Annotated in this window: 49 protein-coding genes; 20 read left to right on the top strand and 29 right to left on the bottom strand. The window is 34.8% G+C overall.

The window, feature by feature from the left end; translation table 11 throughout:
• The 5 genes from PLI06_08520 to PLI06_08540 all read right to left on the bottom strand — a co-directional run.
• The coding region (locus tag PLI06_08520; protein ID HOI77635.1) for a radical SAM protein at positions 1-841 on the bottom strand (841 nt) is incomplete at its 3' end.
• A 177-nt stretch (positions 842-1,018) separates the two neighbouring features.
• Entirely contained in the window at positions 1,019-1,147 is a 129-nt protein-coding gene (locus tag PLI06_08525; GenBank protein ID HOI77636.1) for a hypothetical protein, read from the bottom strand.
• On the bottom strand, positions 1,134-2,255 hold the full coding sequence (locus PLI06_08530) for a hypothetical protein (protein ID HOI77637.1): 1,122 nt from the start codon (positions 2,253-2,255) through the stop codon (positions 1,134-1,136). The genes PLI06_08525 and PLI06_08530 overlap by 14 nt, the downstream gene beginning before the upstream one ends.
• 60 nt (positions 2,256-2,315) lie before the next feature.
• Positions 2,316-3,305, bottom strand: coding sequence for a prenyltransferase/squalene oxidase repeat-containing protein (locus PLI06_08535; protein ID HOI77638.1), 990 nt, complete (start codon positions 3,303-3,305; stop codon positions 2,316-2,318).
• 8 nt (positions 3,306-3,313) lie between these two features.
• Positions 3,314-3,517 carry a hypothetical protein gene (locus PLI06_08540; GenBank protein ID HOI77639.1) on the bottom strand — a complete coding sequence of 68 codons (204 nt, stop codon included), beginning with the start codon at positions 3,515-3,517 and terminating at the stop codon, positions 3,314-3,316.
• Between the two features lie 110 nt (positions 3,518-3,627).
• Between PLI06_08540 and PLI06_08545 the strand changes: the two genes are divergently transcribed.
• Both PLI06_08545 and PLI06_08550 read left to right on the top strand, forming a co-directional pair.
• A complete protein-coding gene (locus PLI06_08545; GenBank protein HOI77640.1) occupies positions 3,628-4,536 on the top strand; it encodes an ABC transporter ATP-binding protein in 909 nt (302 codons plus the stop codon).
• A gap of 1 nt (position 4,537) precedes the next feature.
• A complete protein-coding gene (locus PLI06_08550; GenBank protein ID HOI77641.1) occupies positions 4,538-5,305 on the top strand; it encodes an ABC transporter permease in 768 nt (255 codons plus the stop codon).
• Here PLI06_08550 and PLI06_08555 read toward each other — a convergent pair whose 3' ends face one another.
• Entirely contained in the window at positions 5,306-5,875 is a 570-nt protein-coding gene (locus PLI06_08555; protein ID HOI77642.1) for a hypothetical protein, read from the bottom strand.
• A 168-nt stretch (positions 5,876-6,043) separates the two neighbouring features.
• Here PLI06_08555 and PLI06_08560 point away from each other — a divergent pair, with 168 nt between their 5' ends.
• On the top strand, positions 6,044-6,802 hold the full coding sequence (locus tag PLI06_08560) for a rhodanese-like domain-containing protein (protein ID HOI77643.1): 759 nt from the start codon (positions 6,044-6,046) through the stop codon (positions 6,800-6,802).
• A gap of 7 nt (positions 6,803-6,809) precedes the next feature.
• Here PLI06_08560 and PLI06_08565 read toward each other — a convergent pair whose 3' ends face one another.
• Complete coding sequence (locus PLI06_08565) at positions 6,810-7,220, bottom strand: SRPBCC family protein (GenBank protein ID HOI77644.1); 411 nt, start codon at positions 7,218-7,220, stop codon at positions 6,810-6,812.
• Positions 7,217-7,615, bottom strand: a complete 399-nt coding sequence (msrB, locus tag PLI06_08570; GenBank protein ID HOI77645.1) for a peptide-methionine (R)-S-oxide reductase MsrB — start codon at positions 7,613-7,615, stop codon at positions 7,217-7,219. Before msrB ends, PLI06_08565 begins: the two co-directional genes overlap by 4 nt.
• Before the next feature lie 70 nt (positions 7,616-7,685).
• On the opposite strand from msrB, the gene PLI06_08575 reads away from it, so the two are divergent.
• Positions 7,686-8,030: a hypothetical protein gene (locus tag PLI06_08575; protein HOI77646.1), complete on the top strand. Its 345-nt coding sequence runs from the start codon at positions 7,686-7,688 to the stop codon at positions 8,028-8,030.
• A gap of 1 nt (position 8,031) precedes the next feature.
• On the opposite strand, the gene PLI06_08580 is transcribed toward PLI06_08575, so the two are convergent.
• From PLI06_08580 to PLI06_08590, 3 genes are all read right to left on the bottom strand, one after another.
• On the bottom strand, positions 8,032-9,825 hold the full coding sequence (locus tag PLI06_08580; GenBank protein HOI77647.1) for an AMP-binding protein: 1,794 nt from the start codon (positions 9,823-9,825) through the stop codon (positions 8,032-8,034).
• Positions 9,825-10,709 carry a 2-oxo acid dehydrogenase subunit E2 gene (locus tag PLI06_08585; protein HOI77648.1) on the bottom strand — a complete coding sequence of 295 codons (885 nt, stop codon included), beginning with the start codon at positions 10,707-10,709 and terminating at the stop codon, positions 9,825-9,827. The genes PLI06_08580 and PLI06_08585 overlap by 1 nt, the downstream gene beginning before the upstream one ends.
• Positions 10,710-10,814: 105 nt before the next feature.
• Positions 10,815-12,146: a glycosyltransferase family 39 protein gene (locus tag PLI06_08590; GenBank protein ID HOI77649.1), complete on the bottom strand. Its 1,332-nt coding sequence runs from the start codon at positions 12,144-12,146 to the stop codon at positions 10,815-10,817.
• Between the two features lie 183 nt (positions 12,147-12,329).
• Here PLI06_08590 and PLI06_08595 point away from each other — a divergent pair, with 183 nt between their 5' ends.
• Both PLI06_08595 and PLI06_08600 read left to right on the top strand, forming a co-directional pair.
• A complete protein-coding gene (locus PLI06_08595; GenBank protein ID HOI77650.1) occupies positions 12,330-12,590 on the top strand; it encodes a hypothetical protein in 261 nt (86 codons plus the stop codon).
• A gap of 84 nt (positions 12,591-12,674) precedes the next feature.
• Positions 12,675-13,568: a UbiA family prenyltransferase gene (locus PLI06_08600; GenBank protein ID HOI77651.1), complete on the top strand. Its 894-nt coding sequence runs from the start codon at positions 12,675-12,677 to the stop codon at positions 13,566-13,568.
• Here the strand turns inward: PLI06_08600 and PLI06_08605 are convergent.
• A complete protein-coding gene (locus PLI06_08605) occupies positions 13,561-14,214 on the bottom strand; it encodes a PHP domain-containing protein (GenBank protein HOI77652.1) in 654 nt (217 codons plus the stop codon). The two genes, PLI06_08600 and PLI06_08605, sit on opposite strands and share 8 nt — an antisense overlap.
• 91 nt (positions 14,215-14,305) lie before the next feature.
• Here PLI06_08605 and PLI06_08610 point away from each other — a divergent pair, with 91 nt between their 5' ends.
• From PLI06_08610 to PLI06_08640, 7 genes are all read left to right on the top strand, one after another.
• On the top strand, positions 14,306-14,662 hold the full coding sequence (locus tag PLI06_08610; protein ID HOI77653.1) for a response regulator: 357 nt from the start codon (positions 14,306-14,308) through the stop codon (positions 14,660-14,662).
• 36 nt (positions 14,663-14,698) lie between these two features.
• A complete protein-coding gene (locus PLI06_08615) occupies positions 14,699-15,259 on the top strand; it encodes an acetate uptake transporter (protein ID HOI77654.1) in 561 nt (186 codons plus the stop codon).
• A gap of 40 nt (positions 15,260-15,299) precedes the next feature.
• The gene (locus PLI06_08620) at positions 15,300-15,542 is read left to right on the top strand and encodes a hypothetical protein (GenBank protein ID HOI77655.1); all 243 of its coding nucleotides are present in this window, start codon (positions 15,300-15,302) and stop codon (positions 15,540-15,542) included.
• A gap of 171 nt (positions 15,543-15,713) precedes the next feature.
• Complete coding sequence (locus PLI06_08625) at positions 15,714-15,878, top strand: hypothetical protein (protein ID HOI77656.1); 165 nt, start codon at positions 15,714-15,716, stop codon at positions 15,876-15,878.
• A gap of 31 nt (positions 15,879-15,909) precedes the next feature.
• Positions 15,910-17,100, top strand: coding sequence for a C/D box methylation guide ribonucleoprotein complex aNOP56 subunit (locus PLI06_08630; GenBank protein HOI77657.1), 1,191 nt, complete (start codon positions 15,910-15,912; stop codon positions 17,098-17,100).
• A gap of 24 nt (positions 17,101-17,124) precedes the next feature.
• Positions 17,125-17,490, top strand: coding sequence for a cyclophilin-like fold protein (locus tag PLI06_08635; protein ID HOI77658.1), 366 nt, complete (start codon positions 17,125-17,127; stop codon positions 17,488-17,490).
• A complete protein-coding gene (locus tag PLI06_08640) occupies positions 17,491-18,540 on the top strand; it encodes an mRNA surveillance protein pelota (GenBank protein HOI77659.1) in 1,050 nt (349 codons plus the stop codon).
• Here the strand turns inward: PLI06_08640 and pssA are convergent.
• The 5 genes from pssA to tfe all read right to left on the bottom strand — a co-directional run bounded on the left by pssA (position 18,521) and on the right by tfe (position 21,528).
• Positions 18,521-19,195: a CDP-diacylglycerol--serine O-phosphatidyltransferase gene (pssA, locus tag PLI06_08645; protein ID HOI77660.1), complete on the bottom strand. Its 675-nt coding sequence runs from the start codon at positions 19,193-19,195 to the stop codon at positions 18,521-18,523. The genes PLI06_08640 and pssA overlap by 20 nt on opposite strands.
• On the bottom strand, positions 19,188-19,631 hold the full coding sequence (locus PLI06_08650; protein ID HOI77661.1) for an Lrp/AsnC family transcriptional regulator: 444 nt from the start codon (positions 19,629-19,631) through the stop codon (positions 19,188-19,190). Before PLI06_08650 ends, pssA begins: the two co-directional genes overlap by 8 nt.
• Before the next feature lie 81 nt (positions 19,632-19,712).
• A complete protein-coding gene (locus PLI06_08655) occupies positions 19,713-20,420 on the bottom strand; it encodes an SIMPL domain-containing protein (GenBank protein HOI77662.1) in 708 nt (235 codons plus the stop codon).
• An 89-nt stretch (positions 20,421-20,509) separates the two neighbouring features.
• Positions 20,510-21,016: a TIGR00295 family protein gene (locus PLI06_08660; GenBank protein HOI77663.1), complete on the bottom strand. Its 507-nt coding sequence runs from the start codon at positions 21,014-21,016 to the stop codon at positions 20,510-20,512.
• A gap of 11 nt (positions 21,017-21,027) precedes the next feature.
• On the bottom strand, positions 21,028-21,528 hold the full coding sequence (gene tfe, locus PLI06_08665) for a transcription factor E (GenBank protein ID HOI77664.1): 501 nt from the start codon (positions 21,526-21,528) through the stop codon (positions 21,028-21,030).
• Positions 21,529-21,776: 248 nt separating this feature from the next.
• Here tfe and PLI06_08670 point away from each other — a divergent pair, with 248 nt between their 5' ends.
• From PLI06_08670 to PLI06_08685, 4 genes are read left to right on the top strand one after another with little or no spacing between them, the layout of a single operon-like run.
• Positions 21,777-22,454, top strand: coding sequence for a DUF554 domain-containing protein (locus tag PLI06_08670; protein ID HOI77665.1), 678 nt, complete (start codon positions 21,777-21,779; stop codon positions 22,452-22,454).
• A 54-nt stretch (positions 22,455-22,508) separates the two neighbouring features.
• Complete coding sequence (tpiA, locus tag PLI06_08675) at positions 22,509-23,183, top strand: triose-phosphate isomerase (protein HOI77666.1); 675 nt, start codon at positions 22,509-22,511, stop codon at positions 23,181-23,183.
• Positions 23,180-24,148, top strand: a complete 969-nt coding sequence (locus PLI06_08680) for an ATP-binding cassette domain-containing protein (protein HOI77667.1) — start codon at positions 23,180-23,182, stop codon at positions 24,146-24,148. Before tpiA ends, PLI06_08680 begins: the two co-directional genes overlap by 4 nt.
• A gap of 2 nt (positions 24,149-24,150) precedes the next feature.
• Entirely contained in the window at positions 24,151-24,897 is a 747-nt protein-coding gene (locus PLI06_08685; GenBank protein HOI77668.1) for an ABC transporter permease, read from the top strand.
• A 5-nt stretch (positions 24,898-24,902) separates the two neighbouring features.
• Here the strand turns inward: PLI06_08685 and PLI06_08690 are convergent, their stop codons facing one another.
• Positions 24,903-25,937, bottom strand: a complete 1,035-nt coding sequence (locus tag PLI06_08690; protein ID HOI77669.1) for a M42 family metallopeptidase — start codon at positions 25,935-25,937, stop codon at positions 24,903-24,905.
• Positions 25,938-26,052: 115 nt separating this feature from the next.
• Here PLI06_08690 and PLI06_08695 point away from each other — a divergent pair, with 115 nt between their 5' ends.
• Positions 26,053-27,126, top strand: coding sequence for a polyprenyl synthetase family protein (locus PLI06_08695; GenBank protein ID HOI77670.1), 1,074 nt, complete (start codon positions 26,053-26,055; stop codon positions 27,124-27,126).
• On the opposite strand, the gene PLI06_08700 is transcribed toward PLI06_08695, so the two are convergent.
• Positions 27,127-29,370, bottom strand: coding sequence for a CDC48 family AAA ATPase (locus PLI06_08700; protein HOI77671.1), 2,244 nt, complete (start codon positions 29,368-29,370; stop codon positions 27,127-27,129).
• 149 nt (positions 29,371-29,519) lie between these two features.
• On the opposite strand from PLI06_08700, the gene PLI06_08705 reads away from it, so the two are divergent.
• Together PLI06_08705 and PLI06_08710 are read left to right on the top strand one after the other, a co-directional pair.
• Positions 29,520-30,680, top strand: a complete 1,161-nt coding sequence (locus PLI06_08705) for a methionine adenosyltransferase (protein ID HOI77672.1) — start codon at positions 29,520-29,522, stop codon at positions 30,678-30,680.
• A gap of 73 nt (positions 30,681-30,753) precedes the next feature.
• Positions 30,754-31,953 (top strand): VCBS repeat-containing protein, encoded by a 1,200-nt coding sequence (locus PLI06_08710; GenBank protein ID HOI77673.1) that lies wholly within the window; start codon positions 30,754-30,756, stop codon positions 31,951-31,953.
• 25 nt (positions 31,954-31,978) lie between these two features.
• Here the strand turns inward: PLI06_08710 and PLI06_08715 are convergent, their stop codons facing one another.
• The 10 genes from PLI06_08715 to PLI06_08760 all read right to left on the bottom strand — a co-directional run.
• On the bottom strand, positions 31,979-32,575 hold the full coding sequence (locus tag PLI06_08715; protein ID HOI77674.1) for a hypothetical protein: 597 nt from the start codon (positions 32,573-32,575) through the stop codon (positions 31,979-31,981).
• A 43-nt stretch (positions 32,576-32,618) separates the two neighbouring features.
• Positions 32,619-33,404, bottom strand: a complete 786-nt coding sequence (locus PLI06_08720) for an exodeoxyribonuclease III (GenBank protein ID HOI77675.1) — start codon at positions 33,402-33,404, stop codon at positions 32,619-32,621.
• An 8-nt stretch (positions 33,405-33,412) separates the two neighbouring features.
• Positions 33,413-34,597: an HD domain-containing protein gene (locus PLI06_08725; GenBank protein ID HOI77676.1), complete on the bottom strand. Its 1,185-nt coding sequence runs from the start codon at positions 34,595-34,597 to the stop codon at positions 33,413-33,415.
• A 10-nt stretch (positions 34,598-34,607) separates the two neighbouring features.
• Entirely contained in the window at positions 34,608-35,882 is a 1,275-nt protein-coding gene (locus PLI06_08730) for a class I tRNA ligase family protein (protein ID HOI77677.1), read from the bottom strand.
• 62 nt (positions 35,883-35,944) lie between these two features.
• Complete coding sequence (locus PLI06_08735; GenBank protein ID HOI77678.1) at positions 35,945-36,361, bottom strand: phosphoheptose isomerase; 417 nt, start codon at positions 36,359-36,361, stop codon at positions 35,945-35,947.
• A 140-nt stretch (positions 36,362-36,501) separates the two neighbouring features.
• The gene (gene dnaJ, locus PLI06_08740; GenBank protein ID HOI77679.1) at positions 36,502-37,626 is read right to left on the bottom strand and encodes a molecular chaperone DnaJ; all 1,125 of its coding nucleotides are present in this window, start codon (positions 37,624-37,626) and stop codon (positions 36,502-36,504) included.
• A 32-nt stretch (positions 37,627-37,658) separates the two neighbouring features.
• Entirely contained in the window at positions 37,659-39,569 is a 1,911-nt protein-coding gene (gene dnaK / locus PLI06_08745; GenBank protein ID HOI77680.1) for a molecular chaperone DnaK, read from the bottom strand.
• A 37-nt stretch (positions 39,570-39,606) separates the two neighbouring features.
• Positions 39,607-40,149, bottom strand: coding sequence for a nucleotide exchange factor GrpE (gene grpE, locus PLI06_08750; GenBank protein ID HOI77681.1), 543 nt, complete (start codon positions 40,147-40,149; stop codon positions 39,607-39,609).
• Positions 40,142-40,603 carry a winged helix-turn-helix transcriptional regulator gene (locus tag PLI06_08755; protein HOI77682.1) on the bottom strand — a complete coding sequence of 154 codons (462 nt, stop codon included), beginning with the start codon at positions 40,601-40,603 and terminating at the stop codon, positions 40,142-40,144. Before PLI06_08755 ends, grpE begins: the two co-directional genes overlap by 8 nt.
• A gap of 98 nt (positions 40,604-40,701) precedes the next feature.
• The coding region (locus tag PLI06_08760) for an FtsX-like permease family protein (protein ID HOI77683.1) at positions 40,702-41,623 on the bottom strand (922 nt) is incomplete at its 5' end.

A 41,623-nucleotide genomic window follows, 5' to 3' on the forward strand; every position in this document is an offset into this window, starting at 1 on the left:
CGCCGTTATCTATAATCAAAATATCATTTCCATTTCCTGAAGGGACGTAATTTAAAAAAATACATACATCGGCGCCCACTTTTTTTGCAAGTTCCAAGAAGTTTTGAATCTCATCTTTTACCAAACTAGTAAGAGTTAAGGACAGACCAACGTTAAGCCCTTGTTCTTTACAAAATCTAACTGCGTTGATGGATTTCTTAAAAGAATCTTTTTTTCTATGGGCATCATTTGTTTTTTCTATAGCGCTAAATACGCTTATTTCTACATAGTTTATCCCAGATTCTTTGATATTCTTGGCCATTTCATTGTCTATCAGTGTTCCATTTGTTGCAAGTGATGTTGTAAAATTATGATTATTTGCATAATCTGCTATTGTAAAAAAATCTTCTCTTAGTAATGGTTCGCCTCCTGAAAAGACAAGAGATAGCACTCCTGCAGCCTTTAGATTATCTATGGCCCTAATCCAGTTTTCAGTTGATAGATCTGATTGATTTTCTTTTTTTGAATCAAAATCAAAAGTATTGACATAACAATAGCTACAATTTAAATTACAATATCTTGTAAGCTCCAAGATCACAGAAACTGGTGAATTGAATACAAGTGGCTTTTTCAGGCCAAATGAGTTTATTCCTTCTAGAACGGAATGCACGCCGTTAGTATACGACGAAAGGGAGTAACCTTCTGCAAAAGTTGGGACAGTTTTTAAAGAATTCCTGCTAACTGCAAATCCAAAAAGCTTTAGAATATGGATCCAAGGCCTATAAAAGTGGAATAATATAGTGCACCTTCTACACATTATAGGTTCTTCTTCAGTTTCAATGCTGTTTATTATTTCTTCCAAAACAGTCCTATTGCATTTGGCACACTTAGTTGTTATTTCCGTGATGGAATATTTAATTAGGGGATTTATAGTAAGAGAGTATATCCTATATCCATTAATTTATTTCTTATCATCTCTATCTTTCTTTGAGTTTGTACTATATATGTCTAATTAAAAATTTAGAAAAAATAGAAAATATTATAGAACTACTAGATCCATAATAATTGTATCAAGTATTCCATTTGGAGAGTATGCAATCAATGATACCTTGTATGTGCCTGAAGGCACATTTGGTCCAACGGTAAATGTAGTTTCATACGGTTCCAATGTTGTGTGCTTTTATCTTTTGCAATTCTGGTGTTGTAATCACTTCTATTCCATCTGGCAATCCAACGAATTTTATGTAAACATGGTTTTGGGTAAAGAATCCTCTGTTTTCAACACCTATAATTGGCTTTTGAACCCCGGGCGCAATGGTAAAGGAAGAGACTACCTTTCCATCTTTTATAATAGCATCTCCATTATTTAATGTGAAACTTTCTATATCGACTTTTGGATACAGGATAGTTGCAGGAAGTTGTGGTTTTGAATTACAGTCCCAGCAACATTCTCTATATAGGAATACATCTGTGGTGGGCTGACCTTCCCATTCGTCATAAGTAATATTGATACTAGAAGGAATATCATTATATGTATGGACGCTAGATATATTACTAAAAGGTCCATTGAACTCCTGGAGGAATTTATCAATCAAAGATTTATCCCATCCAGAATAATAATAAATGATGTAAACAAAGTTGCCATTATTATCTATTGGATTAATTTGATTGCCATTGATAATTAGATTGGGAGACTCTGAGTTAATAACTAAAAGATAACTCTCTTTTAGTTGGCAATTAATAGTTGGTGGTAGATTTCGATTTCTAAAGGAAGTTGGGCTACATCCATAATTATCAGTGAATACGGGGACATACAGTATAAGTGATGTAAATGGAAGAGAAAATATACTCATTGTAGTATCATCCTCAAATCTTAAAATTTGGAATTCTTCAGGGCATTTTGTGGTATCTAGACCTAAATCCGCATTATTAAGGCGATAATGTTGTGAAGGTAGGCATCTTTTAATATTGTATGTAAATGGCAATGTTACTTCTTTACCAAAAAGGCCAGGTTCCCATCCTTCTTCCAAATTCAAGGCAATGTATATTTTAGACTCAACTTCACAATTGCATGTGGAACACTCCTGTCGGCATTCAGCTAGATATTGTCCATATAATTGATTTAGTCCACTTTGCACTTCATCATCCATTATAACTGGCTCTTGTATACAGCCGTAAAACTCATTATTATTGACAAAAACTTCAGAAGTCGTGCATCCTGATATAAAAGATACTATAACTAACAAAGAAATTAATATAGCAATTTTTCCTCTCATAATTGACACCGTTATTACACAAAGATACTAATTACCAATATTTAAAACTATCGGATTCTTTTAAATCGAATAGAACCTCTTGAATATTCTGCAAATAGCCAATGTAATCCATACATCGTTGTCATCGTCTTTTGGGAGGCCGTAGCACGCTTTCCAAGTTCCATCTGACCTTTGATTTTCAATTAAGTAATCTAGCCCTATCTTGATGTTGTAATCCTCAGCGGTAAATTTTAACTTGGAAAGAGAGTCAAGAGAAGAAACAATGTCGGTCCACCAGAAAGGGTAAGCTAGCTTCCCCCAGTAATCAGATGAGCTGTGATCTGGGTAATTATCTTTCTTAAAAAATTGTGATTTGAGGAATGCGCCGGCTTTTCTTAGTTCATTTGATTTTCGGTAATGATTATGTGCTGCAAAAGCCCTTAGGACTATCCCAGTTACCAAATGGGAAGAAGGTTTACTTGGATCATTTTTTATGGGACTCTCTTTTTCGCACATGGAATCCCTAATCTTGTGTTTAGTGGTCCTGAAGGGTATTGCCCATCCGCCATTATTCTGCCTCACGGATAAAAGCCATTTTATCCCAAGATCAATTCTGTCATCCTTTTCATATCCTGATTTTATTAACATCTCTAAGATGCCTGCAGAGTAGTTTGGCGTATATTCATTCCCATATATGCCTCTAAAGTCGCCTTCTTCAGTTTGGAAGGAAAAGAGAAATTCACAAGCCTTTGAAATAGCATTATTTGTGTTGTTTAGGCCATACTTTTCAACTAAAACACGGAGAATTCTATATGTTTCAAGTTGGTTGTAGTTCCTCTGGAAGCGAATCTCTTCTTTACACCCGGAATATTTCCAAGACCCATCTTCCTGTTGCTTATTCAGTATTGATATCGCCTCTTTTAATTCCCACAATGATTCTATGTTGCCTGGATCTTCATCTAATAAATCCCCCATCACAAAATATGTTAGGGCCTTATTGTCAGATAAGAGAAGGGGTGTAATTGGGCTGAATTTCAGATGCTCTTTCAAATAATTAGAATCATTTAACATAGAATCAATCAGATTAGTTTTACCATACAATCAACAAAGTCAGATGTGAGTTTCCTGAAAGGAAATAAATACAGTACTACCCACAAGACTTCAGTTATCCCGAGGGCATAGAGAAATTTGAGTTTATTTTTGTTTTTTACAAAGGAGGAATACACAATCAAAAGCAAAACAAAATTGGCTATTGCAAGATACAAATATACAATAGATGCCATTATTCTCCCACTTAGAATAGTACCTTAGGATATTTAAATTAATCGATTAATCCAAATATGAATAGTAAAGACTTTTATAATGTGGAACAATCTTCCAAACTGGTGTTTTATTGAGCATTGTCCTTGAAGCCAAAAATCTAGAAAAGAAATTCAGTGACGTTATTGCCGTCAATAAAATCAATTTCAAGGTAAACGAAGGGGAGGTTTTTGGATTTTTGGGGCCAAATGGGGCGGGTAAAACTACCACGATGAAGATGATTCAATGCGTTTCACCAAAAACTTCAGGCGATCTTAAGGTGTTTGGGTTAGACATTGGTAAAAATCCAAGAGAAATCAAGAAACTGATGGGGGTAGTCCCTCAGATGGATAATCTTGATCCAGATTTTTCTGTTCTTGGAAATCTTATCCAGTATTCAAGATACTTTGACATACCGATAGAAGAGGCTAAAAAGAGGGCAAATCAATTAATTGAGTATGTTCAACTCACAGAAAAAAAAGATAGTTCAGTCGAAAAACTTTCTGGTGGGATGAAAAGAAGGCTTGTATTAGCAAGGGCAATGATTAATGATCCAAGACTCCTTATTCTAGATGAGCCAACTACGGGTCTTGACCCTCAGGCAAGGCATCTGATTTGGGAGAAATTAAAGGATCTTTCCTCAAAAGGGATAACTGTCGTTATAACGACTCACTACATGGAAGAAGCGGAACGATTATGCGACAGATTAGTTATAATGGACAATGGGGAAATACTAGTTGAAGGTACTCCGAAGGAACTTGTACGAAAATATGTCGGAGAACATATAGTAGAAACGGATAATACCCTGGAAATAAAGGCATGCCTTGAAAAAAATAATATTAACTATGAAGTGGCAAATGAAAGTGTAGAAATATATAATGAAAACATATCCGATATAACTAATCTGATACTCAAGGAATGCGTTGACAGCGGTGTTACAGCAAGACCTGCAACTTTAGAGGATGTATTTCTGAAACTAACGGGGAGAAAGCTAAGGGAATAATATGTTAGGGCTCAGCTATAGATTTTTGAAACCGTGGAGAAGGAACATTGTAACATTTTTTAGGACATGGAAACTTAATTTTGTCCCTCCTTTCTTAGAACCAGTCCTTTACCTATTGGCATTGGGATTTGGGTTAGGTGGATTTATAGAAAATGTTGATGGTATACCATATGCAAAATTTATAGCGCCTGCCTTAGTCTCCATATCTGTAATGAACGCTTCATTTTTTGAGTGTACATATACTTCCTTTGTCAGAATGTATTATCTAAAGACTTTTGATGCAATGGTCTCTACCCCAATTTCAATAGAAGAAGTTATCGCGGGGGAATTATTTTGGGGCGCAACTAGAAGCACTATTTATGCTACAATAATGCTCCCTGTTTTATTGGCATTTGGTGTTGTGGAAATGCCATCATCTTTACTTATAATACCATTTGCGTTTCTCGGAGGCCTATTGTTTTCTTGTATTGCCATGTGTTTTACTGCATTAAGCCCAACAATTGACACATTAAGCTATCCAAGTTTTCTCTTTATTACTCCAATGTTTTTGTTTAGCGGAACTTTTTTTCCAATGACTGTTTTGCCGGAAGCAATCCAGTATGTAGCTTTGGCGATATTGCCATTGGCCCACATAGTTATAATTAATAGAGCATTGACGCTTGGAATATACAGTTTTTCATTAATAACAAGCCTATTGTGGATTTTAGGCGCAACAATAATATTCTTTTTAGTATCGATAAGGCTAATGAAAAGAAGATTGATAGTCTAATTATTTGGTATCGGAATAAATTTCCGGAACATATTTCAAAATAACTTCCATTCTTGGGTCATCCTCAAACTGATCGGGGAAGCAAAAATTAGGGGTGACTTCATATTCATATCCTTGTTTTAGTAATCCATATGCGATGAGTTCACAGCAAACAACATTTTTATCAAGGTCTATCCTAAAATATTTTCTTAAATCCTTCTTGATCAGTCTTTTTATTAATAATAAATTTCCTGTTCGGATAAATTGTAAATAGCTATATCCTAATCCTAGGTACATCATGCAATCTTTAACAAGTTTGTCTTTATCTATGTAGTCTGGGGGCCTAATAATAAGCATTTCATCAGTATCAAGGTATTCCTCAGCTTCTTTTACTTGAACTCCTCCAATAGTGGCTTCAACGCTTTTATTATATCCAATATAGAGTCTACAATGGGGCCATCTTGAATCTTGTACGGTTTTACAAATAAATGTTTCAATTGGATTTTTTCTATTATTGCTCAGTATTATGTCTCCTTTTTTTAAGGACGAAAGAAATCTGTCTTTTGAAGATGTCGCTTCCATGGTACCCATTTTAAAAAAATAGCTTTCATTATATAATATTTTTGACTATATTAATAATTTGGAATTATTACCAAACATTTTTATACATTGAAGATTATAATATTTATATTGGGGAATTTTTATGAAAGTTTGTCTTTATAATTCAAAGTATGGAACTGAAAGAACTAGGGTGGTAAAATGAGAAAAATACTGACTGTTTTTATAATATTATTCTTGGCGGCATCTTCATTTGGTATTGTATCCGCTCAAAAAAATGTTGCGCTTGTTGCAAATTCTATAGACTATAATCTTAACAGCAATATAATCTCTATTCTTCAAAGTCGAGGTATGAATATTGTTTACTTTAGCAGAACAGATTCAGGTTATAACTCCTACCCCTATGTGATCATTATCGGGGGGCCGGATTCACCGGAGCATACAGGATTCTTATCATTACAGATATTGCCTCCAAATGAAAGCTACAATCTAAGAAATATCAGGGGCTATCAGATATTCTATGAAAAGAGGGATCAGTGGCTTTCTAAACAGGAAGTCTTTGTGATTGCAGGAAGCGATAGAGAAAATACTAACTTCGCAGTTCAGAGTAATCTTGTTACATTGATAGATAGAATTGTAGAAGATACAGGTAGCACAGCAGTACCTTATCATGTCATTAATTCATCTCAACTAAAACAGTGGATAGCTAGCGGCGAGCCACTTTTTATCATAGATGTGAGAAACTCCGATGAGTATCGTGCTGGCCACATACCTGGGGCTGTCAATATAACTGGAATTGAACTGGGGTCAGTACTTTCAAGTATCCCGCGTGATAGAAAAATCATAGTATACTGCAGTACTAGCCAAGCTGCGGTAACAAATGCCCAATTCCTTGCAAACAAAGGATTTGCTAATGTTTATGCATTAACAGACCCATACTCAGTCTATATAAACAGCTAAATTTATTTTATTTTTTGAAATATTCTTTCAAAGGTTTCCAGTAATAATCCTCCCATCCCTGCTCGTAATCATCTGCTTGTTCTTCTGGAACTTTAGAATGCGTCATTTCTATTTCAGTTCCACCTTGGGCTTTCTTTAATTTTAGTTCAAATATCGATGGAGGATAACCCTTCGGCCATTCCGTAGTGCTCCATTCCTGGACTATCTTTTTCCCCTTTTCAAGTTCAACATATTTGCCAAAGATGTACCCATCCCACGCGGTGAACTTGCCCCCTACCTTGGGATCGGATGTTGCTTTGGAGCCTGTAAAAACCGAATGCTTATTTTCGTCTATAATTGCCCCATATACATCATCTGGATCTGCTGGGATGATAACTTTTTGTTTCAATGTTTTAAACTTAAATTCCAAGTTTTTCACTTCTCCTCTTGAAATTTCAGTGATGCAGAATTCATACAATATCTCTTTCCAGTCGGCCTAGGTCCATCATCAAATACATGCCCTAGATGCCCGCCACATTTACTGCAAGTAACTTCAGTCCTAACCATTCCATAATCTAAATCTTCATGTTCGTCTACATTGCCCTTGGCAGAAGCTTCAGTAAAGCTTGGCCACCCCGTTCCAGAATCAAATTTAGAATCAGAATCAAATAGCTCAACTCCACATCCGGCACAAACATACTTTCCTTTCTTTTTATTATCTACATATTTTCCTGTGAATGGTCTTTCAGTTCCCTTTTCCCTCAGAATATGGTACTCTTCAGGAGTAAGTTTTTTCTTCCATTCCTCTTCTGTCAGTTTGACTTTTTCTTTCATAATACCCTTAGATTGTTAAAATATTAAAATTTAAATAGTTATTGATTATAATTTATAGTAGTGAACTAGAATGATAAATAACAAAAGAATTTTAATTGGTTTATTGACCGGCGCAATTCTAGGCGTGTTCTGTATTATAGGTGTAGGCGCTAGAATAGGATATGAAAACTATATTTTTTTAATTGGTATGTGGTATAACAGGGTGGTCATGGGATTATTGATAGGCCTCGCAGACAATATTCAAATAACAAAGGGACATAAGAATGTTCTATTAAGAGGTGCTTTACTCGGATTAATTGTATCCAGTGCTATCTTTATTTCAACTGAATTTAGAGATGTGCCAAGTTTTTTCGCCGGAATAGTCTACGGAGTAATAATAGATTTTGTTGCAAGTAAATATGGAAAAAATAAATAATTTAAGGATTGTCTGGCGTTGTTAGGCTTGATGAGCAGGATATGTCTATCGTTGGTTCAGGGAAGGCGTCTCCTTTAGGTATTTTATCCATTTCACGATTCTTTCTTTTTTCTAGCTCTTCTTTTTCTAAGACGCCATAAGCAACTTTTCCTATTAAGGTCAAAGGTAATTCTTTTCTGAATTCAATCTCTTCTGGGCAACTCCATTTTATCAAATGTTCATGGCAGTATTCGATGAGTTCTTTTGCAAATTCTTTTGATTCCATAGATTGGTCTTTTAGTGATACAAAAGCTTTAACACTTGTCATTTTGTGTGGGTGGGGGACTCCGATAGCGCATGATAAAGCAACTGCAGGGTGGCTGTCTAGTATGTCTTCGATTTGAGACGGGTAAACATTAATTCCAGAGGATATAATAATTCGTTTAAGTCTCTGCTTAAAATAGATAAATCCGTCAGGGTCCATATAGCCTGCATCTCCCGTGTGTAGCCATTTCCTTCCATCGGGATGAATTTTGAGTGTTTTCTCTGTTTCCTCAGGATGATCTAGGTATCCCTTCATTAGGGTGGGGCCACTGACACATATTTCGCCCTCGTCTCCTGGTGGGGCTTCTTCAAAGGTACCAAGTTTAACTATCTTAATAATAATGTCAGAAATAGGTATTCCTACGCTTCCTTGTCTATATGTATTTTTAGGCATTATTGTAACGCCTGTTACAGATTCAGTCAATCCGTAACCCTCTCTTAAGACAACTTTCCCTCCTGACTTTGCAACTGCATTTTCAAACTCTATTTTTATGTCGTGAGGTAGGTGGTCCCCTCCACAAAATGCGCCCTTTATACAGCTGAAATCAATCTTGGAGATCTTAGGATTTCTAGCAAGTGCAGCGTATAGAGTTGGGACACCTGCGATATATCTTGGTTTTTTTGTTTTTATTAAATCCAAAACTGTGTCTGCAGAGAACTTAGGGACTAATATACATTTGCCGCCATCAATCAAAAATGTGTGTACACAAACACCCAATCCAAAGCCGTGAAATATGGGTAGAATTGAAAGAACTGAATCGTCTTCTACAATTGGCCCTTGTGCGCAAGCCTGCATTGCGAGGCAGTTTAGATTGAAGTTTGAGAGTTCAATACCCTTAGGGACTCCGGTAGTTCCACCACTATAAAGGATAACTGCAAGTTCATCAGTGTCTATTTTTGCCCTTTCTATTTCGGGGTAATCCGTTTCCATTAGGTCTTTCCACCAAAATACTTTGGAGTCTGGGGAAACCTTTTTTATTTTTCTTCCAGTTGTAAGATTGAATCCGATCTTTTTTAAAGGTGGCAAATAATCCGTAATTTTTGCAAGAATAAGTTTCTCAACAGATGTATCGCCCAGTATGTCTTTAAAATTATAATAAAAAGCATCAAGGGTGATGGCATACTTACTGTTGCTTATATTAAGGTAAAACTTTACTTCCTTTGGCGGAGAAAGAGGGTGTATCATGCTTGTTACGCCACCAATCTTGTTTACAGCATATAAACAAATAATCGCCTGGGGACAGTTTGGCATGCAAATGGTAATTCGATCGCCCTTTCTAAGGCCAAGAGCATAAAGTGCATTGGCAAACCGATCTATATCGTGTAGAAACTCTTTGTAAGTTGAAGTACGATCTAAAAAGTCGTAGGCGATTCTATCTGGATATTTCATTGAGGCGTCATAAACGGCGCCATACATAGTTTTTTTAGGATAATCAATGGATTCAGGGATATAATCTTCATAGTATTTTAACCATGGTTTTTTTTCGTACATTATTTTCCCTCCGTCTCAATCAAAAAAGATTTAATATCTTCCTCAGAAGGTGGATTTTCTAATATTTCAGGATTTTGCATAAAATTCTTGAATAGTTCAATAGCTTTAACAAAATATATCCCTTCACTAATACGATCATCCAGTGTGTATCCTATTCTAACCACATCCTTTACCTTTAATTCATCGTTTTCATCAACTACAGGGGCTTTGTGAATTTTGCCCAGTGCTATGAAATTTGAGGTATTGCCATATTCAAACAGGTGATGAAATACTGAATCAAGCCCCAAACTACCGAGATTAGTGACATAAATACTTGCATACATTGGATCGTCTTTGACAATTGAAGCGGGTAAAATTCCATAATAATCAAGACCTCTCCACACCCAAATAATAAATCTTAATATAAAATCAGGGAACTTGATAAGAAGATCTATCTCTTTTTCTTCATGCTTTTTTTCGTCCCCTCTACCATATTCAAGAGACTTGGCCATTCGTTGAATTACCATATCCAAAGTATCTCTTGGATCAAAAGTAACTTTAATATTAGAATACTCTGATTCTTCATCCAATTTTTTCTTAACAATCATTGAAATTTGTATGGCATTTCTTTGAAATATTCTTCTACCCATAACAAATCTATTCAACTGAGGCCTCATTGCAACAGTTCTGACCAGAGAAGCAATGAAAATGTGAAAAAATTTTATTCTTTTTTCGCTAAGCCCCGCATTTGCTTTTTCCATATACTCCAAAGTTTTGCCAACTTCAAATTCAAAGTCTGCATATATTGCAGATTCGGTCCTTGTTTTCATTACAAATGGATAAACTCGCCTATAATTGGACAGTGTTCTTATCTGTTTGCCATCGCATCTATCGCCAAAAGCCATAAATTATCACCGAATGTTGATACAATATTAGACATTTGTCGTGTATATTTATAAGTTTTCCTTTTCAGGGTTCTTATTCAAATTCGAGGCATTTGCCGTTAATAATTAGTTGTCAATTTTACTAGAGTTGTAATAAGGGGATCTGTAGATACAGACGGTTCCGTAATTATCCTTGAAAGTGATCAATGGATCTAATTTGCCAAAAAATTCTCTTGCGTATTCGGGAGTTGTTTTTTCATAGGAATCAATGACAACATATTCTATTTTACAACGTTCGAGGGTCCTTTCAAACATTGATGGATCTTGGGGTATTTGATAAGTTTTCCTGTGGGAAAAATAGTATATTTGCCTATATGATTGTGCCATCACTTTTGAATCCTCATCTGTGTTATCTTTAAGCCAATGCCCAGCTTCATCCAGAAGGCCATAGGAAACAACATTAGTTTTTAAAATGGTAACAGTTGCACCAAACTGGAACAATACCGCTATTACCATGAAGGCTAAAACTTTATTTTTTCTCTTATCTTTAAGATATAACAATGCCAAATAAACTAGAAGAAAATATCCTGCGAGAAGATATCTTGCCTCTTGAACAGGCCATACAAAGGCAGATAAAAATACGAAAAATCCAAATAATAGAAATGTTTTCTCTGATTTTTTTATGCCTAAAATTGAAAGAGGCAATATGGGCAAAAATGAGCCTAAGAAGAATATGGGCAAGGTTCTCGTGAAAAATGTAGTGATATTTGAGCCCATTTGTGGCAATAGGTAAGCAGAATGAGAAACAAATGGGGTCTGAAAATGAGAATAAGACCATAATGCCCATGGGAGTACAATCAATACTGAAGACAATATGTTAATTGCAACTTTTTTGTTCATTTTGATCAAATAATATACAATGATAGGAAATGTATATATCACACCAACTGATTTTGTTAAGAATGCTATTCCGCTTAGAATGCCTAATAAGGCATGTTTCTTGTATGAATCATCTTTCCATAAAAAGACCAAATAAGATGCCATGACAAAGGTCAACAAAGGTATTTCGCGGATTACATTAATTGAATCGTAAAAAATAATAGGTGTAAAAAAAACATACAAAGAACCTAAAAAACTCAATTCCGTAGATACTCTTTTTTCTAAAATGAGAAAACAAAGAATTGTGTGAATAATGGAAAATAATGGCACTACCAAATATATCCCATTTTCCCCAAAAATCCCTATGAAAAGAGCTAGAAAAAAAGGCAAAATTGGTGGTACGTCACCAGGATAGCCATTAAAATAATATCCATTTTCACTAACTAAAGAATATCCTAAAGAGGCATATAAACCGCCGTCGTATATCAGTCCGTAGTGAGGAACATAATAAGCAAGAGATATAACTGATGCAAGTATCAAAATTAGTATATACCTATGCCTAGTCATTGCGATGTGCATTATTCAAAAAAATTATATAATCTATTTATATGGTTAATGTGGGGCATAAAAATAGCTTTAGGATATTTAAGGCTTTAATAGCCCTTTATATTAAAAAATAAAGAATATCTTATTATTTGTATACTAAAAATTAGTAACTCACACTCCCTCTAGCCTTTTACTCACTCCCCAATCAGGCTATCCATGGCAAACGAATTTGATCAAGCCTACGGATTTATAATTAAATCATGTTATTATTTGGGCAGTATGTGTTCAGTTAAAGGAGAAATTGAAGTGTGGGAGAAAAAGGAAAAAGACAGAATCTTTCTTATAGACAAAACTTCTGAAAGATTTTTATCCCGGACAAAACATGATGACCCGGAGTGGTATGAAAATTCAAGAGATATGCTCACTTCTCTTATAGAAAATAATTGTAGTATGCCACCCATTTTATGTTCGTACTAGTTCCTATATTTATATATATTTTTTAATTATCCTATATATACTCAAAAGGAAATATTTATAAATCAACTTATGTTGAGTAATTCTATGACTTATAGGGCAATTATTTATAATTCTGCCACTCTTAACGCCCCTAAGAATATCCTTCAGTTTCTGTTTGGAGTTATTATATATGCGAGTTTAACTGGTGACTATAATTTACTAAAAATAGTGCTAGGAGCGTCAGGATTGTCCTTGGGCCTAGGGGCAATATATCTGTTTAATGATCTTACTGATTATGAAGATGATAAAAAGAATTCGATGAAAATATCTTGGAAAGCTATAGCCAATGGAAGTATATCAATTCAGACGGCTAAGTACCTTATTATTGTATTATCAGTATTAGGAACAACATTATCATTTTTGGCAGGAATGAGATTTTTTGGCATATTTGCAGCAGTAATTGCATTAAATCTTCTATACTCCTACCCATCAATAAGACTCAAAAATCACAAAAATAGCGGTTTGATGCTAATTACAGCTATACAGATACTAAAGTTTTCTAGCGGTTGGTTCCTTTTTACAAGTAGTTTCAATGGATTCACCTTTCCATTTGTTATCTCATTATCAATAGGATACTCGCTTCTATTCTTATATTACAAGAATAACACTGCCAATGCTAAAGAAATAATTAAAGAAAACAAGCTAAGGGTATTCCCGCTTTCATTATTACTAGTAGGATTCTTACTAGCATCCTTCTTCATGTATGCATTTCCTGTGGTGTTCATATTAATACTAGCTATGTCAGTGCCAACAATCTTGTTTTACAATCTATCTAAGGATTACTTAGGGACAAAGGTAAACTTTGCTTTTATGTATGCAGGACTTATCATTATCCTGTTATCTTTTGTTTTGCTTTCATCCCCTACTGTTACAGCAACAAATGATACAATTTTAATATATTCAAGCCAAATCAAAGAAATAATAAGGCAAGCTATTTGAAAAATGGGATCATGCTGGTCTTCAAATGGGGTTTAACCCCAGTTTGTCTGCCATGGATAGATATTTTTCCTTCTTTTATATTTTTAAATATAGAAGGTGTTGTCCTTTTAGATTCTAGAATAAAATAAGAGGAACCAAGCTCTTCTGAAAAATGAGAATCTGATCCCGCTATTCCTGGAATATTATTACTCTTTGCATAGGCCTCTGCAAGTCTATTGTGGGCAGATAAAAGAGTTCTACTATTAAAAATTTCGATGGCATCAATTTTTTCATTAATGGAATCTAGATCATCCCCAATGCCTTTTCTAAATTTATCAAAAGGGTGCGGGGCTATCAAAAAGCCTTTTTTTCCGTATGTAATAGTTTCTTCTAAAGTCATGTTCTTAGGAATTTCTTCTTCAAGATTTAGTACAATAATCTCTCCTGAAAGTGTTTTTACTTCTTGGCCGACTATGACTTTTATGGAAAGGTCCTTTTTTTCAGCGTAATCTCTTGTTTCAATACCGCCTTTTGTAGAATTGTGATCCGTAACAGAAATGACATCAAGACCTTTATACATTGCAGTTTCAAGAATATCTTTAGGCTTCATATTTCCATCGGGAGAATAATAAGAATGGATATGAAAATCAAGTTTTATTTTCTCCATATACCACCCATCTAAAAGATGTTTAAAAAATTAACTTATAAGAAAATTACAATCAGAAAGAGTTTTAAATAAATAGATTCTGTATATTATAATGCTAAAGGTACTTGTTGTAGAAGACGAAGTTGAACTTCTTGAATTATACGATCTAATTCTTAGTAAAGACTATATTGTGTTTACTACTGAGAGTGGTAGAGAAGCTATTGAGATTTTTGATAGAGAAAATCCAGAAGTTATTATTGTGGACATAAGACTTCCAGATGTATCTGGAGTTGAAGTTACTAAACATGCCAAAGCAAAAAATCCAAATGTTGCTGTAATAGGTGTATCTGCATACAGAGAAAGATTCAAAGAAGCAATTGATGCTGGAGCTGCAACTGTTATCCAAAAACCTTTCCTCGTTAAGCAGATTCATAAAGTAATCCAAGATGTTCTTGAGGGTAAACAGTAACTTTTTTATATACTAGTTTTGTTCCTAAAACTGGTTATTATGTCAGAGAAAATTGCTAATCCAGGCCCACTAGGGCTTGCTGCGTTTGGGTTGACCACCCTTATTTTGAATTTTGTCAATGCAGAGATTATTCCTGCTGAAAGTATAGGAATGGTTTTACCGATGGGTATATTTTATGGTGGAGCATGTCAAGTATATGCAGGTATGTGGGAAATGAAAAAAGGTAACACATTTGGTGCCACTGCGTTCACCTCATACGGTGCCTTTTGGCTTGGTCTCGCACTAATGTTTTTACTTCAATTTTCAGGTGCAATAGCGCCAGTACCCAAGGCAGGACTTGCCGTATTTCTAGGTGCGTGGGGTCTTTTCACTGCCTATATGACAGTAGCTACTCTAAAGAAAAATAAAGCATTGCAGGTAGTATTCATTTCCTTGACAATTCTTTTCTTTCTGTTAGCCATAGGACAATTTAATCACACTGTGCACACAATAGCAGGGTATGAAGGAATATTTACTGCATTGGCGGCGTTATACTTATCTGCAGCAGAAGTAATCAATGAAACATACGGTAGAGAAATTCTTCCAATTGGTCAATAAATTTATATATTATTTTTTCTATTTTTTTATAGGTGTGTTTATGGGATGTGATAGTGAACTTAAATCAAAGATTCTTACACTTATATACCAAAGAGGCGAAATATCTCCAGAAAAAATATCGGACATAACTAAATCCTCTATTGATGATGTCAAAGCATGTGGCAAAGAGCTGAAATCAGAGAAATTAATTGAGGAGTGCTGTGGAAAATACTCCACTCCGGGAATTGTTGGCGTAAAGGCAGAATATAATCCAGGGGATGACGGCTGCTCTGGCGCAGGATAATCTCAATAGAAAATCTTATTATATTAAATATATATTTTATTTTATGAATATTTTATCTTAATCCCTTCATTGATTTTAGGGTTGATTATTGGCCGTTTAATCTTAAATCGATTTAAAAAACCGAATGAATTAGTTTGGCTTATAATAATTATATTTTTTGCGATAAATATCTTGATCGTTATATTTGATAGATATATTGTACCGAATTATTTCTTGATGGACGAGATAAAAGAATTCGTTCCAGGTTTTCTTGCAGGCGTGTTTCTTTATCTTATTTTAACAGTTTTAGGCATCTTTAAGCTCCTGAAAAGAAGCAACAATCCAAAAAACATTTAAAAAAATGGTATATTTGGGGTATAGTGAATACATGTTTATTTGTGTTAACGTAAATGGCATTTACCTTGTGGATAACAAAGGCAAGATTAATGATTTTGAAGCATTTTCTAAGAATACAAAATCTTCAGTTAAATCACTCATAAAACTTGAAAATGGTAAACTTCCTTTTGAATTGAAAAAAATCCTGGAAAGAAATTCTGGCTCATCTTTTTTCTCAGAATATGAATTAAGAGACAAAAATTTATTTCAGTTCATATTTCCTAATGAAGGCGGAATATCATTTAGGGAACACCATATTGACAACCTAGAAAAAGCCATGATTAATGAAGACGAATACCGAATAAAACAAAAATCTATTCTCCAAGAATTAGCAAGAATGAAAGTCACAAGTCTCTTAGGAGAAAAAGACAAACTTATTATTCATGCAGTGTATTCACTTAATGAATTTGATGAAACAATCAATCTATTTCTTGAGCGAATTAGAGAATGGTACTCAATACATTTTCCTGAATCAGTTTCGGCCATTCCAGATAACAAGAATCTTATTGAATTTATTATTAAAATAGGCAACAAGGCACATTACCTAGAAAAAAAGAGTTTACTATCCTTTGAATCTACACTTAATAATGAAATAATTGAGAGGTCGCTTGGAGTTGAATTATCTGATGAGGATCTATCGCAAATAAAACAGATTGCAGAGCTAATCGATATCCTATATACCAAGAAGGAAATTCTAGAAACTTATATTACAAACCTAGTAAATGAAGTTGCACCAAATACTTCTATCGTTGCAACTCCGATTATTGCTGCAAAACTTATCTCTCATGCTGGCGGTCTAAAAAATCTATCTGGTAAGCCATCTTCAACTATACAGTTGATGGGAGCAGAAAAGGCTCTTTTCAGGCATTTAAAGACTGGCGCAGACCCGCCTAAATATGGAATAATACTTCAAAATCCAGAAATTAGTAAGGCTCCATGGTGGCAAAAAGGGAAGATTGCAAGAACTCTTGCATCAAAAATAGCCATTGCAGCTAGGGTTGACAATGCGAGCGGAGAATTTATCGGTGACGCACTTAGAGATGATTTACTGAAAAGAGTATCAGAAATTGGAAGAAAATACCCCAATGCACCGCCTAAAAAAGAAAAACAAATGACGAGGAAGTTTGATAGCAGGCCTCAAAAGAAATTTGAAAAATCCAAATTTAAAAAAGGAAAATTTTAAATCTTCTTCCTATAATTATCATTTATGCAAATAAAGATTAAAACTGATAAATTTGAGTTCAAAGCAATATTAGACGAATCAGAAACAGCAAAAGCTATTTATGAATCGCTCCCATTAAAAGCTAAAGGATTTAGATGGGGCGGAGAAATCTATTTTTCAATTCCCGTTCACGTTGAATATGAAAATCCAAAAGAAATTGTAAATAAAGGGGATTTGGCATTCTGGCCACAAGGGGATGCTTTTTGTATCTTCTTTGGAAAAACTCCTGCTTCTCTAGAAAAAGAAATTAGGCCTGCAAGCGCAGTTAATATTTTTGGAAAAATTGATGGCGCTTTAGATAATCTAAATCTTGTAAAAGACGGGGAAACTATCCTAGTAGAACGAGATTAAATGAAAATAATCCACAGAGAACTTGACAAAGGAATACTGAAGATAAGGGTAGATAATGCTGACGATCTTTGGCACCTATCCCACATAATAGAAAGCGGGGATCTCCTATTCGGTAAAACTTACCGAAAAGAGATGAAAAAAGGTGACAAAATAAGAAGTGAAAAACTTGAGAGAATCCCAGTAAAACTCGAGATAAGGATTGAAAAAGTCGAATTCTCAAAAGATGTGATGAGGCTTAGGGCAACTGGGATAATAACGCAAGGAGAAGAAGCTGGCAGTTATCACACTTTTAATATAGAAGAAGACTCTACGTTGACAATTACAAAAAAATGGAAAAATCACCAGTTAGAACGGCTAGAGAGGGCGATAAAGGATACATTAACTCCGAAGATTCTAATCGTATGTATAGAAGAAGGTGATGCAGAATTTGGCATTATTGCTCAATATGGGGTGGATTTTCCAGTTTCAGTTTCTAAAAGCATAGCCGGAAAACATGAAATATCCTCTAGAGATAAAGACAAACGTGAATTTTTTGCAGAAACTTCTTCTAAGATACTTGAAATAATAGAAAAATATAATCTAAAGACTGTTATTGTAGCGGGGCCTGGATTTTACAAGGACGAGTTCATGAATTATGTCAAAGAGTACAAATCTGAAATTATAAATAACATAATAACTGAAAATGTGTCAACCGGTGGCAGAGCTGGAGTTTATGAGTGTGTAAAAAGAGGGATACTTGAAAAGGCCCAAAAAGATCTTAGGATATCCCTTGAAACTAGTGCAGTTGAAAGATTATTCGAAGGAATAATAAAAAATGAAGGCGTTTATGGGATAAAAGCCATTGAAAAGGCTTTAGAATATGGTGCAGTGAATGAACTCTTGATAGTTGATCACTTTCTTAGAAAAAATGAATTTGAAGAAATAACTGAAAAATCCAGAGAACAACGAGCGACTATACATGTTATTTCGAGTGAACATGATGCTGGAAAAAAATTGGAAGGTATCGGCGGGATCGGAGCTATTTTAAGATTTAAGATCGATGGGCTCTAAATAAATAAAGTAAGAAAATAGAAGGCAATAAAATTAGTAATAATCTTGATACTATTCTAATGGGCGGATAAGGGATTAGAGAAATAAAGACAAATATCGTGCTGAATATCACTAAAGATTTTCCGTTATTTGAAGGTCTTATAATTTTAAAATTTGAGATAAATAGGATAGATGTCGCCAGTAATAGTATAGCGAATAAGTAAAAAGGAATGCCTGCTAGAAATAACAAAGTAACAAAGATCGCCCCCATAGTAATGGGAAGGCCAAAATATTCTTGAGAATTTAATGCATTGAATCTTGAAAGCCTTAATAATCCAGATATAACATAGATTGCCCCGATCAATATACCCAATAAAGTATTATTTCCATAGTCAATGAAAATAAAAGAGGGGACTATGCCAAATGAGATTATATCCGATAATGAATCAAGAGTCTTACCAAACTCGGCACAATTATTATTTCTCCTGGCTAAAAATCCATCAAAACTATCAAAAAAGATGCACAAAAAAACAATTCTAGATGCAAGCAATAGATTCCCAATAAGTATAAAATATATGGCCAAAAACCCCAAAGTTCCATTCGTGAGTGTAAAAATATCTGGCAAAGAAACAAAGGTCGTTATCCCAGGTCTATTCATGATATCATTTTCAGTCAAATTTCACACGGATATCTTCTTTTATTGTGTTTAATACAAGTGATGTATTAGTTTTATCGACGTTTTCAAAAGTTTGAAGTTCTTTAACAAAATTATTAAGTTGCCCCCTGTTTTTGAATCGGGCAATAATAACGGCATCATAATTTCCCGTTACATTGTAAATAGAAACTATGTTATTGAATTTATCAAGAAGGGAAGCAACATCTTGTAGTTTGCCCCTCTTTATTGTGACATTAATAACTGCAATAAAGTCATAGCCGGCCTTTGATGGTTCTACAACCGGGATATAACCTTTAATAATCCCATCTTCTTCCATCTTTTTTATTCTGTGTGAAATTGTTCCTACTGCGATGTTAAGATTTTTTGATAATTCTCTAAAAGAAAGTCTTGAGTCTTTATTGAGTTCAGATATTATCTTTTTATCAAGTTCGTCCATAACTCCACCGAATTTATTACCCGGAATTAATATAAAAGCTTTTACTAAAAAAGGTCAATAAAATATTAAAAAAATTAAAAATTAAATTTTATATGTTATGGAAACTGTAGCACTTATCTCTACATCTTCTGGTGGCACGCCGGTGGCTGATTCCTTAACTGCTGAAAAAGCTCTGTTATATGGAACTACGTTGTATGAAGATTCGCTCATGTAAGAAATCTTTCCAAGTTTAAAGTTACCTGCTTCTGCCATAGCGTTTGCTTTAACTTGAGCTACTTTAACTGCTTCTTTAATAATTTTTACTTTGACTTCTTCCATTTTTGCGTCGCTTAATCCAAATTCAATGTTGTTTATTCTGTTAGCGCCAGCTTTTATAGAAGCATCTACCACGTTTCCAACTTTAGCCATGTCTGTAGTTACTACTTTTAAACCGTAAACGGCTCTGTAACCTAACAGAGTGGGTTCTTTGTCTGTAGGGTAATAATATTCAGGATAGATACTAAATGTATCTGTCTGAATTTTCTCAGAAGGTATGCCTTCCTTTCCCAAAGCTTGAATTACTTGGGCTAATATTCTTGAAGCTTCTTGCTGTGATAGCAAAGCCGTATCATTTCTTGTCTCAATATATACATATACTGTAGCTTGATCTGGTGCTTCTTTTAATACTGCAGTTCCAGTTACTTGCAACTGGTCATATTGCCCTTGTGATGCGGGCTTTAATACTGCAACAGTCACCAATCCTAGTGCTAGGATAATTGCTACGATACCATAGATTAGTTCTCTTTCCATGTATATCGCCTCCAATAGATAGGTCTTAAGAAACTATATAAGGATTATGATAAGGTTTAATATATCTTGAAGTTATATTTAACTTTTAATTAAAGATATTTTTTAAGATAATATTGAAGTGACAATAATCTTTGAAGAGACGAATGACCCTCGCCCAATTCTAATTTGAATCTTTCGAATACTTTTTCAAATTTTACCTTTTCACCATTGATAAAAAAGTTATCTGCATGACAAACTATTTTTTCTTCAATTGTTTCAGGCATGTAATTTCTAGGTGGCAATCCAAAGATTTCTGCATCTTTTTTATCTATGCCCGAACCAATATGCCTTTCACATATCAATGCAATTTTTTCATCTACATTCCTATTCCTTAGGATTTCTGCCCCTATAACCCCATGATGGATTCCATTTGTCTTTGATCTCCCAATATCATGTAAAAGTCCGCCAATTTCAACTAGATATAAATCAATTTCAAAATCTTTTGAAGCTTTTTCCGCTATCTCTATAGCATAGTTAGAAACATTAATGCAATGTTTTATTACATTCTCAGAACAGCCTTCGGCTCGCAATAATAATATTGCTTCTTCTTTGGACATCATAGTGATCTTTAACTGTCTTCAATTTTTTCGAATTTTCCCAACGCTTCTTCAAGTTCTTTTATCATTTCTGAGTTATCAAAGAAATCTAATTTTTCACCACAGATATTACATTTAAAATTAAGTTGTTCCGCAACGTCAAAAGGAACCTTGGAACAGTTATTTTTACACGCAAAAAACATATTATCTTTTTCATATTCTAATAATTCGTGAAGATGCTCAGCATAGTCCTTCTCCCTTTTGTCAATTACATCAGGTGCTTTTGAAAGATCCATCTTCCAATAATAAATGTACCATCCTGTTTCTTTATCTTTTATCCTTCTGTAAGTAGCTAATCTATTGTCATATAGCTTATACAATGCTCTTCTTACATTATTTATTCTCAAATGGGTGACTTTTGATATCTCCTCATCGGTTGCTTCTTTCTCATAGATTATATTTGCAACCTCTACTCCTTCTTCACCCAATAACTCTTCAAGAAAATCAAATAGTAGTCTCTGGTCCAATTCCATGATATCCCTTCAATTGAAAAATTTAAAGCAATAATTAATTAGTCGTTTTTTTATATAAATGTTTGCTTCTATTGAGGCTTTGATTACGAGAAAGAGAGAGATATTTAAACTTTTCGGCGATGATAAGAATAATATTTACAATATATATTTTTAAGATGAATAAATTCTTTTTATCGATTAATTTATTCAAATGTTAGAAGATACAATAATTTAGATAGATTTTTAAGTGATTTTTCAATTAATATTTCATGCTAGGGACTATAGTTAATGTCGTCGCAATTATTCTAGGGAGTATACTGGGCATTTTAATTAAATCGCGGTTCCCTGAAAGAGTAAATAAGATTATCTTCCAAGTCATAGGTTTATTTACAATTACATTAGGGGTTACAATGGCTATAAAGACAAATAATTTTTTAATAGTTGCGTTTAGCCTAATTATTGGTTCTGTAATTGGCGAGATTATTGGCATTGAAAACTATTTAGAGCAGCTAAGTGATAAATTAAAAAATACGTTTAAGAATTCAAGTGATAAGTTCTCTGAGGGATTTGTTACAGCTACATTGATATATTGCATCGGTCCAATGGCCATACTTGGATCTATAGAAGAAGGTCTTGGTAATTCTCCAAACTTATTGTTTGCAAAGTCTGTATTAGATGGAGTTGCATCTATCGCATTATCTTCTGCATTAGGGATTGGAGTTATGTTCTCAGCTATACCTCTTTTGCTTTACCAGGGTGGTCTCACCTTATTCGCCAGTTACGTTAGCACTTACCTAAGTGATGCCCTTATCGTTGAACTAAGTGCAGTCGGAGGAATACTACTTTTTGGTCTTGGGATGAATATCGCTGAGATTAAGAAATTTAAAGTAGTAAATATGCTACCAAGCCTATTAGTTGTTGTTACGTTAAGTTATTTTTTTGTATAATGCATCCATGCAAAAGAATAAAAATGAACTATTAGTTTTATTGATTGTGATAATATGAAAACACCAATCATCCTTATTAACTTTAAGATTTATAATGAAATATCTGGGGCTAAAGGCCTTGAACTCGCAAAAATATGTGAAGATGTTTCTAGAAAAACAGGCGTGAATATTTCAATTGCTCCACAGATTATTGATTTGTCCTATATATCTGAAAAAGTTTCCATACCCATATTCTCGCAACACGTAGACAATATTAAACCAGGAAGTGGAACTGGAAAAACTACCCTTGAAGGAATTAAAGCTGCTAAAGCTGTTGGGACTCTTATCAATCATTCTGAGAATAGATTAAAAATAGCCGATATTGATTCAATTGTAAATAGGTGTAGAGAATTAGAACTTATATCGGTAGTTTGTACAAATAATATATCCGTAAGCAAGGCTGTTGCTATGTTTAATCCCACTTTTATTGCAGTTGAACCCCCAGAATTAATAGGCGGAGATATATCTGTGACTGATGCAGATCCAGGCATTGTTAAAAACACCGTCAAGACAATTAGAGATATCACCCCTAATGTGAAAGTACTCTGTGGAGCCGGTGTAAAAAATGGAAAAGATGTTAAAAAGGCCATTGAATTAGGGGCGGAAGGGGTTCTACTAGCTTCGGGCGTTACTAAGGCAAAAAATCCTCGTGAAGTTTTGGAGGATCTTGCTAAAGGTGCAATTAAATGAACATTATCGAAATAAAAAACTTAACAAAAAAATACGGTGAAAAATCGGCAGTGGATAACATCTCGTTTGAAGTAATCGAAGGAGAGATATTTGGATTTTTAGGCCCTAACGGTGCCGGAAAAACTACCACTATTAATATCCTTTGTACTTTACTCCAACCCACAAGCGGAATTGCGAGCATTTCAGGATATGATGTTACAAATGATAGAGATGATGTCAGAAGTTCGATAGGGATAGTCTTCCAAGATCCCTCTTTGGATGGAGATCTCACAGGAGAAGAAAATCTAAGATTTCACGGCATGGCTTATAATATCCCAAAAGAGACTCGCGAAGAAAGGATGAAGTACTTACTTGAAATGGTCGACCTTTACGATAAAAAAGATGAACTTACAAAGAATTATTCTGGGGGTATGAAAAGAAGGCTTGAAATAGCAAGGGGTCTTTTGCATCACCCTAAAGTCCTATTCCTCGATGAACCCACAATAGGGCTTGACCCCCAAACTAGGAATAGAATTTGGGAACATATTATAGAACTGCAGGAAAAAAAGGGGATAACTATTTTTTTGACCACCCATTATATGGAAGAAGCTGAGAATTGTAATAGAATTGCTATTATAGATCATGGTAAGATAATCGCCTTGGATACCCCTGAGAATTTGAAAAAAGCCCTTAAAGGAGATCTGATTACGCTTAAAACTTCAGATAATGAAAAAGCCAATGAAGTTCTTAAAACCTGTTTTTCACTTAATCCGCATATTAAAGATGATTCCATATATATTTATGCTGATAATGGAGAAAATTTTGTTCCTAAGCTTTTCAGAGCTTTAAGAAATTATGAGATTACTTCTGTCAGTGTTAGAAAACCTACCTTAAATGATGTGTTTATTAAACTAACAGGAAGAGAAATTAGAGAAGAAACTATGGGCGCGGTAGGGAAAATGCGAGAGATGACGAGAGGCAGGTAAAAATGATGTTAAATGCAGTATATATCATATGGCTTAGAGAACTCAAAAAATTTGTTAGAGATAGGTCTAGGCTGGTATCTTCTATTGCTCAGCCATTAATCTGGTTATTGCTCTTAGGTACGGGTTTTGGTGCAACCTTTGGTAAAGTCGGTGACCTACAGTATATTCAATTTATGTTTCCAGGGATTCTCGTAATGACACTCTTATTCTCCTCAATGTTTTCTGCCATATCAATAATATGGGATCGTGAGTTTGGATTTCTTAAAGAAATGTTAGTTGCTCCAATAAGCAGAACATCCATAGCTCTTGGGAAAGCTGTCGGTGGCGCTTCAAGGAGTACGATACAGGGATTAATAATCCTAATATTTTCGCCCTTGATTGGCATCAATATGACCTTGGCAAAATTTCTCATGGTTGTTCCCCTTATGTTTTTTATCTCTTTCACTATTTCAGGGATTGGAATAATAATTGCTGCCAGAATGGAATCATTTGAAGGATTTAATCTAATAATAAACTTTATAGTTATGCCTATGTTCCTTCTAAGCGGCGCAATTTTTCCAATTGCTAATCTTCCATCTTGGTTATCTGTCGTGGTAAATATTAATCCGCTTTCTTATGGCGTAGACATCATGAGATGGGTTATGACCGGAGTCACTGAAAGAGGTCCAGTTTTTGATATAATGGTGCTTTCTTTGGTGTGTGTTTTTACTACTACAATATCCGTATACCTTTTCTCAAAAGGAAAATAAATATTTTATAAAATATTTTTTGCTATTTCTAAAGATTTCATTGTTAGTTCCAGCGTGCTGTCCAGATCATTTAAATCCACTATTTCCACGGTAGAATGAATATATTTTGAGGGGATTGAAATAACTGCAGTTGGTATACCTTCCTTTGTTATGTGGACAGCAGCCCCATCAGTACTCCCGCTTGAGATGTGAGTCTGATATGTTATTCCAGATTCCTTTGCAGCTTTCAGCAATATTCCTTTTACCTTTTCACTTAAAATAAATCCCCGATCCATAAGATCTATTGATGGGCCCTTCCCAAGGCTTATAGTGACTTTATCTGCTTCAGTTTTTGGCAATGGTCCCCCGGCAGTCGAATCAATAATAATTGCAAAATCTATATCAATTCCATAAGCTGCAGTTTTAGCCCCCCTTAGACCAACTTCCTCCTGCGTAGTAAACACTCCGTACAAAGTATAATCCTGTTTTTTTATTTTTTTAAGAATTTCAATTAGTACTGCACATCCCGCCCTATTATCAAAAGATTTGCAGCTTACAATATTTTCTTTCCCAAGCTCTGAAAATGAAATATCCCTAGTGATTGGATCTCCCGGTTTAATTCCAAGTAGTTCGACATCTTCTTTTGTGCTCAGTCCGACATCTATCCTTAGGTCTTCTATCTTTAATGCCTTATCTTTCTCTTCTTGTGGCGTGATATGGGGTGGTTTAATCCCTATTACTCCAGTAATATCTTTTTTTGAAGAATGAATTTTTACTCGCTGTGATCCAAGGCTTCTCGGATCAAATCCACCAATTGTCTCAAAGGAAATAAAGCCCTTATCGTCTATATATTTTACCATGAAACCTATTTCATCCATATGGGCTGCGATCATAACTTTGAATTTACCTGGGCCTTTTTTTGTTGTAATTAAATTTCCCATAGAATCTTCTTTTATATCATCAACAACATTTCTTATCTCATCGATAATTATCTGCTTTATTGTGTTTTCATGACCAGAAACTCCCGGTGCCTCGGATAGTTTCTTTAACAATTCTTTCAAATTAATCACATCCTAGTAAGATTTTAATTACTCCAAATATAAAAATATCCATGCTTTCACAAAAATTTCTGCTAGCCAACATTAAAGATATAAAATATATATGATTATTTTTTTCATGTCTGACGTTGATATTATCAAATTTATCGAAAGCAAGAAGAATTTTATTGAGAATACTATAGAAAAATACATTCCAAAGGATATGAACAGTAAGAACTTCAAATCAAAATCAAGATATGAAGTTGATTTTAAAGCTTTGAATTATGGCATATCAAAACCGCTCTGGGATTTTCTTGGATATGGTGGAAAAAGATGGCGACCAGTTCTTTTTCTTTTGATATCCCAAGCCCTTGGCGCAGATATGAAAAAAATAAGTGATTTTTTAGTCATTCCCGAAATTGCCCATAACGGAACCATAGTAATAGATGACATTGAGGATGGTGCCGAACTAAGAAGAGGAAAGCCAGCCCTGCACAAAGTTTACGGAGAAGATATAGCGATAAATTGTGGAAATGCAATGTATTTTTTGCCGCTACAGGTAGTGGATGATCATAAAGACAAAATAGATGTTGGGGTGCTCTATAAAGTATACTCAATCTATCTAGAAGAAATGAGAAATCTTCACTATGGTCAGGCTTTAGACATAACATGGCACAAGGGCATACTAAAAAAAGAACCTAGTGTTCAAGAATATCTACAAATGACTGCTTTTAAGACTGGGACTCTTGCCAGAATGGCCGCAAGAATGGCAGTAGCTCTTTCAGAAAAAGACGAAATAATAGAAACTAAGTTTGGGAGGTTTGCTGAAAGTATTGGTATAGCATTTCAGATTCAAGATGACCTATTAGATTTAACAACAACTGAAAAAGAGCGAGAAGCCTTTGGAAAATCTTACGGCAACGACATAAGTGAAGGCAAGAGAAGCCTAGCAGTTATTTATTCCTTATTGGCTCTAGATAAAATAAAAAGAGACAGATTGATTAAAATTTTGAATTCGCACACAAAAGAAAAGAAACTTATTGACGAGGCTATCAATCTTATCAAAGAAACAGGGGCCATTGGATTATCAAAAAACACTGCAAATAAACTTGTGATTGAGTCATGGAACGAGATAGATAGTGAACTTAAAGAAAGCGAAGCTAAGCTATACTTAAAAGCATTTTCTGAGTTTTTGATAAAAAGAAAAATTTAATTAGCCATATATCTGGCCTAATTTCTCATATTTTTTCTTATCGTATTCTCTCCTTACTTCTTCAGGTAAACTTGGAGATACCTGTTTTAATGCAGCCATGAATTGTTCTTTTGTAACTATTTTAGATGTGATATCTTCTCTTAATGCTGTCATAGCTGCCTCCCTGCAAATAGCTTCTATGTCTGCTCCAGAATAATCCTCTGTAAGTTTAGCAAGTTCATCTAAATTCACATCTTTCTCTAAAGGCATTTTGCTAGTATGAATTTCAAATATCTTCTTACGAGCCTTTAGATCTGGTGCATGAACTAGTATTATCTTATCAAATCTACCTGGCCTTAACAATCCTGGATCGACCATATCTGGTCTGTTTGTAGCACCTATAACAACTACTTGACTTAATTCCTCTAACCCATCCAATTCAGTAAGAAGCTGATTTACTAATCTTTCTGAAACTCTTGTACCCTCCTCGCCTCCTCTTCTGGGTGCAATGGCATCAATTTCATCGAAAAATATCACTGTTGGAGCCGCCTGTCTTGCTTTTCTAAATATTTCTCTCATTGTCTTTTCGCTTTCTCCAACCCATTTACTCAAGATTTCTGGACCTTTTATCGAAATAAAGTTAGCTTCGGATTCCCCGGCGACTGCTTTTGCAAGAAGTGTTTTGCCGCATCCAGGGGGCCCATAGAGAAAAATACCTTTTGGAGGCCTTATTCCCATACCGGTAAAGGCTTCAGGCTGTTTTATTGGCCATTCTATAGCTTCCATTAATTCTCTCTTTATTTCATCCAATCCCCCAACGTTATTCCACCCCACGTTAGGAGTTACAACCATTACCTCTCTCATTGCCGACGGCTCTATCTTCTTTAATGCATTTTCGAAATCATCTTTTGTAACTTTAATCTTCTCAAGTAGTTCTTGGGATACCCTTGTATCGCCTAAATTTAAGTCAGGCAATAATCTTCTAAGGGATGCCATTGCAGCTTCTTTGCACAAAGCTTCTAGGTCCGCTCCCACAAAACCATGAGTCTTAGATGCGAGCATGTTCAAATCTACATCATCTGTTAAAGGCATAGCCCTTGTATGGATTTGAAGGACTTCCTTTCTGCCACCCTTATCTGGAACGCCAATCTCAATTTCTCTATCAAATCTGCCAGGCCTTCTTAGGGCTTCATCGATAGCATTTATCCTATTAGTTGCTGCAATAACAATAACTTTTTCTCTAGATTTTAACCCGTCCATCAAAGCAAGCAACTGTGCAACAACTCTTCTCTCAACTTCCCCAGTCACTTCACTTCTCTTAGGGGCAATTGCATCAATTTCATCAATAAAAATTATTGCCGGTGCATTTGTCTCCGCATCTTTGAACATATTTCGCAGATTTTCCTCAGACTGTCCATAAAACTTACTCATTATTTCAGGCCCGTTTATTGATTTAAAGTGGGCGTGAGATTCTGAGGATACGGCTTTAGCAATCAAGGTTTTTCCAGTGCCCGGGGGTCCGTAAAGAAGAACCCCTTTGGGTGGCGAAATACCTAGCCTATCAAAAATTTCTGGATGTTTCAAAGGCAATTCTATAATCTCTCTAACAACTTGAATTTTATCTTTGAGCCCGCCTACATCTTCATAGGTTATCCCAGATATCTCATTTTCTTCTGATTCACTGTACTGCGTTCTAACTTCTATCTCTGTACCGCTGGATACTCTAACTATGCCTTGTGGGCTAGTTGAAACAATTATAAATCTCATTTCGCCTAGTGAAAAGGGCGTCATTTCCAAGAGATTGCCAATCATTTTATCAAAAAGTGGATCTCCAGTTTCTTTCATTCTTGATTGGCTGTTTACACTTATTATATCTCCCTTTACTAATGCCCTTCCTAAAATATTTCTTTGAAGGATATTCCCGGGAATAAGCATTTGGGCCCCTTTCTGGGTTGGGGCTAGAACAACCCTGCCTGCTTCTTTTGTCTCTATTTTAGTTACTTCAATGTACTCGCCCATACTTGCTTTAGCATTTCTTCTGATTAGCCCATCCATTCGTATAATAGCAAGATCTTTATCATCAGGATACGAATCAACAACTATGGCGGCAGTCTTACGTTTTCCAAAAATTTCGACTATGTCGCCTCTTTTGATGCCAATCATGTCTTGGTATCTTTTATCAATTCTGACTATACCTCTACCTACGTCCTGTTGACTTGCACTTGCAACTTTAAGTTTGACTATTTCAGATTCACCAGGTTCCACATAATCCCTCTTTTTTGATTAAGCTTATACTATTAAAAATGTATTGGTATTAAGTTAAAAATTTATTTACATTAATCTTTTACATTGGAAGGCGATAGTTTTATAAATTTACCGAAAGTTGAAATTTTACAAATGCTATAGTGGTTATCATGAAAAATATATACATTTCTCCAAAAGTTATCAAACAAGGTGAATTTGAACTTGTAGAAAGAAAAGGTGTCGGGCACCCTGATTCTGTTGCAGATGGAATAGCTCAAAAAGTAAGTAATGAATTATCAAAATACTATATCAAAAAATTTGGCACGATAATGCACCACAATACAGACCAGGTAGAAGTTGTTGGCGGACAGGCAATCTCAAAGTTTTCCGGTGGAGAAGTAATAGAAGATCCAGTTATTATTCTTTCAGGTAGAGCGACTCAAAGAGTGGGCGATGAACTAATCCCCATCCACGAAATTGCAAAAGAAGCTACTGAAAAATTTATCCATGAATTATTCAGAGGTGAAATGAAAGTAGGAATTGAATCCTTTATGGGAGAAGGATCTTCTGATTTAAAAGATGTTTTTGGTAGAAAAAATTCAATTCCCCTATCAAATGATACTTCTTTTGGTGTTTCATTTTATCCTTTCACAAAAGTTGAACAACTAGTTTATGATATAGAATATTTCCTTAATTCCGATAAACTCAACAAACAATACCCTGCCATTGGAAGGGACATAAAAGTAATGGGTGCGAGAATTAGAGATAATACCGCAATCACTATCGCTTTAGCCACCGTTGATAAATATGTAGAGAATATTAAGGAATATATTACTTTCAAAGAACAAATTACTGAATTATTGAAAGACAAATTCGGAAGCTGCGATATCGATTATTATGTTAATACAGCAGATGACGTAGAAAGAGGAAGTGCGTTTCTCACAGTAACAGGTTCTTCAATGGAAAATGGAGATGATGGTTCAGTAGGAAGGGGCAACAGGGCGAATGGACTTATTACACCATATAAACCAATGTCAATGGAAGCCGCAGCTGGAAAGAATCCAGTAAATCACGTAGGGAAGCTCTACAACGTTTTATCATTATATATCGCAAGAGACATTTACAACAATACTAACGCAGGTGAAACTCAAGTCAGAATACTAAGTCAGATAGGAAAGCCAATTAATGAGCCACTGGCCTGCGACATATCAACAGAGAATGAACTTTCAAGCGAAGACCAAAAGGAAGTTCAAAAAATAGCATCCGATTGGTTAGACAATATCAGACAAGTCACAGAAGACATTATTAACGAAAAGATTAATCTTTTCTAAATATTTTATATTTAACTTTCTTTCTAGATACTTTTATATATTTAAGGCCTCTATGTATAATGGAGGTTTTTACATGAAAAAAATATTATCAGTATTCTTAACATTATCTATGCTATTCTCTTTAGAAATCATACTGGCTGAAGACTACAAAGATGCTCCTTTTGTCACTGTGGACAATCCAACTTCACTATTTATTTACGATCTAAATAAGGATGGAAAAGAAGAAATTTTAGTAACTTCAATTGATGGTAAACTTCATGCTTACGATAAGTTGGGGGTAGAGAAATGGAATTACCTCACGGATGAGACACCCTATTCTATTTTTGTTGACGACATAGATGGAGATGGTCTTGCAGAAATAGTTCTTGGAACAGGTAAGATAGACCCTCAATCTTTTAGATATTCATCGGGAAAGATTATTCTCCTAAATCACTTCGGTAAACAAGATTGGACCTATGGTACAACTAGTGCTATTAAAGGAATATATGTTTCAGATATCGATGGAGATGGAGGAAAAGATATACTGGCTTCATCAGAAGATGGAATTTTATATGCCATGGATCATAAAGGTGTTCTTAAGTGGGATGAATTTACTGGATCTAGGTCCCCGGCATTCAGTGCCAATCTAGCCGGGGGTACGGATATTTTGATTGCGCATGGTCAAGCAATTCTTAATAATAAAGGAAAAATAGTAGGTAGAGCATCCGACCTATTTGAATGGAAAAAATATATCCTTAAAGACTTAAACAAAGATGGAAAAGCTGAGTTTCTTATGCTTTCACAATATCCATTCATATCAGTATTTAATCTTGAAGGAACTGACCTTAAAGGAATTTGGCAGTATCAATGCGATGGCGATGCTATGGATGTAATTGTGGATGACTTTAACGACGATGGCAACTTGGAGGTAATTGCTTCTTCCTCAAAATGGTTAGATTTATCCAACTCTTATGGCGAAGGTAAAATATATATAATAAATGGAAACGATGGAACACTCAAACAATCTATCTCTCTATCGTCTGCTGCGTTTTATATAGGCGTTGCTGATATAAACAATGATGGCAAGAAAGACGTAATTTATACTTCTGAAAAGGGCGTGAATACATTGTTATACGGGATAACTATAGCTCAAGAGCCACCAAAAGATCAAACGCCGCCAAAGGAAAGCACACCCACAACACCGACACCGCCAAAAAATACACCCGGATTCGAAATAGGCGCTGTTAGTGCAGCTGCCCTATTAGTGGGATATTATTTAAAAAGAAGAAAATAAATTAAATTTTTTTATTCTATTTTGATTATTTACCATTTGGTCCAGTTTGTCGCCCTTGAAGTGTACTGCCTGTTCCCCCTGGTTGGAAGTTTCCACCATCAGGATCGCAATCAGTTGTGTAGCATCCAGGATCTGGATAACATCCATTAGGACCACAGCAATACCCTCCAGTGCATTGAGTGCATCCTGGCCTATCGCAGTACCAATCATTACACCCACTCTTTGCTGCAGTAACAGCTACTAAGCCTCCGCATGGGCCATTCTCGTCTTCGTTTGACCCACAGTTTCGCTCATTGTAAGAATAAAGACATAGACATTCCGTATCCGCATAAATCTTTGCAGTTTCAGTTGCAATTATTGATGCTTGGGCATAAAACGTTGCATTTTTATAATCTCCTTTATTGAAATACTCCCAAGAGTATTGTAAATAAAGTCTTGCATCGTGATTAAATTTTTTAGAACATGGCCATATGCTATCTTTTCCAGCTTCATATATCTTCAAGGCTGCCGAAGCATCATTTATTTTATCAAGCGCTTCACTTTGATTTTGAGCGATTACAAATGCACTAGTGCTTGTAACTAGTATTATCATCAATGCAAAAGTAAAGAAGTATTTTTTCATATTATCCCCCATAGATTAAAGGTAATCAATTATATAAATCTTTTTATGTGGTATTCTCAGAAGATATTTCGATTCCAACGGGGCAGTGATCTGAACCAAATACATTATTAAGGATAAATGCTGACTTTAATGATTCACTTAGATTACTACTAATAAAAAAATAATCGATTCTCCACCCAACATTTCTATCTCTTGCCTTGCTCTTATAATCCCACCAACTGTAATTTGCGGGATCTTTATTGAAATAACGAAAAGTATCAATAAAACCTGCATCAATAAATTTGCTAATCCATGCTCTTTCTTCGGGTAAGAATCCAGAAATCTTTTCATTTTCTTTTGGCCTTGCAATATCTATCTCTTTGTGTGCGGTATTTACGTCTCCACAAATAATTAGCCTTTTACCTTGATTGAGTAGATTACTGACGTGTTCTAGAAACATATCGTAAAAATCCATTTTATAACGTAATCTTTCGCTTGACATTTTTCCATTAGGGAAATAGACATTAAATAGAATAAAGTGAGAGTATTCGAGAATCAATGCTCTTCCTTCAATGTCAAATTTTTCAAGCCCAAAATTTCTCTCTATAAACAATGGCTTCTCTTTTGTGTAAATACAGACACCACTGTAACCCTTTCTTTCAGGAGATGAGAAATAAGAATAATAGCCCGATATTTCTTTTAATTCTTTATGAATGTCTTCTTCTCTGGCTTTTGTCTCCTGGATGCATAATATATCTGGGGCACCATTTTCAATGAATTCTAAGAATCCTTTTTTAGCTATTGAACGCAGCCCGTTAACATTCCATGATAATATTCTAAGATTTTTCATAAAATCGCCTAATCGAAGTCAGCATAAATTTCTCCAAAATTAATTCCAGTATTGAGGGGGGTTTTCTCAGATTCAAATCTTAAAGACCATCTTGCCTTATGTAACTCTGGACTTGCACTACCATTTTTTATGGCTTCGTATGCTTCAATAAAAGCGGAGATTTTATCGATTGCTTTTACTAGCTTGCCATCTCTAGGATTAAATTTGTCATTGTTATATTTAATATCAATATCTTCCGGAATTACTTTAGTTTTTCCATTGAGATTAATAGTATTGTAAAATTCATTTTCAGTATACATCTTTAGTTCATTATGCCATTCTTTTGGAATTAAAGGGTAAATTTTCTCTTCCATCTGCTCTTTTTCATAACCTTTGATCAATTCTTCTAATCCCTCAACTGATCTCTTTAGAGGCGAGTGTATATCTTTTGTAAGCGCCTCGGGTAAATCATGAAACAAGCCTGTGAAGTAATTGTTAATCCTCCTTTTTTCACACGCACCGATTTCTAAGGAGAATAAATACGAAAGAATAGCAACAAACATCATATGTCCCAAGACTGAAGTCTTAGGAACTCTGTGGACATGTGCCCATCTTGATTGAAATCTAAGCTGGCCTGAAAATCCTATAAATCTCCCAAATTTTGTATAAGCCCCTGCTTTTATACCTTCAAGATCATAATATCGATTCTGTTTCTGTTGAAGGTCTCTTTCAATGGCTATCATTTCATAATCATGTACATTTAATTGCTTTATTATATCAAACTCCCACCTAGTTGCATAAAAATGTGCTGCGCTGAGAATTCTTTTGTTTAAAGTATTGTCACTTTCTTGGAAATAGTCTCTAAATTTATTTGAGAATTCTTCACCCAATGGGCTAATCACAGCTTCAAGTTCTTTGTAAACCCATTGGTTCAATTTTTTATATTTGTCTTCATCCTTTTTAAATTCGTAAAGAATGGTGGGTTTTAAATCTGTAATTACAATCCTTTGTAGAAGTTCAAATATCCCACCTTCTATTATATCAATCCAGTTGAAATCACTTTTTTTTTCTTCAAATTTGCCCAGTATATAAGCAATAATCATTTTGTGGCCCTGTTTATCAAGTTCTACTAGATCTAGCGGCCTTATTTTATCGTTCCATCTCTGCATATATGCAGCATCAAATATTCTTAACAGTAAAGATTTCCTTATCATAAAATCACGACTAATTGGCAAAAATTACTCTTAACACGTCATCAATCTTATATAGTTTCTTTGAAAGAATTTCTGAATCCTTGTCGCTTATTTTTCCTTTCTTTTTTAAAATATATAATTTTTTAACAATCGCATTAATCGAATCGAAGGCATTTTTGACATCTAGGTCATTTCCCATATGCATCTCAAAAGATTTGGACAATTCATCCAATAGCATATGGACAGTTGGAGAAGATAGACCAGAATTATCTCTCATTAATATATAATTAGTCATGTTTACAAAATCATTAAGTTTTTTTGAACTCCTCTTAAATTTATTAAACGTGAAATTCACTCTTTCGCGATAATGAGAATAAATAAGGAAGAATCTAATATCTCTTGTGGAATAGCCTTTATTAATTAGGTCTTCAACATATAATATGTTCCCTTTCCTTTTTGACATCTTTTTTCCATTAACGAATAAATGATGGCCGTGCAGCCAGTAAGGGCAAAAGTCTACCCCGGAGTAGCTTTCCATTATGGCAATATTATAATCGTGGTGCATTAATCTATTATCGATACCCCCGCAACAAATATCAACTTGGTAACCAAAAGAATGCATGATAATAGCTGGGTCTTGGGCGTTCCAAGCTGGCCAGCCCCTACCTATCGGGGCATCCCAGCAGGGGTAAGTCTCGTCTTTGCATGAGTGCCATAAAATAAAGTCACCTAAATTCCATATATTATTTGAATAGTTGTCTCTTTTGAATCTTATTTTCTTTTCTGGCCAGTTAGACATATCAAGCCCATAAAGTTTTCCAAATCCCTTGAAAGTTTTAGGGTCAAAATAAATATCCTCTTTATAGTAATATGCATGTCCCTTTTCTATTAGTTTTTTTATTATCTTAATTGCATAGTCAACGGTCTCGGTAGATCTTACAATATGAGTAGGCGATTTAATGTTAAGAAGTTTTATTTCGTCGTGAAAGATATCTGCTATTTTTTTTGTCAATTCGTTTACAGTTACTCCCTTGACTTTAGCTTCTTCAATTGCTTTATCTTCAATATCAGTAAAATTCATCAATCTTGTTACATTATATCCTAAATATTCCAAATATCTCTGAAGTATATCTTCAAATATAAAAGTTCTATAATTACCAATATGTGGCTTTCGGTAAATTGAAGGGCCACATGTGAACATATTAATTTCTTTATTATTTCTAAGTTTGAACAATTCGACTTTTTTTGTAAGCGAGTTGTATATTCTAAAATTCGGATAAGTATCAGCTTTGAAACTAGAATCCATGTTCATATTTAGGATTTAATCAATATAAAAAGTTACCTAAATGATATACAGCGATAAATGAATTATTCAAAAACTTGAATCTCCTTCGTTTTTTTAACAAATTCTCCGAATTTGCCTTCAAATCTTGTAGCTCTTATGTCTTTATCGTCAATGTAATGGTAATTACCACCCCTTGGCTTACCAAAGATAATATTATGGTATCTAATTTCATGGTCTTTTAACCACTTGACAGTAACTTCTCTTTCTTTTTCAGTTCTTGAAGTAAAAAAGGTTATAATGTGCCCTTCGTCATACCATTTATTTATAGTGGCTTTAGCATTAGGAATCTCTTTTGCTGATTCCATTCTTTCGGGCTCTTCATTAGGTATATCATCACATATTACTCCGTCGATATCAATAATAAAGTTTTTTAATCCATCCACTAGTTTAGGGCTTGTTTTTTTACCATTGGGACCGATATTTTCTCTAAGATAAGTCAATTCTTTTCCCCCATGCACATAATAAGATAACACCAATACTATTTATAAGTTATTATTATCTAAGATTAGTTAATCTCAAGACATATACTCTATTTTATAGCTTTGAATCTTACAATTATTTTTGATACTCATAAATTAAATTAACTAAGATTTTCGTGTCTTATTTGTGCGTATTTTTTCAATAAGTCCTTTTCTTCAGAAGTTAAACTTTTTGGTATTTCAACTTTTACCTTAACAAGTAAATCTCCAGTTCCAAATCCCCTTAACTTAGGCATACCCTTACCTTTTAATCTCAAAATAGTTTCTGGCTGGGTCCCAGCTGGAACTTTTACATTCGCTTTTCCATCTATTGTGGGTACTGATAAAGAGCATCCTAAAGTAGCTTGAGCTATCCCAATAGATTGGGCATATATTAGATCTGCACCTTCTCTTTTGAATTTATTATGTGGGATTACTCTAATTTCAACATACAAATCTCCAGGTGGCCCCCCGGCAGCACCTGTTTCGCCTTCTTGTGATATCCTAAGGGTACTACCATCCTCAATTCCTTTAGGGATGTCTATACTAATTGTCTTTTCTCCACGTACACTGCCACTTCCGCTGCATTTAGGGCATTTTTCTACAATAACTTTTCCCCTTCCTCCACAAGTATTACATGCTGTGACTGTCGCAAATGTTCCAAAGACTGTATCCCTTCTAGCTTGAACTCTACCTGTACCACCACATGCAGGACAAACTTTAGGTGGTAAGCCACCTTTAGATCCTGTGCCTTGACAATCTAAACATTTTAACCCTTTGTTCATTTTAAGAGATTTTTTTGTGCCAGTATAGGCTTCTTCAAGTGTTATAGATATGCCTGTTTTTAGATCTCTACCTCTTTGCGGTCTGTAAGTTCCACCTCTTTGGCCCGAAGACCCAAAAAATATGTCGAATATAGAATCGCCGAAACCTCCTCCGCCAAATCCGCCACCAAAAATGTCTTCCAAATCAGAGAAATGAGTAAAGTTACTCCATTCAAATCCTTCTCGGCCAAATTGACTGTTTACTCCGGCATGTCCATGTTTATCATAATTAGCTCTTTTGTTTTTATCCATAAGAACTTCGTAAGCTTCGGAAATTTCTTTAAATTTTTCTTCAGCTGCTTTATCGCCCTTGTTGAGGTCGGGATGATATTTCTTAGCAAGTCGCCTATATGACTTTTTTACTTCGTCATCTGTAGCATTTTTGTTTATTTCTAGAACTTCGTAGTAATCTCTTTTAGTCATCCTGAACCCTCAAAAAATAATAAAAAAATAAATTAATCTTTTTTATCTTCGTCTGTTACCTCAAAATCAGCATCATATACATTGTCACCAGTGTTAGTACCGCCTTCAGTCTTTGGTTCTTCATTTGGCTGCCCTTGTGCACTCTGTGTTTGTTGATAAATCTTAGTGCTTATTTCATACATCGATTTTGATAATTTCTCAGTCTTCTCATTTATTTCTTGAGAATTATTTCCGCTTATAGCATTTTTTAGTTCTGCTATTAATCCTTCTAATTCAGATTTTTTAGAGGAATCTATTTTATCTGCAAAGTCTTTAATCGCTTTTTCAGTTGTATAAATTACTGTATCCGCCTGGTTTCTTGCTTCTACCAATTCTTTCTTTTTTGTATCTTCCTGTGCATGAGCTTCGGCTTCTTTCTTTAGATTTTCAATCTCACTCTTAGATAAGTTAGCTGATGCTTGTATGGTAATACTCTGTTCTTTTCTAGTTCCTTTGTCTTTGGCTGTAACATTTAGAATTCCATTTGCATCAATATCAAATGTGACTTCTATTTGAGGGATACCTCTTGGAGCGGGGGGTATACCACTCAGAGTGAATTTACCAAGAGTATGATTGTCCGCTGCCATTGGCCTTTCCCCCTGGAGCACATGTATCTCTACTGAAGATTGATTGTCTGTTGCTGTTGAGAATACTTCGCTTTTCTTTGTAGGTATAGTTGTATTTCTATCAATCAATTTAGTAAATACTCCGCCAAAAGTTTCAATCCCTAAGGACAATGGTGTAACATCTAGAAGAAGTACATCTTTTACTTCACCTTTTAGCACTCCACCTTGAATTCCTGCGCCAATTGCCACACATTCGTCAGGATTTATGTCCCTTCTTGGCTCTTTTGCAAAGTACTGTTTTACATAATTGTAAACTTGAGGCATTCTTGTCGATCCACCTACAAGTAGAATGGAGTCTATATCTTCTGGCTCTACTTTTGCATCTGTCATTGCTTGCTGAATTGGTTTCATTGTCCTGTCTATAAGATCCTTTGTCATTGCTTCAAATCTTGACCTAGATAAGGATACTTCTAAATGCTTTGGACCAGATTCATCCGCAGTCAAATATGGTAGATTAATGGAAGTTTCAGTTAACCCGGACAATTCAATCTTTGCTTTCTCGGCGGCTTCTTTTAGACGTTGCATTGCCATTTTGTCTTTAGTTATATCCTTACCATACTGCTTTTTATATTCTTCAACTAACCACTCAACCACACGCTGGTCCCAATCGTCTCCACCAAGGTGTGTGTCACCATTAGTAGATTTTACTTCAAATACTCCTTCACCTATTTCAAGAATTGAAACATCGAAAGTACCTCCTCCAAGGTCATAAACAAGGACAGTCTGTTCTTCTTGTTTATCAAGTCCATATGCAAGAGTTGCTGCGGTAGGTTCGTTAATAATTCTTAAAACTTTAAGTCCGGCTATTTCTCCCGCATCTTTTGTTGCTTTTCTTTGAGAATCGTTAAAGTAAGCAGGTACGGTAATTACTGCTTCCGTGATTTTCTCTCCAAGGTACGCTTCTGCATCATCTTTCATTTTCTTTAGAATTTTTGCAGAAAGTTCTTCTGGAGTATAGTCCTTTCCCCCAAGAACAATCCTTACTTCTTGAGTATTCCCAGGTGTAATTGTGTACTGGATAATTTTCTTTTCACTATCAACTTCATCATATCTTCTACCAATAAATCTCTTAACTGAGTAAGCAGTATTCTCAGGATTCGAAACTATCTGATTTTTTGCAACTCTGCCTACTAGCCATTCTCCCTTAGATGAAACTCCTACGACTGAAGGCGTAGTTCTCCCACCCTCTGCATTTGGTATTACAAGGGGTTGGCCTTTATCCATTATAGACATACATGAATTTGTTGTCCCTAAATCAATTCCTAATACTTTTCCCATTATAGTTCACCTCTTGATTATAACATTATTATACTAATTATTCCTTTTTAGTTACTTTAACTCTTGATGGTCTTATTACCCTATCATTTAAAATATATCCCTTTTGAAACTCTTCTACTACTGTGTTATCATCTGATTCTTCCGAACAAATTGTAGCCAGTGCTTCATGATAAAATGGATCAAATTCTTTGCCTACGCATTCAATCTCACATAATCCGTGAGAACTAAGAACGTCCTTAAGATCTTTATAAATGAGTTCCATTCCTTTCAATACATCAACTTTATCTAGATTTTTCTTGTCTATCTCGCTATAAGCTTTTATTCCTCTTTCAATGTGATCGAGTACATTTAAAATACCCATAATTATTTCCTGTAACGCATATTTTTTAGTATCGTCTTTTTCTTTCTCTGTTCTTTTTTTAAGATTTTGAAAATCTGCTTCGCTCCGCAATAGTCTGTCATAATTTTCTTTTGACTTTGATTCACTTTCTGAAAGCCGTTTCTCTAGTTCAGAGATTTTATTTTCAAGTTCAGCGATTTTGTCTTCATTATTTTCAAGGATTTCATTCTCATCAGTCATTAAAACACCTAAATTTTTTGTAGATTTTATTCTCCCTTGGAAAGCCAAAGCAATTGTCCATATAAGTTGCAGCTTTCTCCAGTCTTTCAAAGAGTCTATCAAAATCTCCTCTTATCTCCATCATTGTTCTTGTTAGATTTCCACCTCGGAGAGTATAATTTCTTCCACTTTTTCTTATGAGGCCACACTCAATCAGTTTGTTGAGTTGATTAATAACTGCCCCACGAGACATTGAAAGCTCTTCTGCTAATTCTGTACTTGAAATGCCACATCGATAATCCGATTTTTCGACTATCACCCTAAACAATGTAATTGCTGTCTTGTTTACATCTCTTCCAGTAACAATTCCTAGTGACTCACAAACCCATTCCATATATCCTACTGGTGAATCTTCGAACGGGGCGTCTAAATCTCTGACAACTATTCGCATTGGACAGCTTCGTGAAATGGCCACTTAAGTTCACCTAAAGTTAATCTAATCAATCCATTTATAAGATTTTCGGTTATATGCCATTTTTGTTTAAATGATACTGAACAATAAAATCGCTAGGATTATTCATATCTGAGTACGGACAAAGGTCTTATCCTTGAGGTATTGTATGCAGGGATAATCGAAGCAATTACAGATACAACTAATGACAAAAGGAATATCCCGCCTAAAATTATTGGACTGATAGGGGTGCCACCGATTTGTAAAATGATAGAAAGAGCAAAGAATGACATGTAAAGAATAGCTAAAGAAAGAACTCCTCCAATCGCACCTATTGCCAAGTTTTCTACTGCAAGATTTTTTAATACTGTAAGATTACTTGCACCTATTGCCTTCATAATTCCTATTTCTCTCTTTCGGTCAATTATCGTAAGGTACATTGTGTTAGAAATTACAATTATGGCAACGAAAAGTGAAAATGAAGCAAGTAATGATATTGGAATCACTACCTGATCGATTAATCTATTAACAATTGATAAAACTTCAGAGGATTCAAAAACATAATAATCTGGCGAAAACATTGCCTTTACTTTTTTAGATAATGATGCTGTCTGTCCTTCTTTTGCAATGACATTTAGAGTATAGGTATAAATGTCAGGGAAAGAATCACTAAGCGCGTTATATGAAACTAGAATTTCGGCATCTTTATTAAAAGGGCCAGTCTTGATATCTCTAATAATAAACGTCTTTTTATAATCATTTTCTTCTAGAGTTAAAGTGTCCCCCATTTTTACGCCGAATAATTGTGCCAGTCTTTGAGAGATTATTATCCCATCAAAATCATTTCTACTAAAATATGTAGATTCCTCCCCTAATCCTAGAATATTAACTTTGATTTTTGAGAAGAGTGGGATGGATTTCTGTTGATCCAGAGGCATTGGCTTAGCATAGTCATTTATTTTTACTTTATTTACTTCAATTATATTAAATTCCTTATTTGAAGAAGATCTTATTATTTTATCAACCGTTTCAACAGAGGTAAGA

It is taken from the genome of Methanofastidiosum sp., assembly GCA_035362715.1.
Taxonomy (GTDB): Archaea; Methanobacteriota_B; Thermococci; order Methanofastidiosales; family Methanofastidiosaceae; genus Methanofastidiosum.

Coding starts and splice junctions, on each gene's coding strand:
- tfe (HOI77664.1), bottom strand. CDS start 21,528: ATGGAATTGGACCAGAGACTACTATTTGATTTTCTTGAAGAGTTATTG.
- PLI06_08595 (HOI77650.1), top strand. CDS start 12,330: ATGGCAAACGAATTTGATCAAGCCTACGGATTTATAATTAAATCATGT.
- PLI06_08730 (HOI77677.1), bottom strand. CDS start 35,882: ATGGATTCTAGTTTCAAAGCTGATACTTATCCGAATTTTAGAATATAC.
- PLI06_08685 (HOI77668.1), top strand. CDS start 24,151: ATGATGTTAAATGCAGTATATATCATATGGCTTAGAGAACTCAAAAAA.
- PLI06_08560 (HOI77643.1), top strand. CDS start 6,044: ATGAGAAAAATACTGACTGTTTTTATAATATTATTCTTGGCGGCATCT.
- dnaK (HOI77680.1), bottom strand. CDS start 39,569: ATGGGAAAAGTATTAGGAATTGATTTAGGGACAACAAATTCATGTATG.
- dnaJ (HOI77679.1), bottom strand. CDS start 37,626: ATGACTAAAAGAGATTACTACGAAGTTCTAGAAATAAACAAAAATGCT.
- PLI06_08725 (HOI77676.1), bottom strand. CDS start 34,597: ATGATAAGGAAATCTTTACTGTTAAGAATATTTGATGCTGCATATATG.
- PLI06_08660 (HOI77663.1), bottom strand. CDS start 21,016: ATGTCCAAAGAAGAAGCAATATTATTATTGCGAGCCGAAGGCTGTTCT.
- PLI06_08575 (HOI77646.1), top strand. CDS start 7,686: ATGATAAATAACAAAAGAATTTTAATTGGTTTATTGACCGGCGCAATT.
- PLI06_08610 (HOI77653.1), top strand. CDS start 14,306: ATGCTAAAGGTACTTGTTGTAGAAGACGAAGTTGAACTTCTTGAATTA.
- tpiA (HOI77666.1), top strand. CDS start 22,509: ATGAAAACACCAATCATCCTTATTAACTTTAAGATTTATAATGAAATA.
- PLI06_08710 (HOI77673.1), top strand. CDS start 30,754: ATGAAAAAAATATTATCAGTATTCTTAACATTATCTATGCTATTCTCT.
- PLI06_08695 (HOI77670.1), top strand. CDS start 26,053: ATGTCTGACGTTGATATTATCAAATTTATCGAAAGCAAGAAGAATTTT.
- msrB (HOI77645.1), bottom strand. CDS start 7,615: ATGAAAGAAAAAGTCAAACTGACAGAAGAGGAATGGAAGAAAAAACTT.
- PLI06_08590 (HOI77649.1), bottom strand. CDS start 12,146: ATGCACATCGCAATGACTAGGCATAGGTATATACTAATTTTGATACTT.
- PLI06_08635 (HOI77658.1), top strand. CDS start 17,125: ATGCAAATAAAGATTAAAACTGATAAATTTGAGTTCAAAGCAATATTA.
- PLI06_08555 (HOI77642.1), bottom strand. CDS start 5,875: ATGGGTACCATGGAAGCGACATCTTCAAAAGACAGATTTCTTTCGTCC.
- PLI06_08620 (HOI77655.1), top strand. CDS start 15,300: ATGGGATGTGATAGTGAACTTAAATCAAAGATTCTTACACTTATATAC.
- PLI06_08640 (HOI77659.1), top strand. CDS start 17,491: ATGAAAATAATCCACAGAGAACTTGACAAAGGAATACTGAAGATAAGG.
- PLI06_08680 (HOI77667.1), top strand. CDS start 23,180: ATGAACATTATCGAAATAAAAAACTTAACAAAAAAATACGGTGAAAAA.
- PLI06_08600 (HOI77651.1), top strand. CDS start 12,675: ATGACTTATAGGGCAATTATTTATAATTCTGCCACTCTTAACGCCCCT.
- PLI06_08670 (HOI77665.1), top strand. CDS start 21,777: ATGCTAGGGACTATAGTTAATGTCGTCGCAATTATTCTAGGGAGTATA.
- PLI06_08720 (HOI77675.1), bottom strand. CDS start 33,404: ATGAAAAATCTTAGAATATTATCATGGAATGTTAACGGGCTGCGTTCA.
- grpE (HOI77681.1), bottom strand. CDS start 40,149: ATGACTGATGAGAATGAAATCCTTGAAAATAATGAAGACAAAATCGCT.
- PLI06_08540 (HOI77639.1), bottom strand. CDS start 3,517: ATGGCATCTATTGTATATTTGTATCTTGCAATAGCCAATTTTGTTTTG.
- PLI06_08705 (HOI77672.1), top strand. CDS start 29,520: ATGAAAAATATATACATTTCTCCAAAAGTTATCAAACAAGGTGAATTT.
- PLI06_08535 (HOI77638.1), bottom strand. CDS start 3,305: ATGTTAAATGATTCTAATTATTTGAAAGAGCATCTGAAATTCAGCCCA.
- PLI06_08580 (HOI77647.1), bottom strand. CDS start 9,825: ATGTACGAAAAAAAACCATGGTTAAAATACTATGAAGATTATATCCCT.
- PLI06_08530 (HOI77637.1), bottom strand. CDS start 2,255: ATGAGAGGAAAAATTGCTATATTAATTTCTTTGTTAGTTATAGTATCT.
- PLI06_08605 (HOI77652.1), bottom strand. CDS start 14,214: ATGGAGAAAATAAAACTTGATTTTCATATCCATTCTTATTATTCTCCC.
- PLI06_08715 (HOI77674.1), bottom strand. CDS start 32,575: ATGAAAAAATACTTCTTTACTTTTGCATTGATGATAATACTAGTTACA.
- PLI06_08655 (HOI77662.1), bottom strand. CDS start 20,420: ATGGAAAGAGAACTAATCTATGGTATCGTAGCAATTATCCTAGCACTA.
- PLI06_08585 (HOI77648.1), bottom strand. CDS start 10,709: ATGGCTTTTGGCGATAGATGCGATGGCAAACAGATAAGAACACTGTCC.
- PLI06_08550 (HOI77641.1), top strand. CDS start 4,538: ATGTTAGGGCTCAGCTATAGATTTTTGAAACCGTGGAGAAGGAACATT.
- PLI06_08630 (HOI77657.1), top strand. CDS start 15,910: ATGTTTATTTGTGTTAACGTAAATGGCATTTACCTTGTGGATAACAAA.
- PLI06_08650 (HOI77661.1), bottom strand. CDS start 19,631: ATGGACGAACTTGATAAAAAGATAATATCTGAACTCAATAAAGACTCA.